The sequence below is a fragment of the Paenibacillus sp. RC73 genome (genome assembly GCF_044908085.1).
GTDB lineage: Bacteria > Bacillota > Bacilli > Paenibacillales > Paenibacillaceae > Paenibacillus > Paenibacillus terrae_A.
Genome location: NZ_JBIYCV010000011.1, coordinates 1 through 57671, shown reverse-complemented (window position 1 = coordinate 57671; position 57671 = coordinate 1). Strand labels below are relative to the sequence as shown.

The 57671-nt window shown below is 42.2% G+C and carries 50 protein-coding genes, 2 pseudogenes and 1 riboswitch (1 of these 53 running past the window's edge); of the genes and pseudogenes, 18 read left to right on the top strand and 34 right to left on the bottom strand.

Annotation, left to right across the window (positions count from 1 at the left end):
• Window positions 1–120: the start of a LysR family transcriptional regulator gene (locus tag ABH897_RS22465; protein ID WP_404592727.1), read on the bottom strand. It extends 792 nt beyond the left edge of the window; only the first 120 of its 912 coding nucleotides appear in the window; its start codon is at window positions 118–120; the stop codon falls past the left edge of the window.
• Window positions 121–297: 177 nt separating this feature from the next.
• Between ABH897_RS22465 and ABH897_RS22460 the strand changes: the two genes are divergently transcribed.
• Window positions 298–1488, top strand: coding sequence for an MFS transporter (locus tag ABH897_RS22460; protein ID WP_283654743.1), 1191 nt, complete (start codon window positions 298–300; stop codon window positions 1486–1488).
• Between the two features lie 29 nt (window positions 1489–1517).
• A complete protein-coding gene (locus ABH897_RS22455) occupies window positions 1518–2408 on the top strand; it encodes a shikimate dehydrogenase (RefSeq protein WP_404592726.1) in 891 nt (296 codons plus the stop codon).
• A gap of 116 nt (window positions 2409–2524) precedes the next feature.
• On the opposite strand, the gene ABH897_RS22450 is transcribed toward ABH897_RS22455, so the two are convergent.
• The 12 genes from ABH897_RS22450 to desA all read right to left on the bottom strand — a co-directional run bounded on the left by ABH897_RS22450 (window position 2525) and on the right by desA (window position 14897).
• Window positions 2525–3751 carry an RtcB family protein gene (locus ABH897_RS22450; RefSeq protein ID WP_404521066.1) on the bottom strand — a complete coding sequence of 409 codons (1227 nt, stop codon included), beginning with the start codon at window positions 3749–3751 and terminating at the stop codon, window positions 2525–2527.
• A 329-nt stretch (window positions 3752–4080) separates the two neighbouring features.
• Window positions 4081–5289, bottom strand: coding sequence for a M20 family metallopeptidase (locus ABH897_RS22445; protein ID WP_283654740.1), 1209 nt, complete (start codon window positions 5287–5289; stop codon window positions 4081–4083).
• Window positions 5290–5347: 58 nt separating this feature from the next.
• The gene (locus ABH897_RS22440) at window positions 5348–6235 is read right to left on the bottom strand and encodes a MetQ/NlpA family ABC transporter substrate-binding protein (protein ID WP_283654739.1); all 888 of its coding nucleotides are present in this window, start codon (window positions 6233–6235) and stop codon (window positions 5348–5350) included.
• Window positions 6236–6279: 44 nt separating this feature from the next.
• Window positions 6280–6942 (bottom strand): methionine ABC transporter permease, encoded by a 663-nt coding sequence (locus ABH897_RS22435; RefSeq protein WP_404521064.1) that lies wholly within the window; start codon window positions 6940–6942, stop codon window positions 6280–6282.
• Window positions 6932–7957 (bottom strand): methionine ABC transporter ATP-binding protein, encoded by a 1026-nt coding sequence (locus ABH897_RS22430; RefSeq protein WP_283654737.1) that lies wholly within the window; start codon window positions 7955–7957, stop codon window positions 6932–6934. Before ABH897_RS22430 ends, ABH897_RS22435 begins: the two co-directional genes overlap by 11 nt.
• A gap of 329 nt (window positions 7958–8286) precedes the next feature.
• A complete protein-coding gene (locus ABH897_RS22425) occupies window positions 8287–9288 on the bottom strand; it encodes a Gfo/Idh/MocA family protein (protein WP_283656195.1) in 1002 nt (333 codons plus the stop codon).
• 193 nt (window positions 9289–9481) lie between these two features.
• Window positions 9482–10390, bottom strand: a complete 909-nt coding sequence (locus ABH897_RS22420) for an Rpn family recombination-promoting nuclease/putative transposase (protein ID WP_283654736.1) — start codon at window positions 10388–10390, stop codon at window positions 9482–9484.
• Window positions 10391–10599: 209 nt separating this feature from the next.
• Window positions 10600–11238, bottom strand: coding sequence for a deoxynucleoside kinase (locus ABH897_RS22415; RefSeq protein WP_283654735.1), 639 nt, complete (start codon window positions 11236–11238; stop codon window positions 10600–10602).
• The gene (locus ABH897_RS22410) at window positions 11235–11858 is read right to left on the bottom strand and encodes a deoxynucleoside kinase (protein ID WP_283654734.1); all 624 of its coding nucleotides are present in this window, start codon (window positions 11856–11858) and stop codon (window positions 11235–11237) included. Before ABH897_RS22410 ends, ABH897_RS22415 begins: the two co-directional genes overlap by 4 nt.
• A gap of 181 nt (window positions 11859–12039) precedes the next feature.
• Window positions 12040–12639 carry a response regulator transcription factor gene (locus tag ABH897_RS22405; RefSeq protein WP_283654733.1) on the bottom strand — a complete coding sequence of 200 codons (600 nt, stop codon included), beginning with the start codon at window positions 12637–12639 and terminating at the stop codon, window positions 12040–12042.
• A complete protein-coding gene (locus ABH897_RS22400; protein ID WP_404592725.1) occupies window positions 12636–13769 on the bottom strand; it encodes a sensor histidine kinase in 1134 nt (377 codons plus the stop codon). The genes ABH897_RS22405 and ABH897_RS22400 overlap by 4 nt, the downstream gene beginning before the upstream one ends.
• A 72-nt stretch (window positions 13770–13841) precedes the next feature.
• A complete protein-coding gene (gene desA / locus ABH897_RS22395; protein ID WP_283657617.1) occupies window positions 13842–14897 on the bottom strand; it encodes a Delta(5) desaturase DesA in 1056 nt (351 codons plus the stop codon).
• A 219-nt stretch (window positions 14898–15116) separates the two neighbouring features.
• Window positions 15117–15201: riboswitch (ZMP/ZTP riboswitch) on the top strand.
• A gap of 113 nt (window positions 15202–15314) precedes the next feature.
• Between desA and ABH897_RS22390 the strand changes: the two genes are divergently transcribed.
• Window positions 15315–16181: a bifunctional 5,10-methylenetetrahydrofolate dehydrogenase/5,10-methenyltetrahydrofolate cyclohydrolase gene (locus ABH897_RS22390; RefSeq protein ID WP_404521063.1), complete on the top strand. Its 867-nt coding sequence runs from the start codon at window positions 15315–15317 to the stop codon at window positions 16179–16181.
• Window positions 16178–16813 carry a cyclodeaminase/cyclohydrolase family protein gene (locus ABH897_RS22385; protein WP_404521062.1) on the top strand — a complete coding sequence of 212 codons (636 nt, stop codon included), beginning with the start codon at window positions 16178–16180 and terminating at the stop codon, window positions 16811–16813. Before ABH897_RS22390 ends, ABH897_RS22385 begins: the two co-directional genes overlap by 4 nt.
• Window positions 16814–16995: 182 nt before the next feature.
• Here the strand turns inward: ABH897_RS22385 and ABH897_RS22380 are convergent, their stop codons facing one another.
• Window positions 16996–18018, bottom strand: coding sequence for an ABC transporter substrate-binding protein (locus ABH897_RS22380; RefSeq protein WP_404592724.1), 1023 nt, complete (start codon window positions 18016–18018; stop codon window positions 16996–16998).
• 314 nt (window positions 18019–18332) lie between these two features.
• Window positions 18333–18725 carry a winged helix-turn-helix transcriptional regulator gene (locus tag ABH897_RS22375; RefSeq protein WP_044646631.1) on the bottom strand — a complete coding sequence of 131 codons (393 nt, stop codon included), beginning with the start codon at window positions 18723–18725 and terminating at the stop codon, window positions 18333–18335.
• 142 nt (window positions 18726–18867) lie between these two features.
• On the opposite strand from ABH897_RS22375, the gene ABH897_RS22370 reads away from it, so the two are divergent.
• Window positions 18868–19542, top strand: a complete 675-nt coding sequence (locus ABH897_RS22370; RefSeq protein WP_283654728.1) for an NAD(P)H-dependent oxidoreductase — start codon at window positions 18868–18870, stop codon at window positions 19540–19542.
• Window positions 19543–19598: 56 nt separating this feature from the next.
• On the opposite strand, the gene ABH897_RS22365 is transcribed toward ABH897_RS22370, so the two are convergent.
• Both ABH897_RS22365 and ABH897_RS22360 read right to left on the bottom strand, forming a co-directional pair.
• Complete coding sequence (locus ABH897_RS22365; RefSeq protein WP_404592723.1) at window positions 19599–22478, bottom strand: S-layer homology domain-containing protein; 2880 nt, start codon at window positions 22476–22478, stop codon at window positions 19599–19601.
• Window positions 22479–22966: 488 nt separating this feature from the next.
• Entirely contained in the window at window positions 22967–23665 is a 699-nt protein-coding gene (locus ABH897_RS22360) for a hypothetical protein (RefSeq protein WP_404592722.1), read from the bottom strand.
• A 216-nt stretch (window positions 23666–23881) separates the two neighbouring features.
• On the opposite strand from ABH897_RS22360, the gene ABH897_RS22355 reads away from it, so the two are divergent.
• A complete protein-coding gene (locus tag ABH897_RS22355) occupies window positions 23882–24610 on the top strand; it encodes a GNAT family N-acetyltransferase (RefSeq protein WP_404580672.1) in 729 nt (242 codons plus the stop codon).
• Window positions 24611–24724: 114 nt separating this feature from the next.
• Here the strand turns inward: ABH897_RS22355 and ABH897_RS22350 are convergent, their stop codons facing one another.
• Window positions 24725–26104, bottom strand: a complete 1380-nt coding sequence (locus ABH897_RS22350) for an amino acid permease (RefSeq protein ID WP_283654724.1) — start codon at window positions 26102–26104, stop codon at window positions 24725–24727.
• A gap of 20 nt (window positions 26105–26124) precedes the next feature.
• Here ABH897_RS22350 and ABH897_RS22345 point away from each other — a divergent pair, with 20 nt between their 5' ends.
• On the top strand, window positions 26125–26358 hold the full coding sequence (locus ABH897_RS22345) for a hypothetical protein (protein WP_404580671.1): 234 nt from the start codon (window positions 26125–26127) through the stop codon (window positions 26356–26358).
• A 259-nt stretch (window positions 26359–26617) separates the two neighbouring features.
• Here the strand turns inward: ABH897_RS22345 and ABH897_RS22340 are convergent, their stop codons facing one another.
• The 4 genes from ABH897_RS22340 to ABH897_RS22325 all read right to left on the bottom strand — a co-directional run bounded on the left by ABH897_RS22340 (window position 26618) and on the right by ABH897_RS22325 (window position 29864).
• A complete protein-coding gene (locus ABH897_RS22340; protein ID WP_404580670.1) occupies window positions 26618–26788 on the bottom strand; it encodes a helix-turn-helix domain-containing protein in 171 nt (56 codons plus the stop codon).
• Between the two features lie 351 nt (window positions 26789–27139).
• Window positions 27140–27583 (bottom strand): HEAT repeat domain-containing protein, encoded by a 444-nt coding sequence (locus tag ABH897_RS22335; RefSeq protein WP_283654723.1) that lies wholly within the window; start codon window positions 27581–27583, stop codon window positions 27140–27142.
• Between the two features lie 642 nt (window positions 27584–28225).
• The gene (locus ABH897_RS22330; RefSeq protein ID WP_283654722.1) at window positions 28226–28750 is read right to left on the bottom strand and encodes a VOC family protein; all 525 of its coding nucleotides are present in this window, start codon (window positions 28748–28750) and stop codon (window positions 28226–28228) included.
• A gap of 151 nt (window positions 28751–28901) precedes the next feature.
• Window positions 28902–29864, bottom strand: coding sequence for a helix-turn-helix transcriptional regulator (locus tag ABH897_RS22325; RefSeq protein ID WP_283654721.1), 963 nt, complete (start codon window positions 29862–29864; stop codon window positions 28902–28904).
• Between the two features lie 723 nt (window positions 29865–30587).
• Between ABH897_RS22325 and ABH897_RS22320 the strand changes: the two genes are divergently transcribed.
• From ABH897_RS22320 to ABH897_RS22305, 4 genes are all read left to right on the top strand, one after another.
• Entirely contained in the window at window positions 30588–33470 is a 2883-nt protein-coding gene (locus tag ABH897_RS22320; protein WP_404592721.1) for a contractile injection system protein, VgrG/Pvc8 family, read from the top strand.
• 45 nt (window positions 33471–33515) lie between these two features.
• Complete coding sequence (locus ABH897_RS22315; RefSeq protein ID WP_404592720.1) at window positions 33516–34019, top strand: hypothetical protein; 504 nt, start codon at window positions 33516–33518, stop codon at window positions 34017–34019.
• A gap of 40 nt (window positions 34020–34059) precedes the next feature.
• Entirely contained in the window at window positions 34060–34278 is a 219-nt protein-coding gene (locus ABH897_RS22310) for a hypothetical protein (RefSeq protein WP_404592719.1), read from the top strand.
• Window positions 34279–34587: 309 nt separating this feature from the next.
• Window positions 34588–34875 carry a hypothetical protein gene (locus ABH897_RS22305; protein ID WP_404592718.1) on the top strand — a complete coding sequence of 96 codons (288 nt, stop codon included), beginning with the start codon at window positions 34588–34590 and terminating at the stop codon, window positions 34873–34875.
• Between the two features lie 208 nt (window positions 34876–35083).
• On the opposite strand, the pseudogene ABH897_RS22300 reads toward ABH897_RS22305, so the two are convergent.
• Window positions 35084–36303: pseudogene (locus ABH897_RS22300) on the bottom strand (IS256 family transposase).
• Window positions 36304–36582: 279 nt separating this feature from the next.
• A complete protein-coding gene (locus tag ABH897_RS22295) occupies window positions 36583–37152 on the bottom strand; it encodes an SF0329 family protein (protein ID WP_404592717.1) in 570 nt (189 codons plus the stop codon).
• 350 nt (window positions 37153–37502) lie between these two features.
• Between ABH897_RS22295 and ABH897_RS22290 the strand changes: the two genes are divergently transcribed.
• Both ABH897_RS22290 and ABH897_RS22285 read left to right on the top strand, forming a co-directional pair.
• Window positions 37503–40082, top strand: coding sequence for a hypothetical protein (locus tag ABH897_RS22290; RefSeq protein WP_404592716.1), 2580 nt, complete (start codon window positions 37503–37505; stop codon window positions 40080–40082).
• Between the two features lie 84 nt (window positions 40083–40166).
• On the top strand, window positions 40167–40634 hold the full coding sequence (locus ABH897_RS22285) for a hypothetical protein (RefSeq protein ID WP_404592715.1): 468 nt from the start codon (window positions 40167–40169) through the stop codon (window positions 40632–40634).
• 77 nt (window positions 40635–40711) lie between these two features.
• Here ABH897_RS22285 and ABH897_RS22280 read toward each other — a convergent pair whose 3' ends face one another.
• A complete protein-coding gene (locus ABH897_RS22280; RefSeq protein WP_404592714.1) occupies window positions 40712–41014 on the bottom strand; it encodes a hypothetical protein in 303 nt (100 codons plus the stop codon).
• On the bottom strand, window positions 40992–41216 hold the full coding sequence (locus tag ABH897_RS22275; RefSeq protein WP_404592713.1) for a hypothetical protein: 225 nt from the start codon (window positions 41214–41216) through the stop codon (window positions 40992–40994). The genes ABH897_RS22280 and ABH897_RS22275 overlap by 23 nt, the downstream gene beginning before the upstream one ends.
• 161 nt (window positions 41217–41377) lie before the next feature.
• On the opposite strand from ABH897_RS22275, the gene ABH897_RS22270 reads away from it, so the two are divergent.
• Window positions 41378–41629, top strand: coding sequence for a helix-turn-helix domain-containing protein (locus ABH897_RS22270; protein WP_404592712.1), 252 nt, complete (start codon window positions 41378–41380; stop codon window positions 41627–41629).
• Window positions 41630–41770: 141 nt separating this feature from the next.
• Window positions 41771–42670: a GIY-YIG nuclease family protein gene (locus ABH897_RS22265; RefSeq protein WP_404592711.1), complete on the top strand. Its 900-nt coding sequence runs from the start codon at window positions 41771–41773 to the stop codon at window positions 42668–42670.
• A gap of 159 nt (window positions 42671–42829) precedes the next feature.
• Here the strand turns inward: ABH897_RS22265 and ABH897_RS22260 are convergent.
• The 8 genes and pseudogenes from ABH897_RS22260 to ABH897_RS22225 form a co-directional block, all read right to left on the bottom strand.
• A pseudogene (locus ABH897_RS22260) lies at window positions 42830–43060 on the bottom strand (hypothetical protein); the annotation flags it as partial.
• Window positions 43061–43116: 56 nt separating this feature from the next.
• Window positions 43117–43353 (bottom strand): hypothetical protein, encoded by a 237-nt coding sequence (locus tag ABH897_RS22255; protein ID WP_404592710.1) that lies wholly within the window; start codon window positions 43351–43353, stop codon window positions 43117–43119.
• On the bottom strand, window positions 43343–44332 hold the full coding sequence (locus tag ABH897_RS22250) for a tRNA dihydrouridine synthase (RefSeq protein WP_404521893.1): 990 nt from the start codon (window positions 44330–44332) through the stop codon (window positions 43343–43345). The genes ABH897_RS22255 and ABH897_RS22250 overlap by 11 nt, the downstream gene beginning before the upstream one ends.
• 360 nt (window positions 44333–44692) lie before the next feature.
• Entirely contained in the window at window positions 44693–46291 is a 1599-nt protein-coding gene (locus tag ABH897_RS22245; RefSeq protein WP_404592709.1) for a type I restriction-modification system subunit M, read from the bottom strand.
• Window positions 46292–46305: 14 nt separating this feature from the next.
• A complete protein-coding gene (locus tag ABH897_RS22240; protein ID WP_404592708.1) occupies window positions 46306–47562 on the bottom strand; it encodes a restriction endonuclease subunit S in 1257 nt (418 codons plus the stop codon).
• The gene (gene rhuM, locus ABH897_RS22235) at window positions 47559–48560 is read right to left on the bottom strand and encodes a RhuM family protein (protein WP_404592707.1); all 1002 of its coding nucleotides are present in this window, start codon (window positions 48558–48560) and stop codon (window positions 47559–47561) included. Before rhuM ends, ABH897_RS22240 begins: the two co-directional genes overlap by 4 nt.
• 44 nt (window positions 48561–48604) lie before the next feature.
• On the bottom strand, window positions 48605–51814 hold the full coding sequence (locus ABH897_RS22230) for a type I restriction endonuclease subunit R (RefSeq protein WP_404592706.1): 3210 nt from the start codon (window positions 51812–51814) through the stop codon (window positions 48605–48607).
• Window positions 51811–52386 (bottom strand): restriction endonuclease subunit S domain-containing protein, encoded by a 576-nt coding sequence (locus ABH897_RS22225; protein ID WP_404592705.1) that lies wholly within the window; start codon window positions 52384–52386, stop codon window positions 51811–51813. The genes ABH897_RS22230 and ABH897_RS22225 overlap by 4 nt, the downstream gene beginning before the upstream one ends.
• A gap of 1017 nt (window positions 52387–53403) precedes the next feature.
• On the opposite strand from ABH897_RS22225, the gene ABH897_RS22220 reads away from it, so the two are divergent.
• The 3 genes from ABH897_RS22220 (at window position 53404) to ABH897_RS22210 (ending at window position 57630) form a co-directional block, all read left to right on the top strand.
• Window positions 53404–56520, top strand: a complete 3117-nt coding sequence (locus tag ABH897_RS22220) for a deaminase domain-containing protein (protein WP_404592704.1) — start codon at window positions 53404–53406, stop codon at window positions 56518–56520.
• 20 nt (window positions 56521–56540) lie between these two features.
• Window positions 56541–57242: an Imm3 family immunity protein gene (locus ABH897_RS22215; RefSeq protein WP_404592703.1), complete on the top strand. Its 702-nt coding sequence runs from the start codon at window positions 56541–56543 to the stop codon at window positions 57240–57242.
• A gap of 100 nt (window positions 57243–57342) precedes the next feature.
• Window positions 57343–57630, top strand: a complete 288-nt coding sequence (locus ABH897_RS22210; protein WP_404592702.1) for a hypothetical protein — start codon at window positions 57343–57345, stop codon at window positions 57628–57630.
• The last annotated feature ends 41 nt before the right edge of the window (window positions 57631–57671 follow it).

The following is a 57671-nucleotide window of genomic DNA, read 5'->3' as shown; positions in this document are numbered from 1 at the left end:
TTCTAATTCTGAAATCGCATGGCTTAAACTGGGTTGAGTAATACATAGTCGTAAAGCTGCTTGGGTAAAATGCTCCATCTCTGCAAGTACACGAAAATATTGTAGGTGCTTCAGGTTCATAATTATGTAGTTCCCTTCTTTAATTTATTTTTTAAATTATAGACCTAAACTATGGAAAACGATAGAAATATGCATTGGATTTATAATAACACTCCTTATATAATAAAGACATAGAAACAATGTGAATTTTTTCACTATTAAACCATTGATCTAAAAATTAAGTTGGGAGCTATACTCATGAAAAATCCTTATATCAGAATGGCAACAGGGCTTTACATCAACTATTTTCTTCTGGGTATGATCAATGTTATTCTCTCCTCGAATATGAGCTTCCTGACCGTGCAATTGAACACGGATAAGGCTGCCATCGGTTATCTGGTGTCAGCCATCGGGATCGGCAAGCTGCTGGCGCTCGGGGTAGCCGGGAAAATGTCAGACAAGTATGGAAGAAAGCCACTCGTTGTGATAGCATCATTTGCTTATTTAATTTTCCTGATCGGTATTCCCCTTGCACCCAACTATACGTTGGCATTCGTATTTGCTATTATCGCAGGGCTTTGTAACTCCATGATGGATTCGGGAACGTATCCCGCATTAATTGAAGGTTTCGGAAAAAAAGCCGGATCTGCAACGGTCTTGGTCAAAGCATCCGTTTCTATCGGTGCCATTGTTATTCCGTTCATGATTGCATTCTTTATCGATCACAATATGTTCTATGGCTACTCCTTCTTTATTCCGGCAGGTATTTATCTGCTGAGTGGTATCTTCTTGTCGATGACAGCCTTTCCCAATCACAAAATGGAGGAACAAAAGGCTACAACCGAGGCTGCTCAATCCATGGATACATTCCGAAGTGAGCCTAAGTTTTGGCAAGAGGGGCTCTCTCTGATCATTATCGGTTTTACTTCCACTCTATTGTTCATGGTCGTGCAGCTATGGCTTCCTACCTTTGGACAAGAAGCTCTTGGCATGGACAAAGCCAGTGCTATTAAACTGCTAAGCTACTATAGTATAGGTTCGTTGGTTTCCGTTATTCTGCTAGCCGTGGTACTTGGCAGATTCATTAAACCGGTTACCGTCATGATTGTGTATCCGTTTATTGCCTTGCTTTCCTTGCTGGCTTTAATTACATGGCACAATCCTGTCGCTACTATAATCAGTTCGTTCTTAATCGGATTGTCTACCGCAGGTATATTCCAAATTGCTCTCACCGTTATGACTGAATTTTTCCGCAAGAATAAAGGAACTACGACTTCTCTCGTGAACATTGCAGCCAGTCTTTCGTTCATTCTGATGCCGTTAGCTACCGGGGGCATGTCCAAGAGCCTCGGAATTACTTCCGTGTTCATTCTGGATATTGCGATTGCCGTAGTCAGTATTTTGCTGGCCGTGTTTGTTGCTTATCGATATAAAAAAGTATTTCATTAAACTACACAGATAACTTGGAGGCTTATATCATGAAAAATGCTGGACGTATTGACGGAAGAACACAATTAATCGGACTGCTTGCTACACCGATCGGACATTCCTTGTCCCCGGCTATGCATAATCTTGCGTTTGAAAAACTGGGCCTGAACAACGCGTATATGGCCTTTGAAGTAGGAAATGAACAACTGGAAGAAGTGGTACGGGGGATGCGTGCTCTGAACATACGCGGTTATAACGTGTCCATGCCAAACAAAACAGCCATTGTGCAGTACCTTGACGAGTTGGACGACAGCGCTAAATTTACAGGTGCCGTCAACACCGTCGTGAACACGGATGGTAAGCTGAAAGGCTACAGCACAGACGGATCTGGTTATGTTCGCAACTTGCGTGAACACGGTATTGATCTGAAAGGCAAAAAAATGACACTCGTCGGCTCTGGCGGTGCAGCTACACCCATTGCTATTGAAGCGGCTCAAGCAGGTCTGGCTGAAATTTCAATCTTTGCCCGTAATGATCAGTTCTTTGCCCGTGCAGAAGAAAATGTCCGTATTATTAATGAAGATATGAAACACACCCAAGTCAAAGCGAATATATATCCTCTGGAAGATCAAGAACAACTGTGTGAAGAGATCCGCACAAGTCATATCTTCGCTAACGGTACAGGCGTCGGCATGAAACCGCTGGAAGGCAAAAGTGTGATTGAAGATGTATCCATGCTTCGTTCCGACCTGATCGTGACCGATGTAGTATACAGCCCGGCTAAATCCAAGCTGATGGAACAAGCTGAATCCGTAGGTGCAACCGCCATTAACGGTCTGGGCATGATGCTGTGGCAGGGCGCACTTGCTTTCGAGCTGTGGACAGGCCAGGAAATGCCGGTCTCTTATATCAAAGAACAGCTGTTTGCGGACAAGCTGTAAACATAGAGCTACTAACAAACGCATCAAGCAATGAATTCCTTCTATTATATACTCATTTATGTACTCAAAAGACTATGCTCGGCGAATGAACACTTCTGCCATGCATAGTCTTTTTATTAATCCTTATACGGATCGAACTCATTCGCCCCCGCCATACATACTCCAATAGGCTTGAGCTCATGCAGAACCTCCACCGTCTCAGCATGAGCGTCCAGCACCTCGCGCAGCTTGCGGTAAACGAACGGGCTTTCATCCGTACCCGCTCCGCGCAGCTCGACACCATAGTTCTGAACGGCTTCCTTCATCTGCAAGTCCGTAATCTGCCCGCCGCTGCGCGTACGGGTTTTCCAGTTCATTTTACCGGCTGCCTGCGTACGGCTCATAATGCGTCCTGCACCATGAACTGTACTATAGTAGGAATCGCAATTTTCTACCGTATCCTTCCCGCGTACAATCACCGAAATATCGCCCATGCTTCCGCCAATAAAACCCGTTTGACCAGGAGCCGAGGGAGTAGCACCTTTGCGGACTACAATCGTGTCACGTCCATCATGCTGCTCTTTCCAAGCGTAATTATGGTGATTATGCACGGCAAAGTCCGCTTCGGTGCCCATAATACCAAGCACCTGATCTATTACATAATCCCGTCCCGCATAAGCATAACGTCCGGCAAGCCGCATCGCACGGTAGTACATATCCCCCAACTCACTATTCATGTCCAGCAGCACTGGCGGTTGATCCATATGCTCTCCCGGCGCTTTTCCGAGAAACTCCCGTCCTGCAGCCAAGTTTAGAAATCCGCTTGCTGTTTTGTGTCCAAAGCCCCGGCTTCCAAAATGATTCGCAATCCAGACCTGACCTGTCGCTTCCTCCACGAATACGTCAACAAAATGATTACCACTCCCCACCGTACCCAACTGGTCTCTCGCCAAGGATTTCAGCTTGTCATGCTCCTGTTTCCCAATCGCAGCATATACCGCCCAATCCGGGTCATCGAACAGCTCATGGTCTACCTGAACCGCATTTATACGGCCTACGCCAAAGGAAATATGACGTGCAATCTCATCCATAATGGATGGAATACGTGGCAAAATATCTGCTGCGGACAGCTTGGTCCTAACCGCCTTGTTTCCGCATCCGATATCATATCCGACACCCGAAGGTGAAATTTGTCCGTCATATACCATCACGCCGCCAATCGGCTGACTGTAGCCTTTATGATGATCCGCCATCAGCAGCGCTTGAATCACATTACCGTTCTCTGCACAAGTACGGGCTTGAGATAACGCCCCTGAATCGGGTACTCCCCACACTCGCACTCCGTTGATTTCTTGATAAGCCATCGTTTCAGCCTCCTATATTTTGCTTGGAAATCTCTAGCCACTTATCCGTCCCTCAGTTTATACTATTGCAACATATACTTTTAAACGTTGAACCTGTTAATAGCATTATGTACGTTTTACCAGCTTCCGAACAGGGCGTAAGTATTACGAGCACAGCAGCAGACGTCCCATAAAAAAATGAAAAAGGATATCCAAGCAGCCAACAAGACTGTAGGATATCCTTTTATACTATTAATATAGAAGCAATTAAAATCGGCTTATATCACAGCACCAATTTTCGAAGTGCAATGCTCAGATCAGATCGCTCTCCTTTACATCACCGATGATGCTTACTGTGCCGCTAAATGCGTGCGTTTAAAATCTTCTTTCACCGCAGCCAGCAGCGCTTCATCTACCAGGAGCTGCAACCCCGACAAGGCCAACGCCTTCGCGCCAGTCACTAAGGCTTCCTCTCCCTTGGCAGAGCCGGCCGCTTCCCGAAATTCCACCGTATGTGCAATCAGATCGTCCGATCCGATTTTAATGTAGGCATGCGCAGTCGGAATGACGTGGCTTACATTGCCCGCATCTGTCGAGCCGATTCCGCCACGTGGTCCACGATCCAATTGTTCTCCCAGCGCTTCCAGTTCCCGGCCTACAACTTCATCCAGCGTATCATTCAGAATAAAATCTCGCACTTCATTTTGAAAACGTTCGATCTTCACGGTAGCCCCTGTTGCCAATGCGGCAGCTTCTGCGATATTACGAACCTTCGCGGAAACCTCCTCCGTTCGCTGCCAAGTGCTTGCCCGGATGAAAAAGCGTGCAGATGCATAATCCGGGATAATATTGGGTGCGTCTCCCCCATGCGTAATAATGCCGTGAATCCGTACATCGGTGGGAAGCTGCTGACGCAAGGCATTGATGCCGCTGAACAATTGAAGAACCGCATCCAGCGCATTAATCCCCTGCTCCGGTGATCCGGCTGCATGAGCCGCTTTGCCGTAAAAATGAAAGTCCAGCGGGTCAACCGCCAGGCTTGGCGAAGTCAGCCGGGTTACACCAGACGGATGAACCATCAGCGCAGCGTCAATCCCTTCGAACAGCCCATGCTTTACGAAGCTTCCCTTCGCACTGCCATTAGGCCCACCTTCCTCTGCCGGAGTGCCGAATACATACACCTCGCCTCCCGTCTCGTCAATCACCTGCGCCAAGGCGATGGCGGCAGCCGTACTCGCCGTCCCGATAATGTTATGCCCGCAAGCATGGCCCAGGCCAGGCAACGCGTCATATTCCGCCAGGTATCCGATTTTCGGACCTTGTCGGGTCGAAGCCTTGCGGGCAACAAATCCGGTTTCGTGACCCGCCACGTTACGGGTTATCTCAAAACCCGCCTGCTGCAAAATATCTGTCAGCGCCCGGGAAGCTTGAAATTCCTGATTCCCGATTTCAGGGTTGGCATGAATAAACCGACTCGTCTCCGTATAGAGCGCCCGGGAACCCTCGATGTGTTCTACAATCCGCTGCTTGTGCGTATCCACCGTGTTCGTTGCACTCATCGCAATCTCTCCTCTTTTTTTGGAATCATATGCTTTCAATCCTGTTTTTCAAACACCCTTATTTCTTTTGCGCTTTGACATCCGCCACCAGCTTATCTAATGTAGCCTGTAGTTCCTCCGCAGACTGGTCTACCACGACGTTGGCTCCTTTGGAATCCTGTTTTACAGCCTCCGCTACCTCCGGATCATGGTACAAATCCACAATCGTTTGGTAGGTTGCATTGTCCTTATCCTCCGCACGGGCGGCAAATACGTTGACATAAGGCTTCGCTTCCTCGCTACTTGCATCATCCTTGTAAATGGACGCGTCCAGCTTGAACCCGGCATCTGTAGCGACACCACTATTCACAGCCGAAGCTGCTACATCAGACAACACACGCGGCGTCTGTTGGGCGACGACAGGAACGATCTCCAGCTTTTTCGGATTGCCTTCAATCTCATCCGTGGTTGGATACAAGCCTGCATCCTTCTTCAATTCAATCAGCCCGGCAGACTGGAGCAGCTTCAAAGCACGTCCCTGATTGGAGGGATCATCCGGTATAGCAATTTTGGAGCCGTCAGGAAGTTCCGATACATTTTTGAATTTTTCGGAGTACAGCGCCATCGGAGCAATGACCGTTGCACCAACGGGAACGATATTCAGATCATTTTCCACGTTGAACTGACTGAGGAAAGCCAAGTGCTGAAAGGAGTTCAAATCCACCTCTTTATTGGCAAGTGCCTTGTTGGGCAACGTGTAATCCGAAAAGCTGATCAGCTCGATTTCAATATTTTTAGCCTCCGCTTTCTTCTTGAGCACATCCCAATATGTGTCTTCCGACCCGGAAACCCCGATTTTAACATGCACCTTTTCATTTGCACCTGAGCCTGAACCGTTAGCCGAGCACGCAGAAAGAAGAGATACACTAAGAATAGCGAGCAAACCCAAACGAATCATTTTTTTCATGTCCATTTCCCCTTTAATCGTTATGTAAGATACCTGATTTCAAATCAGCGTCGTAAAAATTTACGTGACAGGTAGTTCCCCGCATATTGGGCAACCTGTACAAAAATGATCAGCAAAACAATCGTGACAATCATGACCGAGGTATCGAACCGTTGATAACCATAGGTCATCGCCAGATTCCCCAAACCTCCCCCGCCTACGGTGCCAGCCATTGCAGAGAAGTCAATCAATGCCACTGTAATAAACGTCAGCCCGAGAATTAAAGGTCCCAACGCTTCCCGAATCAGCACACCCGTGATGATCTGATAAGGAGTCGCCCCCAACGCCTTGGCCGCTTCAATCATCCCCGGGTCGATGGAAACCAGATTATTTTCCACAATCCTCGCTACAGCAAAGGCAGCTACAATGGTCATCGGGAAAATAGCCGCCGAAGTGCCAATGGTGGTCCCCATAATCAAGCGTGTAAACGGGCTAATCGCTACCAGGAAAATAATAAATGGAATAGGCCGGATGATATTAATCAGCAAATTCAGAAGCATAAATACAAATTTGTTTTCAAACAGGCTCCCTTGGCGTGTCACATACAGCAGCAAACCAATGGCAAGCCCCAAAATACTGGCGAAAACCAGCGTGACGACAACCATCAGAAGCGTTTCACCTGTAGCCTCCACCACCTTCAGCCAAAATGTATCCCAATTAACTCTCATGATCGACGACCTCCCTGACTTCTACCGTCGTTCGCAGTTCTTCCACGACCTTATCAACCTCGTCTTTGGCCCCGATCAACTCCACAATGAGGCTGCCGAACAGCGCTCCCTGTAGCTCATTAATGCTGCCGTATACGATGTTGTAATCCAGATTGTATTTGCGTGTAGCCCTCGACAGCACGGGTTCACTTGTCGCCCCATCCCGAAAAATAAGTCTGTACAGCCGTCCGGCATGGTGCTCCCGAATCTTGCTCAGTAGTTTGGGTGATAGCTGATCATTCAGCACTGAGCGAATAAAATTTCTCGTCGTTTTCGTCTGTGGATTGGCGAATACATCGAACACATTGCCCTGTTCTATCACCCTGCCATTCTCCATCACCGCGACACGGTCACAGATACTACGGATCACGTTCATTTCATGGGTAATGAGTAAGATCGTAATCTGATATTCCTCATTGACCTTTTTCAACAGCTTTAATATATCTTCTGTCGTCTCCGGGTCGAGCGCCGAGGTTGCTTCATCACATATCAGAATATCCGGCGAGTTCGCCAGTGCTCTGGCAATGCCAACCCGCTGCTTTTGACCGCCAGATAGCTGCTCTGGATAGGAATCTGCCTTGTCCTCCAGCCCTACAAATTGCAGCAGTTCCTTAACACGAGCATCAATCTGCGCCTTTGGCAGTTTGGCCAGCTTCAGTGGATATGCCAGATTCCCATACACGGTACGCGAGTTGAATAAATTAAAAGTCTGGAACACCATCCCGATCCGCCTTCTTAAGTCCCTTAGCTCCTTGGGCCGTATACGGGTAATATCCTGATCATTCACGACAATTCGCCCTCCCGAGGGACGCTCCAGCAAATTCACAAGCCGCAATAGCGTGCTTTTACCTGCTCCACTGAAGCCAATGACGCCGAAAATCTCTCCTTTTTCAACGGATAACGAAACCTCTTCCAGTGCACTTACCTTTCGATTGGGCAAAGAAAATATTTTGCTGACCTGTTCAAACTTAATCAAACCTGCTTACCTCCTTACATCTGCACCTCTGCGTTCCCACTTTTTTAGTAATCCGGTTGAATTAATCGGAATTATAGCCTAAAAAAAGCTCCCTTGGCTCCTTTTATACCGGAGGTGGGATTATTTAACTATATACCGTATGGTTAACACCTTAAGACAAGAAGGAGAATCTGTCAATAAAAATGAATACATCCTTCATCCTCCTGTGATCACAGCCGCTTACACTATTGGACATATAGAACCAAAAAAGGCCGACCGGATGTTTGCAAAATTCGCAAAACCGGCAGCCCTGTTTCCCATGTTAAAGGGTATCGTTAATCACTAACCAACTAATGTGCAGACGTATTTTTCAAATCCGCTTCAAAACGAAGACCAATCTGCTGTCTTGCATCCTCCATCACTTCAGCGACTGCGAGTGAACACTCCAGTGAATTAATGGAGCTATTACGTTCTCCGCTTTTAATCAGATCAATAAACTCCTGAATTTCATAATACATCGGTTCACGGGTCTGTGCTTTCGTCAGATCCTCAATCGTGCCGTCCCGATAATGAATTTTCACCTCATACGGCTGGCTAATTTTGTCGATCACCATCGTTCCATTCTCACCCTGAATTTCGGCAGGCAAATATGAATCGGTAATCTTGGAATGCATGACGACGGCGTCCATATCCGGATATCGCATAGCGATGCTGCCTTCCCCATCTACACCAGAGGACAAGAGCACGCCAACCGCGCGAACTTCCTCCGGTTTGCCGAACAATGCCACCATAGGATACAGGCAATAAACCCCAAGATCCATCAAGGAGCCATTCGAAAAAGACGGATTAAAGGCATTCAGCACTTTTCCTTGCTTAAAAGCATCAAAGCGTGATGAATATTGACAATAACTTGCAAAATAACGCCGGACCCGACCAATTTTATACATATGGTCCTTAACGATTTTAAAGTTTGGCATAAGCGTGGACTTAATGGCCTCCATCAGCAAAACATCATTGTTGCGCGCAGCCTCAATCATGCTCTGCACCTCCGTTGCATTGGAGGCAAGCGGCTTCTCGCACAGCACGTGCTTTCCGTGATTCATACACACAATCGCTTGCTCCGCATGCAAGGAGTTGGGACTGGCAATGTATACGGCATCCACCTGATCACTTGCAGCCATTTGCGCCAAGTCTGTAAATACCTCCGGATGGCTGCTGTACTTGGCGGCAAAGGCTTTGCCTTTATCCTCTGTTCGTGAGTACACCGCCGTCAGGGCAAATTCGTCCGTCTCTACCGCGGCTTGAATAAATCTCTCCGTTATCCAGTTGGTTCCAACAATACCAAAACGTATCACAGTATCCCATCCTTCCCCGTGAGTCATTTACATTTAATATATGTATCTATTCTCGCATTCTAGCTTAAGCTTGTCCACTATACGGTTAGGCATACTTCGTCCTTAGAGCTTCTCATTCGACAAAAAAAGACTGCGGCCATCAGCCAAATTCATTCTGATTGTACCACAGTCCTTGAATGCTGTTTCTAATTTATACTTTCAGCGAACGCACCTCTGGCTCGGATAAGCCAGATGCTTTTACAATCACTTCAATTTCAAGCCCCATATTCAGCATATTTCGTGCGATTTCAATTGCCTTCTGGCGCTCTCCTTCAACTTTACCTTCTGCTTTACCTTCTGCCTTTCCCTCTGCCTTACCTAGCTTCAAACCTTCTTCCCTTGCGCCTTCGATCATGGAAGCCTCATCATGCAGGTACTTTTGTCGGGCTTCATACTGTAAACGCGCCTCTTTATCCTGACTTAGAAACTCCAGCGTAGTCATCGCCTTTTTCAAACCGGGTTCATTCATGGCTAGTACCTCCCATTGAGATAGATTACTTCCCTTTAGAAACAGAAGCCAGTTGACCAAGCCACCGCTACCAGCCGGAATCTCGTGTTCATCCAGTTTGGTAAGTTCCAAAAAATGTAACTCCATATCATCACTAAACGAAATGCCCGTACGGTCCTCTGTCAAATGAAACACATTATGATAACGGCTGTTCGGTAGGAAGGAATAATTCAAAATGTTGATCGTTACACACTTTCTCAGCAGCTTATAGGATTGGCCTTCGTACAATTGTCCTGCATACTGCTTACTCCAATAAAACAAAGTTCGCTTATCCATGTCATACTTATTGAAAAGCTGCATCTCCACATTAATGAGCTGACCTTCCGTCGTTCTGGCCCGAATATCCAAAATAGACTGCTTATCATGCGGTGCGTCCTTATCCGTATACGGATTCAAAAGGACAATTTCCGTTAATGGAGGTTTCCCCGCTTCCTCAAAGGTACGATTTAGAAAAGTTAAAAGCACATCACGATTTTCCTCGCTTCCGAAAATGCGCTTAAACAAAAAGTCATTGCGGGGGTCCAGCATTTCTACCACTAGAATCAACTCCATCTGCTCATATTATACCACGACAATGAATAAGAAAGCACAGAAAAGAACATATGTTCCTATATCCATCAATCAAAATATACCAGCTTCATGATCGCCAATCCATATTCCTGATGGATCATTTTCAGCGTGCTTACCTGCACAGATGTGCAAGGCTTTTAGAAATGTGTAACACAAAAAAACCGTCCTCACGGACGGTCAACAATTTTTATTTATTTAGAAATTACCTTGCCTACCTCTACCAAAATGGCATCCATAGAAGCGGGATCATGCACGTCATATTCATCAATGTTCAGACGCAGCACAGGACAGGCATCGAACTCGTTGATCCAATTGGAATATCTGCGATACATTTGCTCCCAATAAGATCGCTCGGTCTGGATTTCCATTTCACGACCGCGCTCCTCGATCCGGCTCAGTATGGATGGCAAGCTGCCTTCCAGGTAGACCAGCACATCCGGGTGCGGGAAAAACGGTGTCATTACCATCGCCTCAAACAAACTGGTATACGTTTCATAATCCGTAGGGTTCATCGTCCCCTGATCGGCATGCATTTTCGCAAAAATTCCTGTGTCCTCATAAATCGAACGGTCCTGCACAAAGCCTCCACCGGATAAGAAAATATTTTTTTGCTCCTTGAAGCGCTCGGCCAGAAAATAAATTTGCAGATGAAAGCTCCATCTTTCGAAATCGTGATAAAACTTCTCCAGATATGGATTATGATCCACCTTCTCCAGTGAGGTTTTAAAGCCCAGGCGTTCAGCCAAAGCAGCCGTTAGTGTGGATTTCCCCACACCTACCGTGCCCGCTACCGTAATCAGGGCATTCGCGGGAATGTTGTATTTATTCATTGAATAAGCTCCTTTACATCAGAAACAATCTGTTCAAATTGTGCTCGGTTTTCTACAAAATCAATCTCATTCCCGTTAACGGTCAATATCTTGGGAAAAGGAGCCTGTTTGGCAAGAAATTGTATGCCATTATCATAATCGGTGATGAGCTGCTCCAGATATGCCGGGTCCATCTCCTGTTCAAAGGAGCGCGCCCGTTTGCGAATTCTGCCCAGCAACGTATCCAAATCGGCTTTAATATAGATGATCATATCCGGCTTAGGCATATCGTCGGTGAGCAAATGATAGATTTGGCGATATTTTTCGAGCTTCACACCCTTTAGGGTTCGCTCAGCAAAAATCAGATTTTTATAAATATGATAGTCGGAAATAACAGGCTGTGCCTTCTCAATATATTGCAGGCCAGTATCCTCCAGTTGCTTGTACCGATTGCAGAGAAAGAACATTTCCAGTTGGAAGCTCCACTCATCTATATTTTGATAAAATTTATCGAGAAACGGGTTCTCCTCGACAATCTCTTTAATAATCGGCATATGCAGCTCCGTTGAAAGCATGGAAGCCAACGTCGTTTTTCCTGCTCCGATCGGCCCTTCAACGGCTATAAATGGGGCTTGTTTCATACGATTCCGTTCCTCCTTGTACTACGGTCCATCCCATGGACAGCTATCCTATTGTATCACAAGGAAGTAGACTAAAGGCATATACTTTCTCTTATGTATCCTCCGATAAAACAACAAAACAGGGGAGCTATGTCTTCCTTCATAGCTCCCCTGTTTCTCCTTGAACATTTCTGCCTTACGCTTATTTAAACCAGCCTTTTTCATTAAAACGCGTAATCGCCTCAATTCGATTGCTGACACCCAGCTTATCCAGAATGACTGAAATGTAATTGCGCACCGTTCCTGTCGTTAGGTACAGCTCACCGGCAATCTCTTTGGTGTTCTTCCCATCAGCTATGAGCGACAAGACGGTCTTCTCACGCTCGGTCAGCGGGTTAACTTCCGCATAAGCATCATCGACCAGCTCTGGAGCATAAATGCGGCGGCCTGCCATAATACTTCTAATCGAGGAAGCCAGTTCTTCACTGGGACTGTCCTTGAGCAGATAACCGTGCGTGCCTGCCTTGATGGCCCGTTCAAAATATCCGGGACGGGCAAATGTGGTCAGAATCAGCACCTTGCAATTCAAGCCTTTGAGTTCCTCAGCCGCATCCAATCCGCTTTTGATTGGCATTTCGATATCCATGATGCATATATCTGGCTGATGCAGCTTGACCAGCTCTAAAGCCTCTTCCCCGTTGCTTGCTTTTCCGACTACTTTCATGTCCTCTTCCAAGTCCAGCAGGGAGGCCAAAGCACCCAGCAGCATACGCTGGTCTTCCGCAATGACGATTCGAATCATGGCCCCACCTCCTCATTTGGCTTTTCAGTAATATTCGGCACTTTTATGATCAGGGCCGTTCCCTGATCTGAACGCAGCTCCATACACCCGTTCACAAATTCGAGCCGTTCCTTCATCCCTTGCAGACCATTCCCCCGAAAGGCTGCACTTTCTCCCGTAACGCCGACTCCATTGTCCTGAATCCGAAGGGTCAGCTCCTTACGAGACGGCTCAATGGTAATGGAGCAGGCTGTAGCGCCACTGTGCTTCACCACATTGGTCACCGCCTCTTTCATGCACATACTAAGCACATTCTCGTTCATCAAAGACGTATGCTCCAGCTTTGGGTCGCCCTCCAAGGTGAATTCAATGTGAGCAGCCTTTAAAATCTGCCGAATACGCAGTAATTCATCCTCTAATCGCATACCTCGCATCTGAGTGACCATTTCCCGCACTTCTTTTAACGCACTTCTCGCCGTAAGACGAACATCGTTAATTTCAGCGTGAGCCCGCTCCGGGTACTGATCCATCAGCTTGCCAGCCAAATCACTTTTCAGTCCGATGAGTGACAGCTTTTGACCGAGAGTATCATGCAGGTCGCGCGCAATTCTTTGCCGCTCCTCCAGCTTAATCAATTCCGATATTTTCTTATTGGCATCCTCTAATTGCACTTGAAGCCGATCACTTTTATTTCGGTTAAAAGTGGTTATCGGAATCAAGATTACACCAAGCAGATTCAGCAAAACAAAGGGAATCTGCTTAATAAAAACAGGATTTCCAGAAACAAAACCATAATTGATCAATCCAATGGTACAGACCATCAGAACAATATACAATGTAGTGAATGCGGCCTTGCTTTTGATATTACCAATCAGGAAAGCGATAAATATCGAGAAATACATATAGCTGAATAACAACGTCATGGTAATGGATATCGCAATCTGTACACTGGTCCAGAAGTAGATCAGCCAACCTTGAGCGACAAAAGCCAGTACATAACAAGCAAAAAACACTAAAATAATGATGGTACCCAGCACAATATGGCTTGTAGATGAGGAGCTAAAAAAATAGAAGGGCAGGATATAAAAGACGACCCATACATAAGGGTTAAGTCCCGTATTTCTTTGAAAAATCTGATACCATTTTTGCATCCTGCCCACCCTTTATCATTTCACTAATTCAGCTTATATCCCTTATCTTATCATACCGTGTTTCGTACAAAGTTATTTTCTTTCCGTACTCACAACAGGTGTGGGGACGGGTTTCGTAACGGCAACACGTTTGCTGAGCAACGGCTTCACTTGTTTAAAGGTCAAAAAGGTTTTCGTGCTTTCATCCCAAAGCCGGAACTTCAGAGATTGCAGACTTGTGCTCACCGTGATAGTCGTCGCTTTTTGAAGCTGCGGGGTGGCATCATGCGCCTTCTCCAAATTGTAATTCGGTACTTTCGGACTCAAATGATGAACGTGATGGAAGCCGATATTGCCCGTAATCCATTGCAACACCTTAGGAAGCTTATAATAAGAGCTGCCTTCTACGGCTGCATTAATATAGCTCCACTCTTCATCATGCTCAAAATACGAATCCTCAAACTGATGTTGTACATAGAACAACCAGATTCCCAGCACACCTGATACAAAAAAAATAGGTGCCTGTATCAAAACAAAATTCTGCCATCCGATGGCCCAGCACAACAGAGCGTACAATACGACGAGGGATACATTCGTCAAATAGGTGTTCATTTTTTCCTTGCGTTTTGCCTTCTTTGTGTTAAAGCGATAGGAAATCAAAAAAGTGTAGATCGGACCGAGTCCGAACATCCCCCATGGACTCCGGTATACACGATAAGCCAGTCGTGTCCATGCAGAAGCTTCTACATACTCTTCCACCGTAAGCACCCACATATCACCTGTGCCTCGTTTGTCCAGATTACTGCTGGTTGCATGGTGGATCGCGTGGCTATTTTTCCATTGGTCATACGGGCAAAGTGTAATAATACCTGTAATCGTGCCCACAATGTCATTCAGCCTGCGGCTTTTGAAGAACGATTGATGACCGCAATCATGAAAAATGATAAATGCTCGTATAACAAATCCGGAAGTAATAATAGTAATCGGAAGAGTCAGCCAATACGATACCGACAGACTAAGATAAGCGGCATACCATAGCAGAATCAGTGGACCCAGGGTGTTAATGAGTTGCAGAACGCTGGATTTCGTGTTTATTTTCTCGTAGGGAGCCATATTTTTTTTCAATTGGGCTAATGGGAGTTGTGTCATACTTATTTATGATCCTCCTTTAAAATGACGCCCATACTTTGATCTCGTCAGGCGTACATGTTGATCTAACCTCAGTATAAGGGGATACCTGTGTTGGATGTAGTCATAAACGTCAGTTCGGGAATATGACATTTGTCATATAGACAAATAACATGACCTCTTTGCCAAATGTTCACGGGTTTCTTTTCGGAAGATTATTTGTTAAAATATAAGGTAAATAACGCTGTATGTGACTGGCGAAGTCAGTGGAATCAACCACGAGGGAGCATACAATGAAAGCGTGCCGTTCGCCTGGGAGAAGTATTTGCAGAGGATTCGTCTGTCGTGACGACCTTGTGCAAATACTTTTTTTCGTTTTACAAGACCATGACACCCTGTTGATTCCATCATGCGATAAATTCAGAGGAGGTTCAGACTATGGCTATCATTATGAAATCCAAAGAAGCAGCTGAGCAAGTGTATGCAACGATCCGTAACAAAGTAGAACAAATGAAACAGCAAGGGCATCTCCCTCATTTGGCAACACTGTTGGTAGAAGGTGATCCGGCCTCTGCCTACTACGCCCGGACCAAGCAAAAAATAGCGGAGAAGCTGGGCATCTCCTTTCATCTTCATACCTTTGACCGCCATGTAAGCGAAGCTGAACTCCTTCACCTGATCGGCAGCCTGAACGAAGCCTCTCATGTACATGGTATTATGCTGGAATTGCCTCTTCCCCAGCATCTATCCGCCTCCGCCATTAAACAATCCATCGCCCCATACAAGGATATTGATGGAATTACCCCAGGCAACAAGCTGGCTACCGTTACAGGTGAAGCCGGGTTGTATCCCGCTACGCCTCAAGCCTGTATTGAGCTGCTCAAGCATTACGGTCACACATTGGCAGGCAAAAATGTCACCCTTGTCGGCATAGGACAGACAGTGGGACTCCCCCTTTTTCACATGCTGCAAAGAGAAAATGCCACCGTTACCGCCTGTCATGCAGGCACACGTGATATTGCAGAGCATTTGAGCCATGCAGACATTGCCTTTGTCGCAGTCGGATGCCCTGATGTGATTACACAGGATATGGTTCATCCCGGTTTGATTTTGGTAGATGCGGGAATTAACGAGACGCTGGAGGGAAAAATAGTGGGGGATGCCGCTTTGGACGTTGGGGAAAAGGTACATGCGATTTCTCCGGTTCCCGGCGGTGTCGGCACATTAACGACTGCAATCTTGTACAAAAATCTGCTCAAAGCGATTGATCTGCAACACTACTCCAGAGAGGTGGCCTATTCATGAGTGAACTGTCGTGGAGTGATTCCATCGGACATTTTCTAAGAGAGGCTGGAAGTGCAGCACCTACTCCCGGCGGAGGAAGTGTATCCGCACTGGCAGCGGCACTGGGCGCGGCTATGACCTCCATGACCGCCAACCTTTCCCAAGGAGAAAAGTACGCGCATGTTCATGGACAAATCGCCGAAGTGATTCACAGCATGGAAAACCTGTCCACACGCTGTGAGGAACTGATGAACGCAGACATTCAATCCTTTGAACAATACATGACCGCATTGCGCTTGCCCAAAGAAACAGACGAAGAAAAACGCTATCGAACCCATTCCCTACAGACCGCGGTGATCGCCGCCATTGAGGTGCCGATGCGTTTGCTGGAAGTATGCCGGGACGGAATGCAGCGTGCCTACAGTATCGTGGAGCTGTCCAACAAAAATGTCATTTCTGATCTCGGCATAGGGGCGATCCTGTTCGAGGCTGCCGCCCAATCCGCCCTGCTCACCGTTGACATTAACCTTGCTTCCCTGAAAGATTTGGATGCCAAACACGCCTATGAAGCGAAAACGGCTGCACTCATTCGTGAAATTGGACAAATCAAAGCGCAAACCTTATTGATCGTACGCAGCCGAATAACGGGTTAAGAAATAACCTCCAAATCCATCTCTAAGCATGGGTTTTTGGAGGCTATTTTTTTTGGAATTGATTTGTTTTGGATATCTTAGAATGTAACCGATTGCAACAAAAAACGATCTCACAAAAAAAGCACCTCACCCACGGCCATACTGCCCATGTAGTAAAATGCTTACGAATGTGGATCATATACTTATTTTTTCGCTTTATTCTCTGTTTCTCTTTCAATCAGCATATCCACGATCATATCAATCTGCCCGGTAATGGCGATCGGATCATAGCGATAGTACGTATCAAAATCGTTAAAGAACACTCTATTGTTCTTCACCGCAGGCAGGTTCCCCCACACAGCGGACGATTTCAGCTGCTTGAGCGCGTCTCCCTTTTTCTCCGGGTCATAGGTTGTCAGAAACATATAATCTGCGGCGTACTGTGGCAATACCTCCAGCGAAAGCTGTACGGTTTGTTCCTTGGAGTTGGTCGTTTTCTTCGGCATGTTCAGCTTGAGTGCATTGTATACGGCTTGTCCGCCCCGGCCTGCATTGTCTCCAAATATCCAAAGGGCGTTCTTGTCCGTTAGCTCATACAAACCAAAGGTAGCCTTTTCGTCAATAACTCCTTTAAGTCGTGCACGGCCTTCCGCAGCCTTTTTATCAAATGCGGCAATAAATTGTGCGGCCTTCTCTTTTTCTCCGGTAATATCACCAAACAGCTTGACCGTATCATAAATGTTAGTCGTAGTGCCATACGGAATATACAAGGTCGGGGCGATCTTAGATAAAGCCTCATAGTTTGTATCCTTCATCACCACAATCAGATCGGGTTTGAGCTCCAGCGTCTTCTCCAAATTGGTCGGGTCACCCACCTCTTTGGTCCCTTTTTCCTTGAGCAAAGCAGTTATGAAAGGATTTTGAAAGGCCGTCGGCTCCACACCCACCACATTAGCCCCTACGGACAGTAATTCTCCGCCGTAAAAATCCGTCACAATACGCTGCGGTTTGGCCGGAATTTGAATATCCCCTTTGACCGTTTTAAAGCTTCGCATCTGACCGTCTGTCGTATCAGCATTTTTCTCTCCAGTGGAAGCTGACTCTTGCTTATCTCCTGGAGATGAAGCGGAATTACTTCCATTGCTGTTTCCGCCGCAAGCGCTAACGAATATAGACAATACGAGCATCATTGCAGCCAAAATAAAAAACGATTTTTTCTTCAACATATTAGCCCCCTATGTATTGTAAAATTGACCTTTTCAATTGCGTGATAATGATTATCAATATCGTATGAAATATATCAGGCAGCTTCCCTGCTGTCAACTTAAAATCGAAGCTTCAAAAAAGAGAGGAACTGGAGAATACCTGACCAAATCATCCGATGAGTGGTTCATTCTTATGAATCATTTGATTCCAGTCTCTCACTGGATTTATGCAAAATGCTCTTATTGATAAAGCGTAAAAGGCACTACGATATATGCTCTAGCATACGATCGTAAGTGCCTTTTTCGCGTACCTGTATTGATAGATGAACATCCCTCTACAAGCCGGGCTTGGATGGCTCCATGCAGCTTTCTGATGAACGATGCCTGGTTTTATATTCTTCTCCCCAATCCTTCATTAAGTTAATAATCGGAGTCAGAGTTCTTCCAAATTCGGTTAGAGAATATTCGACTTTGGGAGGAACTTGCTGATAGACTTCACGGTGAACTACACCATCCTCTTCCAGCTCGCGTAACTGGAGCGTCAGCATGCGCTGAGTGATCCCCGGACAGATTCGCCGAAACTCACTAAACCGCTTGGTTCCATACATTAGATGATATAAGAGAATCCCTTTCCATTTGCCTCCAATCACATCCAGTGTGTACTCCACCGGGCAGGCCTGATCCTTTCCATCGGGACATTCTCCAAAGCCGCCTTTCCGATTTCGCATAGGTATTTTTCCTCCTAGTATCATTTTGTATACTACAGCACATTAATGTGCGTACTTCTAAAACGGTCATGTATATTCTAATATTAAGCATGCCACTTGATAAGCGTCAATTCAATCATTATTCACAAGGAGTGAATGAACTATGGAAACCTTAACAACTGCTAAAAATCAAATCTTATCTGCATATGAGTTCAGACATGCTACCAAAGAATTTGACAGCCATAAGAAAATCAGCGACTCGGACTTCGATTTTATTCTCGAAACAGGTCGTTTATCCCCCAGCTCGTTCGGCTTTGAACCCTGGAGATTCGTTGTCGTCCAAAGTAACGCCATGCGTGAGAAGCTGCTCCCGTACTCTTGGGGAGCCAAAAAACAGCTACCTACAGCGAGCCATTTTGTACTCATTCTCTCCAGACTGCCTAAAGACATGTTGGCCTCATCCGAATATATCAAGGGTGTAATGGAAAACGTACAGCAATTGCCTGCTGAAGTGGCTCAAGGCAAAGCAAAGGTATATGATGACTTCCTGAAATCGGATTTTGAGCTGGAGGAAAATGAAAGAGCGATGTTCGAGTGGGGTTGCCGACAAACCTACATCGCACTAGGCAATATGATGACAGCGGCAGCTCAAATCGGAATTGACTCCTGTCCGATCGAAGGTTTTAATAAAAACAAAATTGAACAAATTCTTTCCGAAGAAGGCATCATGGATGCCGAGCATTTCGGCATTTCCTGCATGGTGGCTTTTGGATACCGTCTGAATGAGCCGCGTGGAAAAACTCGGCGACCTGCGGATCAAGTTATTGAATGGGTATAACTAAAGGACGAGTAGACCAAAAAGAACCGAAAGCGATATGCTCTCGGTTCTTGTTCTTACTGATAGTTCACTTCTTCTGCGAAGTAAATCTCCTTCAAACGATCCTTAACGCGCTGAATTTCCTCTGCTGTTAACGGAGCCGTAGGCTTTAGCTTGAAGTTTCTTCCGGTGACATAGCTTACATCCGTGTTCCTATCCAGGTTGAATGGTGTTTTGGGAACCGGATTTCGGGTATAGTCGGTAAAATCAATAATGGACCATGCCGTATCTCCATCCTCCTTGGATAAAATGATCCGCTGTGAAGCATTTTCAGTCCACAAGTAACGCAGATTGGCTGGTGAATTATTGGAGTCCATAACTGCCTTAATGCCGGAACCCCTAAACATGAGCGAAAATTCCGTATGATCATTATTCGATCCAGCTAACGATTCATAAATCTGTTTCAGCCCGTCCACTCCCACAATCTCGACCTCGCGGTCAGCAGGGAAGTGATTCACAAAGTTCTCCCATATTTGAGACATGTTATGGTTCTTGGCAAGCCAGTTGATGTCCAAAATAATGGACATGTAGTTTACCGTATTTAAACGTTGATACGGGTTATCTAAATATTGCTGTGCTATATACAGTTGTGGTGCCGCATCCGTTTCAGTCACATATGGGTCGCCTGGATGGAGAGTCCAGCGTGAGGAATCCTTTGTATAGCGTGATCCAATGGGATCAATCGTAATCGAGTTCATAAACACGATACCACTATTATTTGCAAGCCCCTGTGCTGGAACAATCGGATTATCCTTATTGGACCAGTAAGGCATCAAAGGTGAACCTTCACCATACATGCTGTTAACATTATACTGTGTAGCCGACCACCCCATCGCTGAAGTGATCTTAAAATGATCTTTAAGCCATTGGGCCTGCTCAGGGTTCACCGTAAAACTGGTCAATGATTTAGGCAGATACTTCCGGTATTGGTCTGTATCCATGCTTTCAAACACCGAAGGTGATCCCAACGACCCGGATTGGTGCAGCTCATTGAGTGCATTATAACGATACATATACAACCACTCGTTCATCCGTGCTTCCCATTCAGGGAGTGCGTACAGATTATTCGGATACCCGTCCAAAATCCCGACTTCATCACCATACTGATCCACATATTCCAAAACCTTTTTAAGCTGCGGGCGATTCGTTTCTACAAAAACAAATCTATTTTCCATGGCCCAGGTCACTTTTAAGTTGGGGCCAAATTGATCCATCAGCAATTGACGAGCCTGCTCAATTTGGTCTACCGTGGTCGTACTGCCCGCATCTTGTCCCTGTAGCATCATCGAGACAGCAAAATATTGCTTTTTGCGCTCTCCCGGTACTACCGTTAACTCGGCATCGGTTATGAAGTGAATTCCCTGAGATGGTGATTCAACCTCGATCTTGAATGGAATGACAGAGTTCACTGTAGGAATCAGATGCAGATTGGCAATATGTCCATCCTCGTCAAATATGCCTCTGGAATCCTCTATCCGAAGCTTCAAGTCTGACGGCAACAAACCTGGCGGTATGACCTCTCCCTTTGCATTTTGAAATACATAGGGCATACTCCAGGCTACAGGGTCTAGAGTAGTGGCCTGTGAAATGGTGTATGTCGCCAAGTATACGGAACTGATTACACTCGGGTCCTCTACTGGAGGAGTCTTCCCTTTCACGATCAGCTTGGTTTGTGCTTTAAGCACACGGTAGGGTTTGGCAATTGTGACTTCTATCTCTACAGGGATGTAACCATCAGCATCAGGAATATTTTGGGAACGCGCGATTTTCCCTTGTTCATCAAAAACACCTAATGTATCACTAAATGTGTAAGTGACACTTGTGACGCTGACATCGGGAATGCTTACCAAGCGTCCTTCATTGTATAGCTGAAAGGACAGCTGATATGCAGGATACGTTTCCGGTTGATTTACCAACTCCGGCGCCTTGATTACAACCTCATCCACTACAAAATCCGAGGAATGATCCGGTGGAATCACCGGTGGTTTCGGTTTCGGTCCCGGTGGCGGCGGCGTTACTGGCGGTATTACTGGCGGTGTCTCTGGTGGTTTAGGGCCAGGTCCCGGTGGTATAACTGGCGGTTCAGGCTTCGGCTCTGTTGGTGTTATCGGCGAGTCCGGTGGATCGGGCCTTGGACTATGGCTTTTAGGCTCTTCGATTTCTGGATTCGCACGCTGGTGACTAATTTCCGGCGCCAGGTCGACCACTACCTTCTTCGATTCTGGTAGGCTGATCGGCTGATTTGTCGTTGCTGCTCCACTTCCTAATGACTCCAGCAAACGCTTGGCACGTTCTCTCAGATCGTCACCGCCTAGCCATATCCGATAAGCAACCAGTGTAGCATCTTGCCGTCTCACAGACTCTTTGGGGTGGAAATAGTGATTTGTATCCCCTTCCATCAGTTCCAACCGTTCCATCAGCCATACGCTCGTTTGTGCATAGTCTGATATATCAGACTGATCCACAAAACTGGATATACTGGAAGCGCGGGTATCTTCAGAAACACCGAAATACCTGGCATACCAAACTGCCATATCCTGGCGAGTCATATTGTGCTTTGCACCGAATAACCGATCACTAATTCCTTTGGTAATGTTCTCTTCCTGCAGGGTCTGCACATAAGATAGAGCCCACGGCGACACATCTGTAAAAGGAACAACACTTCTGGTGTTCGACGTTCGTTTTACGGTTTTAGCAAAGATACTCGCCCACTCCTGCCGCGAAATAAAATCTATGGGCCGGAAGCTGCCATCGTGATAACCAGTAACAACCCCTTGAGCAGCCATGGCTTCAATCGCATCAGCAGCGTAGGAATGCTCAATATCGTTAAAGGCCCTGTCTGCAAAAACAGGTACAGTATGTACGCAGAACAACCAAACAGCTAGTAAACCAGCCATGTACCGCCTAATTCGTTGTAACTCTTTTTTACATTTCATAAGATTCTAGAGCATTTCCCCTCCTTTATGATGTAATACCAGATCACTTCCCCCTGTGCTCCTTTTCATTTGTGAAAATTATCTCTTTTGTTTTCAAACGAATTCTCATAATCAGTGACACCAAACTGTATATACTTGAATTATCGGAATAATCTCCCTAGGTTTGAATAAAGACAGTAAAAAAAGTCGCTTTAGGTATGCTGTATAATCCGTTAAATCGTCATTATTTTAAAGCCATATATCCCGATCATTTAAAATGGTTTTCATTGGAAATCAAATTTTCAACCCTTTTCTTCCATCACTGTATGTTCTCATTGCCAGCGTAGAAATAAAAAAGATAACATCATGTATATAGTCCCGGATGGGTATACACTATGTTATCTCTACTATTGCAGATCACTCTCACTTACTTATTTGGATCACTTATTAGCCATCCTATATCATCTGGGTTATTCTTTTGTAATAGCACCATTAAAAACATAATAGTAACTCTCTGAAATCCCATCTTGCGGATAAGCTGCAGGATCTTCGCTTGTTACTTGGCCTACAAGCTCCCGATTTATAAACGTGTGAGGTCCTTCCTCTATTAGCGCTTCAGCAGACATACCACTGATAGGTCTTACGGTACTGGACCAGAATGTAACTAAATATATATCGTCAGGATTAAATTGAAAGCGTCCTTCACTTGGTGTCCCCTCATAAAACAGCTCAGACAAAGAAGTCGCTTCTGACCCTCTCATAAAAATCCGAATATCACTAGTTCCATTCCATCTATGAGGAATTCCACCTCTGGGATTGATATACTCTACAACCTCAGGCTCTTGATCGCGAAGAAAATCAGTAACTGTAAATTTGTAAACCGCATCCGTTATGCTTACGGTTACAACTCCAGTTGTTTTCCCCGTTTTATAGCCGCTGAAATCTCCATACACATTTGGGGTTTGGCTTAAAGCGGCAAAAAAACTTTCCTGATCCATATATTCTATTCTTCCAGGTACTGCAGTCAATCTATATGTCTTCACCTCAGTACCCTTGTACTTGTCCCAAGTATATTCTGTGGTAGCTGCGTAAGATACCCCGCCGTTCCAGCCCAATGATGCTACTACTAGCAAGGCTAACATCAAGAGCAATGACCATTTTTTCAACATCTTCCCCTTAACCCCTCTCCATTTGCACTCCAATTATTTAATAAAATTATAGCTTCTCTAAAATTCTATTAACAGTTAAAATTTAGAAGAAAGTATAGATAATTTATGTCCTTTGTATATTGGCTAGACCTAAACAAAATTAGTGCTTTCTTTCTATTTCTTTTTGGCTTATTATTCGTTAGTATGTATTATTATTCATTTGTATGGAGGATACCTATGAACCTTAAAATGATTGAAGAGCTATCCTTGAACAACTGGCAGCCCCTGTCCACTTTGCTTTACGATGGATGGATTTTGCGCTTTGCAGATGGTTATACCAAACGTGCCAACTCGATTCATTATTCAACCTTTGACCTCGATCATAAAATTGAAGAGTGTGAGAGCTTATATTTCAATCGTAACTTGCCCGCAACCTATAAAATCACTCCCTTTATCCATCCTGAGCATTTAGATCGCATTTTAGAGGAAAAGGGCTATTCCCTCATTGACCCAACAAGTGTTCAAACCTTGAAGCTGGATAACCTAAGCAGCCCCCAACTAAATTCGGTGAACATAGATGAACATATGAATGAAGAATGGTTAGCGCATTTTTGCAGACTTAATCGTGTGGAAGTTCATCATAAGGGTATCATGGAACGCATGTTATCTAATATCATAACGAAGAAAGGGTTTATCTCGCTTTATGACAACAATCAAGTTATTGCTTGCGGTCTTGGAATTATCGAAAGAGAGTATCTAGGTTTATACGATATTGTGACCGATTTAAATTACAGAAATCAGGGCTTCGGGGAACAAATGATATTACATTTGCTCAAATGGGGACAAGAGCATGGGGCCAGACACAGCTATTTAGCCGTCGTAGCCGATAATAAACCTGCACAACGGCTTTATGCCAAACTGGGATACTCGGAAGTTTATACGTATTGGTATAGGGTTAAAGCTTGAGCCGTTTTTCCGTTTCCGAAGTAAGCTGCTTTTACCTTGGCAAAAGAAAAACCGAGCGAACTCAGGGAGTAACCTGAATCTCGCTCGGCGTGATCTCTGCATTTTAGCAGCCTTCTATTTCTTATCTAATTCTTCAATTCTCTGCCGCTTTCCTATGCCAAAGACAAAATAGCCGACAATGACGATTGCCATGAATGATGCTCCGACAATCAGTGACGTACGCGTGTCTGGATTGAACCACATTCCAACGATCACCAGGGACAAGAAGATAATGGTGATGTAGTTACTGATCGGGAAAAAACGAGACTTGAAGGGATGATTTTCCATTTCGTTCTTCCACTTTTTCCTGAATTTAAATTGGCTGATTGCCATTGCAAACCACGGTACCATGCCTGGAAGAACACTGGCGCTATAAATATACAGGAACAGCTTGGAATCAGGGATTAAGTAATTAAACAGCACTCCCACCAGCAGCAAGGAAATGGTCGCAATAATACTATTTCTGGGAACCCCGCTTTCGGAAACTTTCCCAAAGAACTTGGGGGCTTGTCCGTTTTTAGACAATGTATATAGCATTCTTCCAGCACTGTAAATCCCGCTGTTGCAGCCTGACATCGCGGCTGTGAGAACAACGAAATTGATGATACCCGCAGCGGCAACAATCCCTACTTTGGCAAAGGTTAGAACGAAAGGACTGCCGATCTCGCCAATTTGGTTCCAAGGATAGATCGTAACAATAACAAAGATCGCACCCACGTAAAAAATCAGAATACGCCAGATAATATTCTTAATGGCTTTTCGCAGCGTCATTTTCGGATTTTCTGCTTCACCCGCCGTAATGCCCACCATCTCTATACCCTGATAAGCGGCCGTTACAATACAGAGCGCAAATAAAAATCCTTTTAAACCACCTGCAAAAAAACCGCCATGGCTGTACAGATTGGAGAGACCGATCGGTTGCCCGCCGTTCCCCAGGCCAAAGAAGATCATACCCGTGCCAATAATCAGCATAAAGATAATGGCGACAATCTTAATCATGGCAAACCAAAATTCAAATTCTCCATAAAATTTCACAGCCGCCAAATTGGCTAACGCAATAATGATGACACCTGCCAAGGCTGGTAGCCATTGCGGAATGTCAGGGAACCAATAGCCCACGTACACCCCAATGGCAGTAACCTCCGCCATCCCTACAGTAACCCATAAAAACCAATAGCTCCAAGCGGTCAAAAAACCGGCCAAAGGGCTAATATATTTATGTGCAAAAGTAGCGAATGAGCCTGTCACCGGTTCGAGAATCAGCATTTCTCCCATCATCCGCATGACAAAAAACATAATAATCCCGGCTAAGAGATAGGCCAACAGCACAGAAGGCCCCGCCCATTTTATCGTACTTGCTGACCCCATAAACAAGCCAACGCCAATGGTGCCTCCAAGCGCAATCAGCTCAACATGCCGTGGCTTTAGCCCTCTCGTTAATTGTTTCGATTCCAAAAAAACGCTCCCCTTCGTATATGTTCATCATCAAACTGAAAGATATGGAAAACAGCCCCTATCCCAAAAAGGATATCGAGATATCAGGCTGCCGTGATGCTGATTTTGCCAATATAGAGATACTTCATCATCCGAGTGCGCACAAGGAAATCACGTCCAAATATGAATCAAGCCTTGCTGTTCCTGAGTCCGACCCTGTAGCAATGAAAGAATTGTATGACAAAAAAAACGGAAAATCAACACTTGTTAATTAACCAATGGTTAAAGAATAATGGTAAAAAATAGAGGAGCAAATTTGTCGTTGCAACAGCTTATTCACTATGACCACGCTTAGAGCTAATATATTTCACGGAAACGTGTTTATCAACGACAAACTTCACTATTACACCATCAAAAATGATCATTTTCCTACAATTTATCTACAGATAATTCTTAGTTGCTTTCTTTGCATTCCTGATATGTATTTCATAGCTTGCTCAAAAAGTATTCCTTTAACGTTATAGAATAGAAATATTATTGGTTTGTATCTTTCACATACTTGAGCAATTCTCCAGGCTGGCAATCCAGCGCAGCACAAATACGGTCAAGTGTATCCAATGTAATGGATTTAACGTCTGCCCCACCGTCAGACACCCACTGACTTATCGTATTGGGGCGTATCCCTGATTTTTTTTGCCAAAGCATACATCGTCATTTCCCTGTCTTTCAGCATTTCATCGACCATAAACTTTATCATTTAAATACATCCTCAGTTCATTTTATTTTGAAGAAATATAATAACCATAAATTATCTAATACCGAGTCGGAATACATTCAATTCTCCAATGAATGTGACCCATATTTCAAAGAAATTCGGCAATTAAATAAGATGTAACACATTAAAAATCACACAAACGAGGAAAAGATACAAACATACCCACTCCCAATATCATAAGTAAAAAAACCTTAACAAAGATAACCCCTTATCCCTGTTAAGGTTTTGTCTGCATTACCAGTAACAATCCTTAAAATACATTCAGTTGTAGGATTCCGACATTATCTTGTAGATAACGAGGCCCATTTTTGCTCCAGCCACTGATCAAACTCAGCACCCTTGTCACCTTCATAGACGTCAAAAATATCGACTCTCATCTTGTGCAACTTCTCGCGAAAATCGTTATAGGTATGGTCGGCTGGCAGGCTTTTTTTAATCCGCACCAGGATCTTCGTCAAGCCCTTAACAAGCTCACCCTCTTTGCGCACAGGGGGCTGTACATTCTCGCCCCATTCCTGAAGCTTGCGGTAAGCGGCTTCCTGAACGGCATATACCGTATCATTATTCAATCGGTGTGTTAGCACGTCAATCGTCTGTTGGTTCTTCCATGCACCCAGATCATTCACCGCAGCTAGACGCGTTTTCCAATCGGAGGTTCGGTTTACGGCTACTTTAAGCTGCTCATATACTTCTGTAAATTCCTGTTGAGTTTCGTTGTTTTCCAAAATAATCTCATCCTTTTCTATATCTGAGTCAATCTATATTCGATCCTATAACGGTTCCACCATCAGAACGCTTTGTTCACCTGTTCTTCAACCCTGTGACTTTACTAAAAAATCACTCCATTTGATGTTTATCATGATTGCCGTTTGTTAAATATAACATACTTGCAGGTCTTCTTCATATCTCGAACCATCTTCTTTATTTACAAACTTACGTGGAAAGTTAAATTGAGCTGTTGATTGGTCAGGCTTTCTTGGTTTGTATCACCAGAATTCATACAAAACTTCATCTATCCATCTGCATTTTTAGTTGGAGTAGCACAAGCTTTTATGAAAACGTATGTTCGTTTATAATTAGTGGGTTGAAAAATATATTCAGCATGAAAAGAGGAGATTCATATAACCATTCATTATAGACATAAAAAAGAGGACGTGAATACGCTCACGTCCTCTTTTCGTCCCCAACGAACCCCTCTACTCACTCTACGCCCTTATATACCAAGCGTGCGATGCTCTCCACATGCCTTGTGGCGGTGATCATGATGCCATATGAAGCTGGTAGCCCCTTGGCGACACGGTATATTTTCGAAGGGTTGCTTTTTCAACCTTAAAATTTAACACTTTTTATCAAGACAGTTATTGCATTTATTCTCCACTAAAGCTTTTGGCCCATTCAGCAACCCTCCGACTACTTTCTTCTTCTGACAAATCCTCAATCCTAGTCATAATAGACCATCTTACTCCAAAAGGATCCAATATACTTCCGAATCGATCACCTGAAACAAAGCTTACAACCGGTTCCCTTACTTTTGCTCCTCTTGCTACCGCATTTTCAAGTACCTGATCAACATTAATTACGTAAATTCCTAAAGAATAACACGCATTGTCTTCATCTGGCGGCAAGGCCAATTTATATGCCGGATTCGCTGCTCCCAGCTGCAAAAAACCATTTCCAAAATCTAATTCCGCATGAGCAATTATTTTATCGCCATTTCCATCAGGATATTCAGTAACATCCTTAACCCTTGCATTGAAAACAGTTTTATAGAACTCTATTGCCTCAGAAGGATTCTTCACTGTTATAAATGGGGTAATAGATGTAAAGCCGTTGGGTGTTCCATTCTTTGTATATTTACCTGACACTCCCATATATTCTCTGCTTTCAGTCATTTTTACTCCTCCTTTAAATGATCATAACATATCAATTTTATGCTTATACCTTCATTGGATAATTCATCAAGTGATACCAACTTTCCATCGGTAATCAATGATTATCATCATTATAAAATAGCTTCACTGACATCTGCTGTCAGTGAAGCTATTAAAGTTGATAATATTCCATTAACTCCGACGCAACAGCAACAAGTTTTTCCTTCAAACTCTGTGGTTCGATTACTTGAATGGATTTCCCGTAGGATAGAAGAAAATAAGGGACATATATATGAATTGATTTTTCCTCAAGTAAAAAGATTGCTTGATCTGATGTCCGCTCTTTCAGATGATGCCCCATAAACCAATGCAGGCATAAGTCATCCAATGCCTCTGACCTGCCCCCGATAATTAAAGAAATTAACCCGTCCTTGCCCACTAAATCAGGTAACAGATTTTGCATAAAAAATTCACGGGCCGAAAAAGCTTCGGGACGCTTAAATATTATTTGAGTACGCTTGATTTGTAGAATTCTATCTGCCCGAAAGCTGCGGATCTCATTCCTTAGGTGGCAAAATGCAACAGTATACCATTTATTGTTCCAGTAGACCATTCCATAGGGGTCTATCACCCTATTCTTGGGTTGTTCTTCATGGCTTGTGCGATAATCAATTTCTACAGAGAATTCGTTTGCTACAGCCTGCTCCAATTCCGCCAATACCGGCTGAACAGAAGGGTCTCCCATGCGGTTTATAACTTCAAATCCGGCTAAATGACGGCTAAGTATACTTTCCTGCTCCTGATTCGAATACATTTTCAATTTTGATGTCGCATTGCCTAACGCCTCACTCAAAGGGTATCCGGCTTCTTTTGCAAAAACAGCAGCATGAAGGAGTGCCTTTTTTTCCTCAATATCAAATAGCAGAGGTGCTCTGATAAAATTATTCAGCAAGCTATACCCGCCATTATGACCTGTGTCGGATATTATAGGCACTCCACTGGCACATAGTGCATCAATATACCGATAAACTGTCCTTATATTTATTTCTAACTTTTCGGATATTTGTTTTGCAGTCATTTTTACGCCTGAATTCAGCATCCATAGAATCGCCAGCATATTATCGTTTTTTGGCATAAGATGAATCCTCATCTTTCATTAAACCTCAATAATTTATAAATATCTTTTTTATCTTCTCAAGGATCGCACTAAATGATTAGCTTTGCGAATCGCCAGCATCCCTTATTCATCAATCTTTCAGCCTTTCAATCCTCGCAATGCTCTCCACATGTGTCGAGACGTTGGAAAGGATATATTCCTTTTTATTATATATATTACCTATAGTATCAAAAGCCACTTCTTCCCACAACACCTCCTTTTTCCAGATGACGCCCTGTCTCCCTTCACTTCTATCAATCTCACTAATTGCTTACGAGCCTGTATTAATTCACCCGAATCCATATTCACGATGAAATCAGCCCCGTTCCTCACTTTGAAAAGCAATTGCTCAAAATTACTGCCAGCTTCCTTCCCTCTCACACCTCCAGCTTCCAGTATTACACATAGTAAATACCCCAACCAATGGGTCATTCTGTAAAGTTAATCTCTCTTTTAACCGATAAATACATATGCTGGACTGTTTAATAAATATCACCTCTTACCCTTTTGTACCTTGAATGAAAGCTTACTCGGAACATCTGTATCCGCATAAGAACGTTTTGTACCCAACAAACTCAGTGATACATATGGGTCTTGACTCAAAGTTGCATCCATTTCTTCTATTAATCATACTCGAATTAAAAATGCTGCACTTTACTTTTGTAATCAGCCATCACATCTAGAAAGGAGTCATGAACTCACTTGAGCATATTATCAGATGGGATCGGGTATGAAAGCCTACGCTTTTATGGTCCCTTTCAGCCACAACACCTCGAAAAACTTCAAATAACACGTACCATTAATGATCATACCTTTTTACATATCAGTGGTATGCTCTCCGAAGAACAGGGAGCAGCTTGTATCGGACAGAATATGGAGCAAGAGCCGATTGTGATTCGTCAGTTGGATGATCAGGGACAATCGCTGAGAAGACTGTTCCACGGGATCGTTACGCAAATGTCTGTGAATTGCACACGTGGAGTATACACCTTTGAATTGGAGGCCGCTTCCCATTCCTATCAAATGGATATCAAGCTGAAAAAACGTTCCTATCAGGATATTCACCGCACTTATGATGATCTGGTCACTACGATGGTTCGGAAGTATATGTACGGAGACGCTATTGATACCGTAACTAATTATGCCATGCTGGATACTTTTGTTTTACAATATGAAGAGACGGATTGGGCATTCTTAAAGCGTCTTGCTTCCCGCTTTGGTTCGGTACTTGTACCAGAGGTAACCGCAGCCTCACCCAAAGTTTTTTTCGGTATGCCAGAAGGCAAGCAGTATAAGGTGGAACGAGATGTATTTTATCGGGTACGAAAAACGTTTCATGAGCTGGATGCGGAAAAGCCGAGAGAACGTGCTGGATCGTATGTCACCTATACAATTGAAAGTCTGCAATACTACGCGCTAGGCGACCTCATCACGTTACCCATTGGACAAGGTAAAGAACTGGTCGTGGTTCGGGCAGTGACACGGTTAGAGGATGGCTTACTGCGTACCCGTTATGATCTCCAAGCGGAACAGAATATTCGCTATGCTCGGTATGAAAACGATCAGGCCACCGGGATTTCGCTGACAGGAACGGTGCTCAAGGTACAGCAGGATTTCGTACAGCTTCAACTGGATATCGACCCGAAGCAAGATCCTGCCAAAGCCTGCTGTTTTCCTGTAGCGACTCGATATGTAGCCGAAGAACATAGTGGCTGGTACGATATGCCTGAAATCGGGGAACAAGTAGAACTGTATCTGCCTACACACCGCGAACAGGATGCCTATGTGACGGATTCGCTACGACAACAACGCCACACAAATGGACAGCCGAATGTGAAGGTATGGCAACATGTGCAAGGTAGCGGCGTAGAAATGTCTGAGCAAGAACTGATCCTTTCTACCTCCGATGGATTTTCTATTACATTGCACGAGGATACGGGCATTACCATCAACAGTCCGGGGGATGTACAGATTCAGGGTGGTCATGTGAAGCTCGATGCAGGTGAGGAACTGTCGCTGGAAGCTGGAACGGCGCTGTATCTCAAAGGTGGAGAAAGTAGCATGGTGCTGGATGGCGAGACGGATACCAAGGCTCCAGTGATTTATCAGGAAGGTACGGTAAAAGCTCCCGTTTTTGTAGCTGATCTCCCTCCTGTCTCTGAACCGCCGTTAATGAGCATCAAAGCATATGAGGCCGCACAAACCGCAACAGCCAAGAGCAGCCAAGCCCCTACTCCTAAGGCAAAAGTTACGACTCCAGCAGCGCTTCAACAGGCCAATGCTTTGATGGGGACGATATCCAAGCTGTTAGGCTCTATTCCCGTAGTTGGGAACGTAGCCAGTGTGATGTTGAATACGGTGGGTGGGCCAGCAGGTAAAGTGGCAGCAACGATGTTACAAGCAACTGGAGCCATCCCTATTCGTAGTAAAGGAACGCCAACGGTTGGAGGCAGTAAAGAAACGGGGTTGCACCCGCTCAAACACTTGGCCAGTTTAGCCATGCAAGGGTTGATTAGTCAATACGAGCACAAGCTGGCTAAACAAGCTTACTATAGCAAGTGGATTTTGGGGAAAGTGTATACAAGTGCACGTCATATGGCTGATTCCGGTGGCCCACTGGAGCTGGTGCAGAACTTACTGAAAGAATCAAATGCCAAGGCTCATGCCCAGAAACAAGTTCCTACCGATAAAGCCAAATACGATATCTCTAAGGAAAAGGGAAAGACTAAAGCAGCCTATGACTATAGCAAATATGGTAGAATGACGATAGGGAATGAGTGGTATTTTACCCAAGATAGTTATATTACTCCGGAATCAAGCAATGCTACCATGGCCTATAAGAAAGCTGTCCAAAGTGGAGAAATCAAAATAAAACAGGAACCTGTTCATGAGGATTTTACCATAAAACACATGAAAGCAGCTCAACAAGGTTATGATTCTATAACCGGAAAAAAAATAACGAAAGCACAAGCCGATACTATTATTCTCGGCAGTATAGTTAATAGTTTTCCAGGCGTTGGAGCTTCAATTGGTGTTAAGTTAAATGGGATAAAAATACCTTCTGGGCCGATTAAAGTTCCAGAGGGAAATATTACAAAACCAGTAACAGGGAAAACTCCACCTTCGAAACCGAGCGAACCACCCAAAACCGAGGGGACGAGTAATGTTGCTACTCAGGAGGTTGCTGATCATGTTACGTATTATCGAGTGCAGGGGGGAATTAAACCTAACATAAGTTGGGAAAGAATTAAAAAAAATGATGATGGAAGCATCACCATAAAAAAAGATGTTAATGTTAATATAAGCACTGGGAATATTGAACATGCTAAATATTTCCTTAAAGAAAAGCGTCCTGGTGGAGAAATAGTTGCTTTCGATGTACCAAAATGGCTTGATGATTTCGTTAAAGAAACCGCAATTCCACAGACAGGATCTAAGAAAAACCCATTAAACCAAGGTGGTAGTGCTCCTAAAGTTGTTGACCCATCTACTCCAGGTAACTCATATGAATTTCCCCCAATATGGTCTGAATGGTTTGAGGAATATTCAAAAAATGGTAGGATAATAAAAGATGTTGGGGATTAGTGAGTACTTAAGTCCGTTTAAAAATCAATTTAGAAGGTGAATATATTGATAGTAAATATAGAGTACGGCGAAAATATTATTGTCGCAGTTATATTTGAGAATAATTGGCGTTGGTATGTTACTGAAAAAGATTACTGGTATTTAGATTTAATTAAATTAGAAAATGCCTATTTAAATAAAGGCTATCAACTACCTAACTACGGTGACTATTCAGATCGTTTTAATATCGCAGTATTAGATGAGAACTCAGCCAAGGGATTTTTAGATGAGGTGAGTGATTTTCGGGTGAGTAAGAGTGAATTGAGCGATTCAATAATAATATCAGAAGGAGTTGATACAGAAGGTGGAGATTACCTACTTGGGTTTACGCCTTCCTTATTAGTTGATTTTGATAATAAGATATTACTGTCCTATTTTCCTGAGCCTGCCTCCTTTGAAAGCTATGTTCCTGATGGTTGGAACGGAAAGTATGAAGACTTCTTAGATAAAGTTCCAGTTGAAGAAAAGTATTGGATAATAAACAAAAAGGACTATTTCACCAAAAAGTAGTAGAGATATTTATCCTTTATAAGGAAGGAGGTACTTTCACTTGGGACAAGACAACAAACTAAATTTATTAAGTGAGAAATTTGTTAATAGTGAGTCAGGTCAAGAGGTTGAGGGTATTACAATAATGATTGATGGGAAATTCAAACAGGCCCTAGATATAATCATGGATAATATTGATGAGTATTCGAGTTATACTGAGATTATGCGTGATATAATATTCAGTGGTACTTCGCAAATTGTTGAATCAATTAAAAAGTGAGTTTAGGTTATTGTTTTATAAACCAATAAGGACGGCTCGCTAAGCAATTATAACATCAAGACCACACAATAAAGGCAACAAACTAAACACTAAGCTACTTGACAAAACATCTGATGAACTTTAAAAAGCTTATTTCAACTTCAATCATGAGTAGGAATGAGCTTTTTTTTGCATGTACATTAGAGCCAATTATATTACATTTCAAAGAAAATATGTCTATAATTTTCTCCACACAAAAGCAATGACTTGCCATCCCTCCCCATCAGAGTTAACATACACACACTTCAACAACGGGAGGGAAAATGTACTATGTCAAATTGGCCAGATTGGTTTCTGGAAGCATTACGCCAACGTTTTTATCAGTTGGAATTAGCCAGTGAACAACAGGCTTCATGTTTATCTGAGGACAAAAATCTATTCACTCAAATGGATCAATTCAAAACCAACCAAAACGAAGATATCCAACGTCTGTTATCTGAATGGGAAGAAGCCATAGGTTATCAACTAAGTCAGGACAAACAATCCATCTATATGGAAGGAGTGAAAGACGGGATTCGATTGATTCTTCCCGTCATACACTCCACAAATATTCGTTAGCCTACCGATAATGTTATCCTATGATTTCGTTAGTCCAGTATTTCGTCTATGCTCATTCCACTTTTCAAGGTAAAAAAAAATGCGCTGGTGAGAGAATGGTTATCTTCTCCACCAACGCATTAAATAGGTTATCATCAAATTGGGGTCTGTCAATAATTTTGTGTAAACTCTTTTAAACATAGATTCCCCCGAGGGGGAAAACGCGAATCTAACGCAAGTGTTGACCGACCCGATCGGGGAAAAAGACCGAAAGCTGGAGCAGCATTTGCCCCCAGTTTTGGACACGTCCTGTCCATTTCCGAGTGACGTCGACGGTGGCAAGATAGAGCATTTTAAGCAAGGCTTCATCTGTAGGAAAGATGCTCTTCCCCTTCGTTACCTTGCGAAGCTGGCGGTGGTAACTCTCGATCATATTCGTGGTATAGATGAGTTTACGGATCTCGGGCGGGTATTTGAAAAAGGTAGCGAGTTCATCCCAATGGGTCCGCCAAGAACGGAGTATCAGGGGATATTGGGCTCCCCAGACTTCCTCGAAGCGGTCGAGTTCAAGCAAGGCACCTTCCTCGGTAGCTGCCTTGTAAATGGGCTTTAAGTCGGCAGTCACTTTCTTAATATCCTTGTATGACACGTAACGGGTGGAGCTGCGGATTTGGTGAATAATACACTTCTGAATTTCGGTTTGAGGGTAGCAGGCCGCAATTGCCCCAGAGAATCCAGACAGGTTATCCACACAGATAATGAGGATGTCTTGAACCCCGCGATTCTTAAGCTCATTCAGTACGCTTAGCCAGAACTTGGAGGACTCATTCTCACCAATCCACATGCCCAGCACATCCTTGTTTCCGTCCAGATCGATGCCAATGACCATGTAGGCGGCCTTGTTGATAATGGCCCCATCTTGCTTGACTTTAAAGTGGATCGCACCCAGATAGACGATTGTATAGACGCCTTGCAGAGGTCGATTCTGCCATTCTTTAATGAGAGGCACAATCTTGTTCGTGACATTGGAAATGAGCGTAGGGGAGACTTCAATGCCATACATCTGTCCCAGATGATCCTGGATTTCCCTAGTGTAATCCCTTTGGCATACAGGGCGATGATTTGCTCTTCGATACCCGTTACATTCGATGGATGCTTCTTAACGACCAGGGGCTCAAACTCACCCAGGCGTTCCCGAGGAATGGCGATGTCCTGTTCGCCGTACTCACTGACTACCGTTTTACTGCTCTTTCCATTGCGACTGTTTGGAGTGAGTTTCGCCTTCACTTCATGCTTTCCATAGCCCAAGTGGGTATCCATTTCAGCTTCCAGCATCTCCTGAATCGTCTCTGCAAATAGATCCTTTAATGCATTCTGTGCATCTTGCGCGGTTACCAGATTGTTCTCTTTAATGAATTCCCGAAGTTGCTGTTTTGACCAAAGTCCCATGTGTTCTCCCCAACCTTTCTCTTACTTCCATTTTAATGGGTTTGAGAGTTTACACAATATATTTTACAGACTCTAGAAACGTGAGCTGTTGGAGTTCCAATACCTATTTACTCATTTTTAACCCTTGAATACCAAGATTGTAACACTCTACTACATGTGTTTGTGTGTTCAGTGAGAACAACACTGATACGATGCGCCCCCATAAAATGAAAAGCCGACGACCTGAATCGAACAGGTTTATCTAGTCTTGAATACTCTTTCAATGAAAGTTATTTATTTTCATAACGTACTACGCCGTAGTTCATAAAAATACTGCACAATGGGATGCTTTAACTTCATCTTCTCGGTCATGTTTAATATTCGCTTTTTTCCAACTCGTCTGTCCACTAAAGCTAGAATATTTAATAAGATATCATTACTCTCTAAGCTTTCCTCTATAGAAATAGATAAAAACTTATTAGCGACAACGATAAAATTTGATTTACTTAATGAAGCCTGTGCTGACAAAATATTCTTAGCATATTCTGATATTTTTCTACTTCTTGCTATTACTTTTAGACGATCCTCCGGAACGGTCCCCTTGGTATCTTTTCTGATCGCTTCAATTTCTTCATTGTTGATAGGAACTTGGATATTGGGATCATTCTTAATTTCCAGCTCCGTCTGATACCATTTGATTGGGCTAGTGATATCACTCATATTGAGTATATTTTTTTTATCTACAGCAATATAACAAATTCCAGATTTATCAGGTAAATAACGGTAACTGGTCGCTCGGTATTCGACCCTTCCATTTAACGCAGGACAGCGGAAACTCTCAAGTTGTTGCTTCAATTTGCTCCAGGACATGTATCCTCCTATGTTCTCAATGCCTACTACCAGCATTAGCGGCTGTCAGGCTTTTCTTTTGAAAAATGGGACATTTATGGATTAAAAAAGATAGTTTTCATTCAGTATAAACTGTTTTCTGCAGAGCCTAGGCTACAAAATCCTGTCTTAATATTCACCTTATAAGCACCTATCAATTACCGCTCTGTATCAACCTGCTTTTTCACCACATTTTCTAATTATATTCATTATTATGAGTCCAATAGACCTAGTTTTATTGGTTTTTTTCACTATTTGTAGTATAAAAGAAGTATCTATCTGGTTCAATTAACCACTTTTTGTAGAATTAGATTGCCGGAGGAATGGAAACAATGTCACATTCACTAGAATTAATTGATAAAAAAAATGTTACTGAAACATACTGGGATGAGTTGCTTGTCAACCATGAAAGGATATTAGAAGTTTATTCCGAAGCCGATAAGACCATGTTTACTTCCAATCTTAGTTTAACAGACATGGAGGTATTACAGTCCATTTTTAAACTACCTGATTTTGATGATCAAAGGTGGAAACAAAATCTAAAAGAAATCCCAGATTTCCTTAATTTTATGTATTTAAAAGATTTTCTGCGAAGAAAGAAAAAAGCTGTGGAAGAGGTTTTTAGATATAAAGAGCCACAACATGCCTTTCCTTCCGTGTCGCCAATGGTCAAACTAATACATTTATTCTATACGAATCCTTCTTGGCTATTTGAAATTCTCGTTCTTCATGAGTGGAGAACTAAGGCTTCTGGTGATCTTTATGTTGCTGATATAAAATTCCCCGACATAAGAAAGAAACTAAGCAGTGATCTAGCTTACCAAACGATGCTTATAGATATCATGCACAAAAACTCAGGTCACAGCAGTGATTATAGAGTAGTTGCACATTCTGATGTTGGCGAAAAACATTCGATCTATCTTTTGTATAAACTGATAAAAGATTCAAAGAAGCCTGGCTATGACCAGAACAAACGGATAAAGGATCGGGATCAGATTTTATTTGCTGTAGATATTCAAAATCAAACACTGGAGATTAAAGCGGCGAAAACTGATATTCGGGGCGTAAAACAATACTTTGACGAGCAATTTAACACTGCTTTACGCAAAATGGAAAATGACCCCTTCATCGAATATAACACAGATGACATTGTTCAACTTTTTCGGGATGGCATTCCGGTCAGTAATGAAGAACCCGAGGATTTTTCTATTGAGTCGATTACATTCTCTAATTCATTACTGATTAAATCACCTGATGTTACGCTGCAACTTAAGGGCAGTGATATCTGGCCCAGCGTCAATGATGCATTTAGAAGAGGAATTATTGATCTATATAGTCTTAAAGATATTCAAAAAATTGGTTTTTGTTCTGAAAAACATTCAAAGACAATTCGCTCAATTGTACTTGAGGACGGAAATGTTATTTTCAAACTTAATGACAGTAGTTTGACTGATCCTGCTAAAAAGAGAATTAAAGAGAAATTCCTGAATAAATTCGGCTTCCCGCTTGATAAGCCTGTAAAAAACAAATTTGATGGTGGAGAGGCGTTCAAAGTTGATCAAATTTTCAGATTGGCCAACACTAACCAATTAACTAATGAGCATAGAAGTATATTCACAGAGTTACACTCCTCTCAGTTAATTGATTTAATTGATGAAACTATTTTTTACTGTTCACATTGCTCCTTTAACACCTCGGATGGTGAACTGGTTTTCGAAAAAGTTGAAGAAAAGGGAACGCTGAAATGCCCTGAGTGTGACGAGCCAATCAACCAAACTACTTTGCAAGAGTTGAGTCCAAACAAAGAAAACATTGAGAAGTACGTTCATCACTTGATTGATGAATTTGTTACTCAACATGAACATTGCAATACCCCAAAATTGTCCAAACAGAAATTTAGAAATAACCAATTTACTTTTAAACGATTCATTTACAACAATCGACCTTATCAAGTATTAGTTACAGATAGTCTGCTCACTAGAAAAACTCTGGAATGGATCGAAAGAAAACTGATTCCAACGATTATCGTATGTTATGGAATCGATAAACAGACAAGTGATCGTTATGCCCTTGAGACTATTGAGCAAGTAACATTTGGTGATGTATATGTTCACCAAGAAAAATCTCAATTTCCTAATTTAATGGTAGATTATTTGAATGATTTAGAAAAACGTATCCATCATCAGGTTATTACCGCTGCTATGAAGGCCACAAAAAATCTCTCTTACATCGGTGGTAAGACAGCCGAGCTTAAAGATGTATATGATGAGGATATGCTTGAAGATGAAGTATTTACAATTATCAAGCACCTGTTCCCTAACTCTGAGAAGTGGGGCAAAGAATATACTGGTCATACTGTACCTGAAGGAATTTTTGCCATTCAGTATAAAGAAGATATGAGGACTATGTCTTTCGAGGTCAAACATGGGTTTAGTTATGATTGCAAATTCACATTAGAAAAATCAGGGTACAAATTAGGTTCTTCCGAAAATCGAAAGGGTCTTCATTATATTAATTCATTGAATAGAATGATAGAAATTTCAAGCTATTGTAGTTCAAGAGAAATAACTTCCCATATCTTTGTTAGCAATAAATTTAGAGATCGCCAAGCACAAGCTATGGCAAATTTTATACGTCAAGAAATTGCAATGGGTCATCTTACAAAGCCAGTATTCATTAATACTAAAGATCTTGCCTATTTATACGATCAGTTCATCCACAACAAGAATAAGATTGAAAAATCACCTGATGTTTTTTATAAACAAGTGGCTGCAATTTTTTCAACTGATGATGTCATTATCACAAAAGAATATATAGATGAGAAACTTCAGGACATAGAGATTGCTGCAAGAGGCTACTCTATCTTGGACACTGCTAGTATTACAAAAAAATTAACAGGTAGGAAAAAATAGGTATTCTTTATGATTGAATAATGATATAATAGCCCTTTAAACAAGAACATACGTTCTGTATATAGGGCTATTAAGGAGGTTGCAATGCCAGAGCTTACAGTCAGTGAACAAATTCTCAATGCCAGACCAGACTCATTTATTAAAGAACAAATAAGACAACTGTTAGTTCAGCAATTCAATCAAAGTTATAAATCTGAAACACTCAACGGACAAGTCGGGTTCTGTTTTTATTTTAATTATGCTCTTATCATTAGTTCAAACAAGAACGACGAAATTTATTCTTATCAACAGTTGGCCTATGAATTGATGCTCCCGGATTCATTCCTACAATCACTGTATTCGCATTCTCATCTTGTTCCGTCCTATTGGCAAGCATGGATAAAGGAATCTCATCTAGACTTGATTCGCAAGGAACTTTCGCAATCCTTGAACTTTAACCGTTTAAAAGTAAAGTACAATTTTAACGAAAATCTGTACTATTGGAACTGGGGCTCCAATAAGAAAATAACCTTGAGAATGAACAATTCTTTTGTATTTGATGGTATTATTTAATAATTATTTATAAGAGAATAACGACTTCTCTTAATTTTGAGCACCCCTTTAATAATAGATCTCCCACAATTAACACACTATTCATCCTCCTCTTTTTCATCATAAAGCATCATCCCTAATACAACATGTGCAAGCTGCGCTCCGTCCTTCAAGCCCTGCCAATATAGAGCTTCATTCTCCAACGCTTGCTTATAATGATGCTTATCCTCCCACTCTGAGAACTCAGGTCTGTTCACAATATCCATATCAGAAACTAGCTTATGAAATGCTAAACTCTCTTCCTTACGTAACTTACTAATCTCAGGATCACGTATAATGCGGGCGCAAACATCATCCAGCCTATGCTGAATTACGCCTTTAAACCATGCCGGGAGCTTCAATGTCAGTTCCTCCTCGCACATACTGTCCTTCGGTCTGTTCCAGCCTTGCATGATAAAGGCGCATCACTAATTGATCCACTCTCTGACTCAACCTCATCAGTTCTTCATGCTCAAACAGCTGGACAGACTGCTCCAACAAGATTTGTCCAAGCTCGTTCATTCGGCGTCTTTCTTTCTCCATCTCTTCATGTAAACGAATCATTATTTTGTCTTCAGTTCCCTTCTATGAGCGGCATATAGTAATTGTGTCTCAAAATAACTTATTTATTTTTAATGCGATAATCGGTTTATTTTACTCCGATATTCGCATTAAAACAAGACTTCTATCCCGTACAATTTGGATAAAATGAGAGGTGCATACATATGAAGCATCGCAAGGAACCACCTGGCGACAAAAACATAATTGGCACTCGTGTAATCGCCATACGCAAAGCAAAGGGAATGAAGCAAAAAGATTTTTTAGCCCGGCTGCAAACTTTTGGGCTGGATATCAGTCCAACCAGTCTATCACGCTTGGAAGGACAGTACCGACTTGTTCAAGACTATGAGGTAGTGATTATCGCTAAGGCCTTGGAAATTTCCGTTAGTGAATTGTTAGGAGAAGAATCTAAATGATTAAACACCGTTGCTTCTGCATCCTCATCAGACCAACGAACTTTCTACTTCCTGTTTCCTTCACAAACGAAGAATAAAGTAACAGCATTCTAAAAGATATTTTGTGTATGTACAATCTGGGTAAGAAGGAGACTTCATTAAATGACCGTACGTGGGAAGAGCATAAATCTTTTTTTAATGGACGGTACACCAAGCGGTAGAATCAAGTGCACTTTGGCTAATTGGACAGGTGTCGTTTACAAAATTCCACGCACAGAACTTGATAAGTGCAAAGGCCGTGACGATCTATCTCAGAGCGGTGTATACTTTCTATTTGGCGAATCTGATCAGACTGAAGACGATGTCGTATACATTGGACAAGCTGGGGTACGGAAAAATGGAGAGGGCCTGCTTTATCGCCTGATAGAGCACAAGCGAAATCCAGACAAAGATTACTGGACAGAAGCCATTGTATTTACTACATCCAATAATTCATTTGGTCCTACAGAGATAAGCTATCTTGAAAACCGTTTTTATGCCCTTGCCATGGATGCTAATCGGTACTTAGTCAAAAACGGCAATGATCCCACTCCTGGCAACATCACAGAGGAGAAAGAAAGTGAACTCGAAGAGTTCATTGATTATGCCAAAATTGTAATGGGCGTTCTTGGGCATAAATTATTTGAACCGCTAACAATTAAAACCAAACTCGCTGTTGAAGTAGACTCTACTGAAGAGGAATTACTTCTCTTTATGAAGCGAAAAAGCCGCAAAAGCGGACTCATCATTGAAGCAAGTTGTAAACAAACTAACGAGGGTTTTGTTGTCTTACAAGGCAGCCGTATTGAGACTATCGACTCTGACAGCATTCCGCCTGGCATTAAGAAACGCAGACAAACAGCCAAAATAGATGCAAATGGAATTTTACAAGAAGATATCCTGGTCCGTAGCCCCTCATATGCTGCTGCTTTTGTCATTGGTGGTCATGTAAATGGGCTGACAGAATGGAAAACAAAAGATGGAGTATCTTTGAAAGAACTAGAACGTAGTGAACATAATTGAGCTATTAGTTGCATAGTAGTAGGCGTGCTTAGTTTTACAGTACTTCTGTATTTTGTATCTAGCCATACCAAAATCCCCTCCAAGTTGCCCCAGCCACATAGCATCATGTGGATTTTTGGAGTGCCTACTTGAAGGGGAAAAGTATATTGAAAAACAATTTTATCTCAATTCATCTTTCAAAGGCACAATGACCTCATCCAACAACTTTCTCCACTGCCGCTTCATTTCGGGTCCATATTTAAACGGTATTGCATCTGGGTGTACAGCTTTATACTTATCAAACTGCTTGCTGTCAATAATTGACCCTATATTCGGAATAGGTTCTGTCCCTATCACATATTGAACAGCAGATGAGTGTAATTCTCCTTCATTGACAAACCAGGTATCTGCACGGTGAGGTGGGAGTTGGTGGTCAATAATTGATTAATAACTGGACATCCCTCAGTTTAAATCTCCCGCTCTTCAATATCAAACCGACCTTTAAGAATGAACTTCTGGAGCAAATTGTGTACTTTTATGTTAATTTTGAAAATTGGTATTTTTGCGTATTCTAGTTTCTCAAAATAATCCTTTGCCTTAGCTTTGTCTACGGAAGCTTTCAAATCATCAAAGCGACCGAATTCATTGATGCTTGCCTTAGTTACATTGGCAGCCGTCCCCCAACTTGGCAATTTAATTTCCACGTTCCTCTACCTCATCATGATCCTTGCTTCCAAACTCATCAAGCAATGTACGTACTTCACTTGTTGATTTGGCGTTCATTAAGCTGTTTCTGAGTTCACTTGCCCCTCGGAATCCACGGACATATATTTTGAAGAAGCGGGCGAGAGGGCTGAACGAACGTGGCTCCTGCGCTGAATAATGATCATGGAGATCTAGATGAAGCCGCAGCAGATCAAGCAATTCCTCACTGCTGTGTTCCTTCGGCTCCTTCTCAAAAGCAAATGGATTCTGGAAAATACCACGCCCAATCATAATGCCATCCACTCCATATTGCTCAGCGAGCTTCAAGCCAGTCTGACGGTCAGGGATATCCCCGTTAATGGTCAGCAGTGTATCTGGTGCCACCTCATCACGAAGTTTCTTAATCTCCGGAATCACTTCCCAGTGGGCGTCTACTTTGCTCATTTCCTCTCTTGTCCGCAGATGAATAGAGAGATTAACAATGTCTTGTTTCAAAATATGGGTTAACCAGTCGCGCCATTCATCTACGGCAGTGAAACCGAGCCTTGTTTTCACACTCACGGGCAGTCCCCCGGCTTTGGCGGCCTGAATGATATCCGCTGCGATTTCGGGACGGCAGATCAGGCCGCTTCCCTTCCCATTCTCGGCTACATTCGCTACAGGACAACCCATATTGATATCAATGCCTTTGAAGCCTTCTTTCGCCATACCAATGCTCATTTCACGGAAATATTCCGGCTTATCTCCCCAGATATGGGCCACCATGGGCTGTTCATCCTCTGTAAAAGTCAAACGCCCGCGTACACTTTTGTTCCCCTCCGGGTGACAATAACTCTCTGTATTCGCAAACTCCGTAAAAAACACATCCGGTCTGGCTGCTTCACTTACGACATGGCGAAACACAACATCCGTCACATCTTCCATCGGTGCCAGTATAAAAAAAGGTCGTGGCAAATCACGCCAAAAATTATTCGTCATATCAAAAACTCCTCTATAAATACCAGGACAAATCTTTGGTCCCAAAATGGTAAAGCTAACCTGTTCATGTCCTTGCTTCTTCTTCACATATAACATGTTTAAGCAACGTAGTTCAAACGGCAGTATATGTTAAGCATAGACATCTAAATGAGTATATCATACCCAATAGAGAAGCATACTCCCCAAAAGACTCGCAAAAAAAGGAAGAGCGCCGCCCCTCCTTGCCATCTTCTATAACGTACTGCGCCGCAGTTCATAGAAATACTGCACGGCATAACTTCTCCCAGCTTACGCCGTTCCCAAGCGAATGGCTTAAAAAAAGAGCCGAGGAATAATATCCTTGGCCCTTTTCGTCAATTTCTACACATGAATACCCAAAATTTTCAGCTGTTCATTGATTTTGGCTTCAAGTTCAGCGATTTCTTGTTTATCTTGCTCTAATAGCTTACTCACTTCGGCAAGGTCAATGGTTTGTTCTTCTTTAGACGTATCCACGTAGCGAGGAATATTTAAGTTAAACTCGTTTTTTTTGATTTCTTCAAGTGATGCCACATGAGCATATTTATCAACAGGTACACGATTTCGGTAAGTTTCGATAATTTTATTAATGTTTTCATTAGTAAGTTTGTTTTGATTCTTACCTTTTTCAAATTCATTACTTGCATCGATAAACAAGATGTCTTTTGTTTTACGATTTTTCTTGAATACTAAGATTGTAGTTGGGATGCTTACACCATAAAACAAGTTGGCAGGTAACCCTATAACTGTATCAAGATAGTTTTTCTCAATTATAGTTTGGCGAATCGTACCTTCCGCTGCACCACGGAACAAGACACCATGCGGTAATACAATTGCCATTGTTCCAGTATCATTCAGATGATACAAGCTGTGTAAAATAAATGCATAATCCGCCTTAGTTCTAGGAGCGAGTTTACCATATTCCCTAAAACGTGAATCTTTGAGTTTCGTTTCGCTATTGTCCCAATGAGCAGAATAAGGAGGATTCGCAACCACGGCATCAAATGAGCGGGGGTGGTCAGTTCCTTGGGCATCTGGTCCATCAGGCCAATCGCTTTCAAGTGTATCAGCATTAGACAGAGTTATGTTATTAAATGAAACACCATGCATCATCAGATTCATACGAGCCAAGTTGTATGTTGTCGTATTCTTTTCTTGACCAAAAAATTTAATCGCCCCGGGTTTATTTCCACCAGGTAGCTCACCTTGAACCGTTAACAGCAATGACCCAGATCCACAAGTCGGGTCATATACCGAAAAAGTATGTTCCGACTCTTCTACACCGTCCGTTACGATTTTAGCCAATACTTTAGAAACTTCATGAGGTGTGTAGAACTCTCCACCTTTTTTACCTGCACTTGCTGCAAATTGACCGATTAGGTATTCATAGATTGCACCAAGAATATCCTTGTTATCTTCACCTTTGTATTCAATGCCATGAACAAGCTTTACAATTCGGTTAAGTGATTTCGCACGTTCATTGGTAGAAGAACCTAGACGTGAGTCCCCAAGATTAATGTCGTTAAATACGCCACGAAAATCTTTCGCAGCTTCTCTATTTAATTCAGCGTTTCGATTGAAGTTATCAAAAATAGTTTGATAATCACTTGGAATCACCATGCTATTATCAATCTTATGAACTAAAGATTCCCAAGTATCAAGCGGTGCAATGGCATAGCCTAAACTTGCAGAAATATCTTCTAAGTAATCATTCAAATCGTCACCATTCGCTTGTTCTAAGTAGGCACTATTGATCGATTCACCAACGGCAACATCAATAACATTGTTATTAACTAAATACTGTTCCTGATGTTCTGACAGATAACGATAAAACATAAAGGATAAAATGTAGTTCTTATATTCTGCAGCATCCATGCTTCCACGAAGCTCATTGGCCATCGCCCACAGTTTTGTTGTGATGGTTTGCAGATTATTGCTCATATTGTTATTTCCCCCTAGATAAACATTTGTTGTAGTAGTGCTTTCTTCTGCTCTTGCAAGTGTTCCAGCTTACGCTGATGAAGGGTGATGAGGTGGTCGACATTAGCAAACACTTTTCCAATTAGCGACTGTTCCTGCGCCGAAGTCGGATAGCAAATGATTGATTTTGCTAGATTCGTCCTACTTAGCGATAGGACTTTGATTCCCTGCATGAGCGGTAGTAATTGTTGATGATATGATGGTGAGTTCATGTAATATCCAAGATAATTGGGCTGCATTTTCACCTTCGGTCTGCAAGCTATAGTGTGTAATCCTGAGACCACAGGAATGCCTGTAATTCCTACTATTTCAGTAGCTTTGCCAACCGTTTTGTCCTCAGCGGCATCGGCAATCAGCACGTCACCGTCTTGGAGAAGTTGGCTCTCATGATCGGAAACCTCTGCTCCTGTTATGAACGGGATCACATCTCTCCCACAATCAGTAACGGAACCATATTTGATGAGAATATCGCCGTAATGGATACTCTTTATTTTGCCTTCATCATAGCTTAAATCTGCTCTTGAAAAAGAGTTGTTCGGTATCGGGTCAAACACCAAATCAAACCTACGCTGTTCCCAAGCGTCAGTGAATCCAGGGAAACGAACTTCAGGAAAATCCTCGCCATTTTTCGGAAACATTTTTTGAAGCAATCCAGCCTTCAAATTTTTAACGTTATTTAACTTACGCTGATGAAGAGCGATAGTATCGTCGAATTGTTTGAAGAAAGAGCCGATTTTTTGTTGTTCTTCTACATTTGGAATTGATACTTTAATTTTATAAAAATCATTATGATTTAAATCTGGTATAGTTGACGTACCAGCTCTAACTAAAATTTCTTTTTGAATTTTACTTGATATTAACAAAAAATATAAAAATTGTTTATTAATTTCAGTTTTATCATAGGCAATTTTAAAGAAATTATTATGAAAAGCTCCTTTTGTATCAGTGACAACTTTACCTGTATTTCCAGTTCTTGTCATTAATATATCATCTTTTGTAGCTACTACAGTTTTAGATGGATTTTCAATATAATACTTTTTATTTGATTTAGGATTGAGAAACTCATTAGTTATATAAAATTCTCGATTAATTCCTGGATCTGTGTATCGTTTATCAATTGCAATTTGAAGCCCTTGTGATAATTTAGTAAAATCAGAAAACCTACGCTGTTCCCAAGCTTCAGTGAATTCAGGAAATCTTATTCTAGGTGTATTTTCTTTGCGTTCGCTCATTTCTGTTCTCCCTGTATTGTCTTAATTACTTTATCAAAATCAGAAACTAATTTTTGATGTTTGTTGAATTCTTTATACTCGCCAATAGCCTTTTCCTTAGCCGCACTTTGTGAAATACGTCCATTTCCATCCAGGATTTCATAGCGATTGAATGTTAAGAATTCATCAATGCTTTTCGCAAAGTCCTGCATTCCCAATAAAACCTCATCTTCGAGCAGACGCTCAACATAGTCGAAATAAGCGGATACGTTACGCTCCAGACTGCGAATTTCTTTTTCCGATAAATAATTCTTCGCAACGGATACGTCAGATTGTAAGATCCGGCCATCGGGCGAGTTCTTCCAAGAAGTGAGACCCATGTGTTCTTTATCTTTATCGGCACTGTCATAAACAATTTCAGCAGCCGTTTTGCCTGTAATGGCATAATGAAACTTGTTTTGAACTGTCGCATAAAACTTCTTGGTGATCTCTGCGTTCCTGTCATAGTCGTATGAAATTTCTGCAAATACATCTGATATTTGTTGCCATATACGTCGCTCACTTGCTCGAATGGAACGGACAGTTTCAATCAGCTCACGGAAGTAATCCTTGCCAAAAACATTCTCACCTTGTTTCATCCGTTCAACATCAATTTTAAAACCTTTAAGGATGTATTCTTTCAAGACATTCGTTGCCCATATACGGAACTTTGTTGCCTTTTGTGAATTTACACGATAGCCAACTGATATAATGGCATCCAGATTGTAATATTTAACAGCGTTCGTCTGTGTCTTTCCTTCTATTGCACCATGTTGAGTGGTATTTTCCAAAATAGAAATAACCACTTTTTCATCCAATTCTCCAGACTGGAAAATATTCTTCAAGTGTTTGCTGATGGCTGGAACTCCAACATCAAAAAGTTGTGCAATAATCTTTTGGGTTGCCCAGATCGTTTCATCTTGAACAAGCACTTCAACTTTTTCATCGGCATCATACATTAAAAATTGTATTTCGTTCATCACAATCTCCCATCTGCATCCCTTATTGAACAGTTTCGACCAGGTTAACTTTCTGCCAATTCATCCGCTAGTTCGTAAATTGCGTCGCGCAAACCGTTGCGATATTTAATTTTAGATAATGACTGCACTTCTTCATCATGAGCAAGTGTCTTATAGTCAGAACTGGCTTGAGCGATTATATCACGGATTTGACCCGTATCATCCAAGTCTTGTAAGCCGTAGCGATGGCGACTAAACAACTCTCGCATTTGAGCACTTGTGATAATATCTGTGATTCCCCACTTCACTCGGAAGTCAAGAAACCTTCGATCGAGGCTAACATTGTTCGCTTGCTGGATAATATGTTCACTGTCACTCAGCTTCACAGGATACTTGAAGTCAGAGCCTGCAGGTGGGAAGTGACCTTTAATAATTGCAACAGCCGCATTCATAATCTTAGTCGCATAATTACGATCATCCAATCCATTCGCAAATTGGTTGATTTTCTCTTGCGTTCCTTTGGCTTCTTCATCTTTGCCTTCGTGGACTTCGTTCAATAATCGTTCCACGAGTTCAGTAAGATAATCATAGTCTACTTTAACATCCTTCACATGTGTCATGCGCAGTTCGATTTGATAAAGAGGAATTTTCTTCTCTTTAGCAATATGTGACTTCAATTCATTCGTTAAAACGGTTGTTAACATTTTCTCTTGATCTGAAGTCATCCCTAACTTCTCTATTAACTCATCTCGATCATCATAGTTAAATCCGACTTTTTCGCCATCAACTTCATCTGGATCATATTGCTTTAATTTTGCCATTCCTCTGTTATATTCACGGAGCAAATCGAGCATCTCCTCCTTTTTCTTTTCAGATGGAGGCAACTGTTGAAAATCAGTCGTTAAGCTACCTAGCTTCCCAACCACTTCTTTCACACCATTAAATACATCTTCAAATGGTTTAGCAATGATACCGTCTTTCTGATTAGACTGACGTTGTTCTTCTTCAGAAAGAATAGCTGAGTTTTTATTCGCATAAACAGCAAGTGCTTTATTCATTAACTTCTCATTTTGCGCAGGCCAGCGGTAATTCACCACACGCCCCCATGGCTTCTCTTGCATATCTGCAATACGATTCGTTCTTGAATAAGCTTGAATTAACCCCGCGCCTTTTAAGGTTCGATCCACATAAAGCGTGTTAAGTTCAGGTGCATCAAAACCAGTCAATAATTGGTCAACCACAATAACCAAATCGAGGAAATTTCGATCGGTGACCGATTTATTTAATCGCGAAGTCACGTCTTGGGTATAGCCAGAAACATCATCCATTCCAAAAGATGTGCCAAATTCAGCATTATAAGCTGTCATGGCATGGTGCAAACCTTGATTGGTGGCAAGCATACTATCGTTGTTTGACGTGTTTTGACTAAATGTCACCGCAACTTTTAATGTTTGTCCGCCATTCATCTTATTTTCTTCGTTGATACGTTGAAACTCCTTAAAATACATCATTGCCATTGGCGTACTTGCTTTACCACCACCCACATGAGTTGTGAACAAAGCATTATACTTGCCTTCATTAGAACGATTACGCCAATTTTTGAAAATGTCTTGCACTACCAATTTGATATGATCCGAATTTTCATCGTAGAAACTGGGTTCAACAGCATCATCCATATCTTCCTGGGAGAGATTGTTGATTTTCTCTTGAATTCGTTCTTCATTCCAGTTGGGATAGCGTTCACGGTAGAACGCAGGAAGATATTGTTCTTTCATTTGTTTTTCGTCAATGGTTGTCTCAAAATCCACCTTGAATCCTAACACATTACGGTCAGCAATCGCTTCACGAATGGTATATGCATGTAATAGTGGACCAAAAATATCTTCTGTTCGAAGACCAGTGGTCGTTTCATCAAACATCGGTGTCCCCGTATAACCCACCCAAGCGGATTTATTAAAAGCTTTTTGGATATTCTTGAATGAGTCACCGCCAGTTGAACGATGGGCTTCATCCACGATAAACACGATATTTTTATCTGGAGCTTTAAAGGTTTTGCGTTTCACCAAAGTATCTAGTTTTTGAACTGAAGTAACAATAATGCTATTGTCTTTACTTTTAAGCTTACGACTCAAATCAGTCGTATTGTCTGTGTTTTGAACGCTACCAAATGTGTCCTCTGTCGCATCAGGGTCATAGGCTTTGTAATTTTCATTGGTTTGCTTGGTTAAAGCAATTCTATCCACAACAAAGACAACCTTGTCCACTTTCGGCATACGGCTTGCAAGCCATGCCGTTTTGAAGCTTGTGATAGTTTTACCGGATCCAGTCGTGTGCCAGATATAACCAATTTTATTGGTGCCAAGCTCAAAATCTGAACGTTTCAAGCCCTCGATCACATTTTGTGTCGCATACACTTGATACGGACGCATCACTTTCAACATTTGTTTGTTCTTTGTTCCGTCCAAAATCATATAGTTGGTAGCCATTTGATGCGCCATTGGAATCGAAAGCATAGAGTCAGCAAATTCTTTCCAGTTACGCACGATGGTATTGTCACTCTTGCGTTGCCAGTTAAAAGCAAAATCCTTATTAAATTTATCTGCCGTAGTATTTGCCATATACTTCACATTGTTCGGTGTAATTGCCACCAAAATTTGCAATGTGGAGAAAATATCACGATACTGATTTTCATCAGCATATTGATTCATTTGATTGAGCGCTTCATCGACATTACGGGTGTCACGCTTTTCTTCAATTTGAATAATTGGCAGACCATTAATCAGAAGAGTCGTATCAAAATACCGAGTTTGCTTTCCTGTGATGGCTGCTGGTCGTTTAATTTGATTGACCACTTGATAAACGGTATCTCCAGCCCCTATTTGTTTTTGATCAAAAACAGTAAGAAACACATGGCGTCCATCGTCTAAATCAATTTCGATTTGCGACACACCATTTAAACCATACAAGAACTGCCCCGCTTCATAAGGGGTCTGAATATTAGAGATAATTTTCTTAACTTGATTAAATTCCACAACACTTAAAGGATGGTCAAGCGTGTTCTGATTGTGTTGTTCCAAGATCGCCTTGAAGTTATCCCAGAGTTGTTCTGTCGTTTTAATATTTGGCTCATATTTCCACAGTTTAGTTTTCACTATGTAATCAACATTTGATTCTTTGGCAACAAAGTTGCCTATCCCTTCAAGATGTTCTGGTTTTGTAATTGTGCCACTCGTCAGGTATTGAATTAATTCTGTTTCAAATTGATTCTCGGTCATTTATTGATTACCCCCCTAAGCTTTTCTAATACTATGGTAGTTTCCAAATTTGCCGCTCTAGTTCTTAATGCTTCCAACCGTAATTGGTTGAAATATAGCTCACCGATCATGCGCTGTTTTTCTATTGTTAGTAGATCTGGTAACTCAAGTTCTTTCACTTGTCTCAGCGTGTATTTTAGAACTTGAGACCCCTGTAACCCCATTTGAAACTGTTTCTTAATTAATTTTTCTTCGTTAAGTAAGTAAACAAGATATTTTGAATCAACCTTTTCATCAGTTACTAACTTAACGTAGTTTTGCGTGTATAGATATCCCTGATGCTTCACACCAACTATAGTAGATTTTCCCGATATCAAACTAAAAACTATATCACCTTGACATAGCGTACTGACCTTATCCAAGGTTCGTACTTGTTTGCTGTCACTACCATTAGAATCAATACCAACCAAATCATCTTCAATATCTTGTTGTCCATAATAGGTGTAAAGTGGTGCTTTATCATCAAACACTTCTATAATCCTAAATTGTGGTGAACCACTCACGAACTCTACTACGTTTTCTAATCTTCTCATTAAAATTCGTGCCTTTCTAAAATTAACTTTTATTATTGATACCTGTATTTTAAAAGTTTGTTTTTGAAAATGCAAGCGATAATTTTATTAATTTTTAAAAATTACGTTTTTTTATGTAGAAATCATTGTGATAGTGTGATAGTAAATTTTATATAGAAAAAGTTGCCTACCCTCTTAAAGAGCAAACAACTTTTTGTTTTCGTATCCAATATTAAATTACTTGAAAGTGCTTTAAGGCATTCTTAATCATATCTACCTTATTGGTATCATGTGTTTTGCGGGAGAGCGATACAACCGCCTCCACAAGTCTCTACCTGTAATGACAATTGTTGCTCCGTTGCTGTATACGCCAATACACCTCAACTATTAGTCTTTCCTGACCAACAGTGAGCAGCACTCCACATGCCTTGTGAATGAAAATAATATATGTTCCCGCACTCAACCCTAATGCTATTTTTTGAATGCAGGAACATATTCAAATTACCCTCTAGCCCTCGTGCATCAATGCTTCTTATCTCGATATATTACTACCACGCACTCCACATGTGTCGAGACCATGAAAGGGATATATTCCTTTTTATTATATATATTACCTATACTATCAAAACCTACTCCTTCCCACAACACCCTTTTTTCCAGTTGATGCCCGTTCTCCCTTCACTTCTACCAATCCCGCTAATTCCATATGAACCTGTATTTAATTTACCCGAATCCACAATCACAATTAAATCAGCTCAGTTCCTGACTTTGAAAGACAATTGCTCAAAATTACTTTCAGCTTTCCCCCCTCCCATATCTCCTGCTTCCAGTATTACACATTGAAAATAACCCAACGAATGGGGCATTCTGTAAACTAAATCTCTCTTTTAACCGATAAATACATATGCTGGACTGTTATTTAAATATCACCTCTCGTAACTTTGTACCCAACAAACTCAGTGATACATATGGGTCTTAAAATGCTGCACTTTACTTTTGTAATCAGCCATCACATCTAGAAAGGAGTTATGAACTCACTTGAGCCTATTATCAGATGGGATCGGATATGAAAGCCTACGCTTTTATGGTCCCTTTCAGCCGCAACACATCGATCAACTTCAAATAACACGTACCATTAATGATCATACCTTTTTACATATCCGTGGTATGCTCTCCGAAGAACAAGGAGCCGCATGCATCGGACAGAACATGGAGCAAGAACCGATTGTGATTCGTCAGTTGGATGATCAGGGACAATCGCTGAGAAGACTGTTCCACGGGATCGTTACGCAAATGTCTGTGAATTGCACACGTGGAGTATATACCTTTGAACTGAAGGCTGCTTCCCATTCCTATCAAATGGATATCAAGCTGAAAAAACGTTCCTATCAGGATATTCATCGTACCTATGATGATCTGGTCACCTCAATGGTGCGGAAGTATGAGTATGGAGACGCCATTGATACCGTAACTAATTATGCCAAACTGGATACTTTTGTTTTACAATATGAGGAGACCGATTGGGCATTTTTAAAGCGTCTTGCTTCCCGTTTTGGCTCCGGACTCGTGCCCGAGGTAACCGCAGCCTCACCCAAAGTTTTCTTCGGGATGCCGGAAGGCAAACAGTACAAGGTAGAACGGGATGTATTTTATCGGGTACGAAAAACGTTTCATGAACTGGATGCGGAAAAGCCCGGAGAACAACGTGCTGGCTCATATGTCACCTATACGATTGAAAGTTTGCAATATTATGCGCTGGGTGACCTCATCACGTTACCCATTGGACAAGGCAAAGAGTTGGTCGTCGTTCGGGCAGTGACACGGTTAGAGGATGGCTTACTGCGTACCCGTTATGATCTCCAAGCGGAACAGAATATTCGCTATGCCCGGTATGAAAACGATCAGGCTACCGGGATTTCGCTGACAGGAACGGTGCTCAAGGTACAACAGGATTTCGTACAGCTTCAACTGGACATCGACCCGAAGCAAGATCCTGCCAAAGCCTGCTGGTTTCCCGTAGCGACTCGATATGTAGCCGAAGAACATAGCGGCTGGTACGATATGCCTGAAGTAGGAGAACAGGTGGAATTGTATCTGCCTACACACCGCGAACAGGATGCCTATGTGACGGATTCGCTACGACAACAACGCCACGCAAATGGACAGCCGAATGTGAAGGTTTGGCAACATGTGCAAGGTAGCGGCGTAGAAATGTCTGAGCAAGAACTGACCCTGTCCACCTCCGATGGATTTTCCATTACACTAAATGAAGATGGTGGCATCACCATCAACAGTCCGGGGGATGTACAGATTCAGGGTGGTCATGTGAAGCTGGATGCAGGTGAGGAACTGTCGCTGGAAGCTGGAACGGCGCTGTATCTCAAAGGTGGAGAAAGTAGCATGGTGCTGGATGGTGAGACGGATACCAAAGCCCCAGTCATTTATCAGGAAGGTACGGTGAAAGCTCCCGTTTTTGTAGCTGACCTCCCTCCTGTGCCTGAGCCACCATTGATGAGTATCAAAGCATATGAAGCAGCTCAATCAGCAGCCAAGAGCAGCCAAGCCCCTACTCCTAAAGCAAAAATTACGACTCCAGCAGCGCTTCAACAGGCGAATGCCTTGATGGGGACGATATCCAAGCTATTAGGTTCCATTCCCGTAGTTGGGAACGTAGCCAGTGTGATGTTGAATACGGTGGGTGGGACAGCAGGTAAAGTGGCGGCAACGGTGTTACAAGCAACTGGAGCCATCCCTATTCGTAGTAAAGGAACGCCCACGGTTGGAGGCAGTAAAGAAACGGGGTTGCACCCGCTCAAACACTTGGCTGGTTTAGCCATGCAGGGGTTGATTAGTGAGTATGAGCATGAGCGAGCGAGACAAGCCTACTATAGCAAGTGGATTTTAGGAAAAGCATATACGAGTGCGCGTCATGTAGCGAATTCTGGAGGCCCACTGGAGCTGATTCAGAACCTGCTGAAAGAGTCGAATGCTATGGCTCATGCCTATCAGCAAGTTCCTGTAGATCTGAGACAACGCTGGAGAGCAAATTATGACAGCTACATGGCACAACAACCGAAACCACAAGTTGAGGAGCCTAAGTCCTTATGGGATCGCTATCTAGATCATACGGGTAGCAGTGCGATGATAAAAGGCCAAATAGCAATGGAACAGGCACATACAGTACAAAATGCGTCTACAAAATCAGCAAACAGCCTAGTTGAATTATACAAAGGCATAGAGCAGGCTAATAACGTAAGGTATCAAAATGCAGGAAACTCATTTGGTGAATTTTTAGATTATTGGTCATTTGGTATACCTAAAGGATTGTATCAAGCCTATATGGAGCGCGCACGTAATCAAGGTAACTCTGGTAGTGACGCTATCAATTTTGCTACATTCGGAATAACAGAGACTATACGTGGAGCATTGACACCTAAAGATCCTTTGTCAGCAGAGCATTGGTCCAATATGATTGGTGTAGCAGGGATCGTTGAAGGAGCCGGTTCATTTTTCAAACCCAAACCTACACTAAAATTACCCGTTAAAGAACCTGTTCATTCAGGTCCTAAAATCATAAGTGAAAAAACAGAGGCCCCCCAACTTCCAAACACAAAGCCCAATAAAGAGATAGAGATTGAGGGGACGGGGAATGCTACTCAGGGCACAAAAAGATTTCCAACCAGTCGAATTGATCCAAAAATAAATCAACATGTTATTGATAAAGTGGCAGAGGCTAGGGGACAATTGTCTAATAAATATAAAGAAGCAGGTAATTTTGCTTACGCAGAAGTAAAAGTTTCAGGAGTTAGTAAAACAGACTTTTATTCACATAGTGGAATTCATAATTCGAATAAAAAAATCCCTGGAACTGAAGAATTTTCTTTTAAGCCTGAGAATCCAACATTTAAGGCAACAGAGGCTCCTGATGCTGCTGGAAATATTTACTTAAGGGATGCTGATACAGAGTATAAAATATTAAATGATGTGGCGCATAGATTAGGCGATAATCCCAATGCAACAGGAAAAATCAAACTATTTACTGAAAAAGATACATGTGCCAGTTGCAATCAAATCATTCAGCAATTTGATAAAAAGTACCCTAATATTACAATTGAAGTTGTTCATAATGGTGATAGACGTATTTCTTCAAAATAATTCTGGAGGTTTTTATAAATATGATTTATGGATATGAAGAATATTTAGAATATATCAACGAAACTTACGAAGAATTTAAAGATGATGAAAAAATGAGTAATAAAGAGGCAATTGCAAGAACATTTAATGAATATGATATGTTAGCTAAAGAAAGTGAAACGGACAAAGCGATTATTTATGTAGTACTTACAGAAATTTTAGTTTCTCATTCGAGAATTCTGCATACTTTTAAAGCGCACATGATTAAAATGCTATCTGAATTAGACTTTAATTTAATAGAACAAGAACAAAAGTTAACACTAGTGCAATACAATGATCTACGTTCTCGAAAAGAAAACGTGTTACCTGAACTTGAAAATAAAAAGCTAGATTACTATCCTAGGGTATGTTGGTACTACTATGACTTGACAGATGAAGTTAATAAATTTTTCAATCAAATAAACACAGATAATGTAACTATAGATGAAATAGTTATTAGTGTATTTCGACGCTTTGAACGTGATTGTAAAAATACATTAAGTGAAAAGATAATCGTGTATACAACACTAGCCGAAAAATTATTAACTCATAAATTAACACAGACAGACGCTCTGCAGAAGATTAGACAAGAATTACAGCAGTTTAACATAAAAGATATTCTTCAAGAGCAATTATTAGAAGAGGAACAAATGGATTTGGAAAAGCGAATTAAAAACGTATTAAACCAAATTAACTTTTCCTGATAAAACTCCAACAACTAAATTACACACAAAACAATGACTTGCCATCCCTCCCCATCAGAGTTACCATACACACACTCAAACCACGGGAGGGAAATATGTTATGCCAAATTGGCCAGATTGGTTTCGAGAAGCATTACGCCAACGTTTTTATCAATTAGAACTTGCTAGTGAACAACAAGCTTCAAGTTTATCTGAGGACAAAAATCTATTCACTCAAATGGATCAATTCAAAACCAAGCAAAACGAGGATATCCAACGTCTGCTATCTGAATGGGAAGAAGCCATAGGCTATCAACTAAGTCAGGACAAACAATCCATCTATATGGAAGGAGTAAAAGACGGGATTCGATTGATTCTTCCCGTCATGCACTCCACAAATATTCTCTAGCCTATTGATCGTTTCAGCCTATGGTTTCGTTAGTCCAGTAT

Excerpts from the sequence above, each read along its gene's own strand:
- ABH897_RS22460 (WP_283654743.1), top strand. The coding sequence starts at position 298 with ATGAAAAATCCTTATATCAGAATGGCAACAGGGCTTTACATCAACTAT.
- ABH897_RS22455 (WP_404592726.1), top strand. The coding sequence starts at position 1,518 with ATGAAAAATGCTGGACGTATTGACGGAAGAACACAATTAATCGGACTG.
- ABH897_RS22450 (WP_404521066.1), bottom strand. The coding sequence starts at position 3,751 with ATGGCTTATCAAGAAATCAACGGAGTGCGAGTGTGGGGAGTACCCGAT.
- ABH897_RS22445 (WP_283654740.1), bottom strand. The coding sequence starts at position 5,289 with ATGAGTGCAACGAACACGGTGGATACGCACAAGCAGCGGATTGTAGAA.
- ABH897_RS22440 (WP_283654739.1), bottom strand. The coding sequence starts at position 6,235 with ATGAAAAAAATGATTCGTTTGGGTTTGCTCGCTATTCTTAGTGTATCT.
- ABH897_RS22435 (WP_404521064.1), bottom strand. The coding sequence starts at position 6,942 with ATGAGAGTTAATTGGGATACATTTTGGCTGAAGGTGGTGGAGGCTACA.
- ABH897_RS22420 (WP_283654736.1), bottom strand. The coding sequence starts at position 10,390 with ATGGAGTTGATTCTAGTGGTAGAAATGCTGGACCCCCGCAATGACTTT.
- ABH897_RS22415 (WP_283654735.1), bottom strand. The coding sequence starts at position 11,238 with ATGAATAAATACAACATTCCCGCGAATGCCCTGATTACGGTAGCGGGC.
- ABH897_RS22410 (WP_283654734.1), bottom strand. The coding sequence starts at position 11,858 with ATGAAACAAGCCCCATTTATAGCCGTTGAAGGGCCGATCGGAGCAGGA.
- ABH897_RS22405 (WP_283654733.1), bottom strand. The coding sequence starts at position 12,639 with ATGATTCGAATCGTCATTGCGGAAGACCAGCGTATGCTGCTGGGTGCT.
- ABH897_RS22400 (WP_404592725.1), bottom strand. The coding sequence starts at position 13,769 with ATGCAAAAATGGTATCAGATTTTTCAAAGAAATACGGGACTTAACCCT.
- desA (WP_283657617.1), bottom strand. The coding sequence starts at position 14,897 with ATGACACAACTCCCATTAGCCCAATTGAAAAAAAATATGGCTCCCTAC.
- ABH897_RS22390 (WP_404521063.1), top strand. The coding sequence starts at position 15,315 with ATGGCTATCATTATGAAATCCAAAGAAGCAGCTGAGCAAGTGTATGCA.
- ABH897_RS22385 (WP_404521062.1), top strand. The coding sequence starts at position 16,178 with ATGAGTGAACTGTCGTGGAGTGATTCCATCGGACATTTTCTAAGAGAG.
- ABH897_RS22380 (WP_404592724.1), bottom strand. The coding sequence starts at position 18,018 with ATGTTGAAGAAAAAATCGTTTTTTATTTTGGCTGCAATGATGCTCGTA.
- ABH897_RS22375 (WP_044646631.1), bottom strand. The coding sequence starts at position 18,725 with ATGCGAAATCGGAAAGGCGGCTTTGGAGAATGTCCCGATGGAAAGGAT.
- ABH897_RS22370 (WP_283654728.1), top strand. The coding sequence starts at position 18,868 with ATGGAAACCTTAACAACTGCTAAAAATCAAATCTTATCTGCATATGAG.
- ABH897_RS22365 (WP_404592723.1), bottom strand. The coding sequence starts at position 22,478 with ATGGCTGGTTTACTAGCTGTTTGGTTGTTCTGCGTACATACTGTACCT.
- ABH897_RS22360 (WP_404592722.1), bottom strand. The coding sequence starts at position 23,665 with ATGTTGAAAAAATGGTCATTGCTCTTGATGTTAGCCTTGCTAGTAGTA.
- ABH897_RS22355 (WP_404580672.1), top strand. The coding sequence starts at position 23,882 with ATGAACCTTAAAATGATTGAAGAGCTATCCTTGAACAACTGGCAGCCC.
- ABH897_RS22345 (WP_404580671.1), top strand. The coding sequence starts at position 26,125 with ATGTTCATCATCAAACTGAAAGATATGGAAAACAGCCCCTATCCCAAA.
- ABH897_RS22340 (WP_404580670.1), bottom strand. The coding sequence starts at position 26,788 with ATGCTTTGGCAAAAAAAATCAGGGATACGCCCCAATACGATAAGTCAG.
- ABH897_RS22330 (WP_283654722.1), bottom strand. The coding sequence starts at position 28,750 with ATGACTGAAAGCAGAGAATATATGGGAGTGTCAGGTAAATATACAAAG.
- ABH897_RS22325 (WP_283654721.1), bottom strand. The coding sequence starts at position 29,864 with ATGCCAAAAAACGATAATATGCTGGCGATTCTATGGATGCTGAATTCA.
- ABH897_RS22305 (WP_404592718.1), top strand. The coding sequence starts at position 34,588 with ATGTCAAATTGGCCAGATTGGTTTCTGGAAGCATTACGCCAACGTTTT.
- ABH897_RS22295 (WP_404592717.1), bottom strand. The coding sequence starts at position 37,152 with ATGTCCTGGAGCAAATTGAAGCAACAACTTGAGAGTTTCCGCTGTCCT.
- ABH897_RS22290 (WP_404592716.1), top strand. The coding sequence starts at position 37,503 with ATGTCACATTCACTAGAATTAATTGATAAAAAAAATGTTACTGAAACA.
- ABH897_RS22285 (WP_404592715.1), top strand. The coding sequence starts at position 40,167 with ATGCCAGAGCTTACAGTCAGTGAACAAATTCTCAATGCCAGACCAGAC.
- ABH897_RS22275 (WP_404592713.1), bottom strand. The coding sequence starts at position 41,216 with ATGATTCGTTTACATGAAGAGATGGAGAAAGAAAGACGCCGAATGAAC.
- ABH897_RS22270 (WP_404592712.1), top strand. The coding sequence starts at position 41,378 with ATGAAGCATCGCAAGGAACCACCTGGCGACAAAAACATAATTGGCACT.
- ABH897_RS22265 (WP_404592711.1), top strand. The coding sequence starts at position 41,771 with ATGACCGTACGTGGGAAGAGCATAAATCTTTTTTTAATGGACGGTACA.
- ABH897_RS22250 (WP_404521893.1), bottom strand. The coding sequence starts at position 44,332 with ATGACGAATAATTTTTGGCGTGATTTGCCACGACCTTTTTTTATACTG.
- ABH897_RS22245 (WP_404592709.1), bottom strand. The coding sequence starts at position 46,291 with ATGAGCAATAATCTGCAAACCATCACAACAAAACTGTGGGCGATGGCC.
- ABH897_RS22240 (WP_404592708.1), bottom strand. The coding sequence starts at position 47,562 with ATGAGCGAACGCAAAGAAAATACACCTAGAATAAGATTTCCTGAATTC.
- rhuM (WP_404592707.1), bottom strand. The coding sequence starts at position 48,560 with ATGAACGAAATACAATTTTTAATGTATGATGCCGATGAAAAAGTTGAA.
- ABH897_RS22230 (WP_404592706.1), bottom strand. The coding sequence starts at position 51,814 with ATGACCGAGAATCAATTTGAAACAGAATTAATTCAATACCTGACGAGT.
- ABH897_RS22225 (WP_404592705.1), bottom strand. The coding sequence starts at position 52,386 with ATGAGAAGATTAGAAAACGTAGTAGAGTTCGTGAGTGGTTCACCACAA.
- ABH897_RS22215 (WP_404592703.1), top strand. The coding sequence starts at position 56,541 with ATGATTTATGGATATGAAGAATATTTAGAATATATCAACGAAACTTAC.
- ABH897_RS22210 (WP_404592702.1), top strand. The coding sequence starts at position 57,343 with ATGCCAAATTGGCCAGATTGGTTTCGAGAAGCATTACGCCAACGTTTT.